The sequence below is a fragment of the Streptomyces sp. NBC_00846 genome (assembly GCF_045207325.1).
In the GTDB taxonomy this organism is placed as follows: domain Bacteria; phylum Actinomycetota; class Actinomycetes; order Streptomycetales; family Streptomycetaceae; genus Streptomyces.
Window position 1 is genome coordinate 4,193,926 of the sequence record NZ_CP108846.1, and the last position, 55,536, is coordinate 4,249,461.

Genomic DNA, 55,536 nt, shown 5'->3' on the forward strand with positions numbered 1-55,536 from the left:
CAGGGCGGGACACCGAACCCGCTGTTCACGGCGGACGTCGAGGCCGCGCTGCGCCGCAACACGCACGCCGGACTGTTCGACGAGCCCGGTCTGCTGGAACTGCTGGCCACCCGCCGCTCCCAGGACCACGCCCCGCACGTCACGAAGGAGTCGACCGAGGCGGCGCTGACCGCGCTCACCCAGGACGCGTTCGCGTCCGACTACACCCACACCCCGGACGGCCGGCTGCCGGACGGCTGGACCCCGGACCGGCTGCGGCTGGCCGCACTGCGGGCGGCCCGGAGCAGCGCACCGCGCACCCCCGACCTGGACCAGCCGGGCACGCTCACCATCGTGACCACGCCCGAGCCGGGCGTGCAGCTCACCACTCGCATCAACAGCACCTCGCTGCTCATCCTCGGGGCCGAGATCGTCAGACTGCCGCAGCCGACGGCCCCGACCGGACACACCGAGGGCTCGGCCACGCACCCGAGCGACCACACGCCGGTCAACCTGGACAGCCCGGTCACTCCCGTCAACCCGGTCCATCTGGCCGCCGTATCAAGGGCGTTGGGCCTGCACCCTGACTATCTGCGCAGCGCCCTGCCCGTACTGCACCAGGCCGCCACGCCGAGCGAAGCACTGCACACCCTGCAGACGCTGGCGACGCGGCTCGGCGCGGGACCGCAGGTGGGCGAGTTCGTCCGGCGGATGTCGGAACTCGGGGTCTCCGCCGACGACTGGTGGGACCTGTCGACCTTCCAGCACAGCCAGGGTGAGAGCATGCGCAGCCTGCTCGGCCCGGACCTGCAGGAGAGCCGGCAGCGGATCGACCAGTGGCAGCGCACCGAGGTGGTGGACACCGACGCAGTCACCGACGCCACCGCACATGAGCTGGGTGTGCATCCGCTCGCCCTCACCCGGCTCGCCGACGCTCTGCAGCTGCACACCCCTTCGGACGTCACCCGGCTGAACATGGACGCCGACTTCTGGCAGCGCCCCGCCACCCCGGAGGAGCTGGCGCTGGAGTATCTGGTCGGGCACCGCACGGAGATCGAGGAGCTCCGCGCCGAGCTGGACCGGGAACGGTTCGACGAGATCGCCGACGAACTCCTCGGCGAGGACCGCGACGAGAACGGCGACGCCGACCTCGACTACCACGGCTTCCTGCACTGGAGCAGGATGTCCCTCGAAGGTCTGCGGCACTTCACCGCAGCCGAGCTGGACTTCCTGGTCGGCAACTGGTCGGCGGTCAGGGACATCGTGCCGCCACCGCCCGGCTTCGACGTCGCTGACCTCCGGAGCCATCTGTACGAGGTGGAACACCTGCGCAACGTGGCCAAGTTCGCGGCCGTCAAGGCGAGCCGGGCCCAGGACCCGGCGGCGCTCGACAGGGCGCGGGACCGCCTGGCTCAGCTGGATCCTTACGTCACGGAGCACCGCGCCGAGGTGCAGCAGCGGCTCGCCCAGCTGTGGTCGGAGAACCCCATGACCCCCGCCACTCCGGGCGCGCAGCCCCCTCCCTCCCACCAGGCCACGCCGACGCACACGGTCTTCGACGAGGACATCGTGATGGGCGAGGACGCCCCGGTGGACTGGGACGGGGACATCGTGATGACCCCGAGCCCGCACCGGCCCCATCAGTCCCCGCTGGGGGGCGTCAAGCCGCAATCCGCACACCTTCAGCAGAACGACTCGCACTTCGACGGGACGACGGAGCCGCCCCCCGCCCAGCCGCACGCCTCGCCGACCGCCCCGCTCCACACCCAGCACACCGACCCGCACGGGACCACTGCACCCACCCCCGCCCCGAAGCCCACCTCCAAGTACTCCGTCGCCGAGCTCCCCCCGGCCCCCTTCTCCCCGGCTCCCGTCCCGAAGCCGGTCACCGACGTCCAGTCGCTGGGCAAGGCCGAGATTCTGCCGCCCAGTGACCGGACCATGAACCTGGGCGGGGCCGCCGCGTCCGTCTGGGAGCGCTCGTTCGCCGTCGAACGCGTCCTGCTCAGCGACGGCAGTGTGCGCTCCGACGTCACGGTGCGCATCCATCTGGACCCGCAGGCGGGCGCCACCGAGAAGCACGTCACGTACGCCAAGGAGATGGCGAAGCGCGGCATCGACAAGTACTACAACGACCCGAAACACCGTCTCCCGAACGGTGATCTGCTGCAGGTGAAGACGGAGTTCGTCGACGATCCCGCACAGGCGCACCATACGGTGAAGCTGCACCCGGACCCGGACGGGAAGGGCCGGGACAACAGCGCCACCTGGTACGTCTCGGAGGAGGGGAAGAACACAGCCGACAAGTCGTACGTCATCGCGCACGAGACCGGCCATCTCCTCGGCTTCCAGGATCAGTACCGCGAGGCCACGGGGGGCTCCCGGCCGGTGCACGACGACCATTCGCTGATGTCCGGCTACGGCATCGACGACGCGGGACTCGTGCAGTTCGACATGGACCACATGGCTTTCCCAGGGCGGCTCTCGCCGTCGCTGCGGATCATGCCGCGGGATCTGCTGCTGCTCTCCATGGCGGTCGACGCCGCCTGGTCGCACACCCCGGGCGTGGGGACGGGCCCGCACGACAAGGCCAGGGCGCACATCCCGCTCGACGTACGGGAACGGGTCCTGCGCGGCAACTCCCGCACCGGCGCCGACGGTCTGCTCGCCCCGCGCGGCCCCTCCGGACGGTTCCGCCCCGAAGCCACCGGGCCGGTCAACCCCAACGGCACCTACCGGGCGGGCAAGCGGCCGGACGGCAGCGTCCAGACCATGTTCCCGGACCACTGGAGCTCGGACGAAGTTCTGCACGCGGCCCGCCAGGTGTACCTCGACCACGTCCGCAAGGGCACCCTGATCCCCGACAGCGAACGCTCCGGACGCCAGTCGTTCGACGGTGTCTATCAGGGCGTACGCATCAAGGGCACCGCCGACACCACCGGCACCCTCATCGACTTCGCCCCGCACCCCGACCAGAGCGGCCTGCTGCCGCCCACCCATCTCGAACCGCCACCATCCCGCGAGCCCGCCGACGATCCCGCGATCGGGGACGTCGCGCTGCGCTTCGTGACGTACGGCTCCACCTACAACAGGACCGGCGTCCACTACGCGCTGCCCGGGACGGCAGGAGCCCGCGCGCAGGACGGCCAGGGCGTCCTGATCAACCCGCTGTGGACCGCGCACCCGAATGGCACCCAGTGGGCCACGGTCTGGTTCAGGGACCCGAACCTGCGGGGGCTGACGGCACAGGCTTACGACAACGGCGCTCCGCCCCCTCCCGAATGGCAGCTCGGCGACCGGGAGAGCGAGACCGTGGTCGGCGCCGACGGCACGACGAGCACCGGCCAACTGCTCTTCCCCGACCGCTGGTCGACGTCCGACCTCCGGAACGCGATTGTCCGGGCCCACCGCAACGCGCGCAGCGCCGGTTCGTGGGTGGAGGTCCCGGAGGGCGGCTATCTGTGGGAGGGCGTGCACGACGGCGTACGGATGCAGGGACACGTCCGCGACGGCGAGCAGCTCTGGGTCCGGCCCTCCTCGTACCAGCCACCGCTCCGGCACAGCTCACCCGAGATACTCGCGGTCACCGCTTCCATGGAATACAGCGTGCCCAAACCGGATGGCACGACGGCGCTGTTCAGTATCAAGCGGGTGATGTACAAGGACGGCACCCTGGGGATGCGCGTCACCCGGGTCCTGCCGCATCCGTCGTTGGCCGCGGAGCCACTCAGCCAGCTGGTCGACCATCAGCTGCCAGAGGTAAATAAGCGGCTGGCGGCCGAATTCAATTGGCCCGACCCGCTCCAACGCCGCGAACTGAGCGGGTTCACCTTCGACGTGGAACTGTCGCCGGTGGACGCCCCGGCGATGAGGCTTACGCGCCGCTCCGAACTGTTCCAAATCATGATGGGCAACTCGGACACGAGCACCCTGACAGAGCTGATGACGGTCGACCCCACCGACCAGTCGAGTCTGAAAAACCTTCTGCTCGGCATGGCCGAGCAACTGCCGCCGGTACCGCAGACACCGGCCGGCTGGCAGGGCCCGCAGGGGCAGCCGCACCACCAGCAGGACCTGGTCTGGAAGTCGGACGTGACGACTTCGGTGCGCCGCGCCCGGGGCGCGCTGCTCGACGAGCCAGGCATAAGGGAGTTGTTGGCGCAGCACCGGAACCAGGAGCCGCCCGCCCCGCTCACGAACGCGAACACGGACCCGCATACGGGCGGGAACGAGAACACGGGCGCCGGCACCGGCACCGACCGCACGGCCGCGGCGGCCGACGCCCTCGGGCTGGATCCCTCCGATCTCACCAGCATCGAGGTCGTCCTGCAGGGCTCGGCCCCGCTCCGCCCGGCCCTCGACGCACTCGACCAGCTGGCCGCCCGGCTGGAGGCCGGGGACACGGGCGCGCTCGTCCGGCGGATGTCGGAACTCGGTGCGCCGCTCTTCGAGTGGTGGCACTTCTCGTCGTATCTGCACACCAAGCGTGGCCTGATGTCCGACGTGGTCAGCATGGACCTGGCCGGGGCCCGGAAGCTGCTCAACGACTCGCGCACCCATCCGCTGCCGCCCGTCCCGCACCAGACGGAGGATCAGGCCTACGCGCTGGGCGTACACCCGAACTACCTGCAACGCTTGGCGGACGCCATCCAGGTGCGCCCGGAGGACGTCAGCAAGCTGGGTGAGGACAAGTCCTTCTGGCAGCAACCCGTTTCACCCGAGACCCTGGGACAGAACTACCGGAACAGCGAGCGCGAAAAACAGGAGGACATCCGCCTCGCCCGCGACCACACACGATTCGACACCCTCGCCAACGAACTGCTGGGCAGCGAACCCACCCGCACGGAGCAGAGATTCCGCTCCTTCATGCACTGGTCCAAGGAGGCGCAGCACCTGGGCCTGGACGTCTTCACGGATCAGCGCCTGCGGGAGTTGGCGGAGTACTGGCGTATGGAGACGAAGGACGGCACCGACCAGGTGCCCGCGGACTTCGACCCGCGCAAGAATGGGAAATACCAGGCCGATCTGTTCCTTACGGTGGAACTCGCCACGCGGTCGGGGCCACTACCCAAAAAACTGGCGGAGGAACTGGCCCTCTACAAGCAGTTCGTCCAGTACCAACTGACGCAGCTGGAAAGGCAGTACAAGGGGGGCGTGTTCCGGGAGGAAGGCCCACCCGCGACACTGTCCACGCAGATCTTCGCCGCACTGTCCGGCACGGACGACTGACACACGCGGCCGACGCGTACGACCGACGTGTACGACCGACGTGTACGACCGACGCGTACGACCGACGCACACGACCAAACGCACGCTAGCGATGCACGCGACCGACGCACATGAGCGATGCACTTGAGCAGGATGAGAAGCAGGAGAGGCGAGGTGGCCATGGCGAACACGGAACCCGAGGCGAACAGCGAGGTGTCCGCTGCTGCGGAGACATCGGAGGAGGCGGTACCGGAAGCGGGTACGGAGACGGGAGCCCGAACACCGAAGCCCGCCGCTGCGACCAGCGCGCCCCCCATGGCCGGTTCCGCCAAGGTGACGGAGTCCGGGGCCGGTTCCTCGCAGGGAGCCGCCGTGGTGCTCGCCGGGGGCGTGATCGGCGCGGAGGTGCCTGCCGCCGCCCGCGTGACGGAGAGCACCGCACCGACGTCGGCACCGGCACTCGACCCCAAGGCCGCGAAGGAGCCCGGGACGGCGAAGGCGGCGACCGCGTCCTCGACGCCCGCAGCCGAGCCGGTTGCCGCCGAGAAGTCCGGGCCGCAGGCCGTCGCGCAGCCCGCACCGGCTCCGGAACCGGCCACGGAACCGGTCGCCACAGCAGCAGCCGGCGTTCCGGAGACCACAGCAGCCACCACCACCGCGTCCGCGACGGCCGCCGCCACGCCGTCCCGTGGACTTCCGGCACTCACCGCCGTACTGGGCACCCTCACCCGGAGCCGTACGCGTACCCGTACCGCCTCCGCGGCCACCGCCATCACCACCGACGATTCGGGCAACGGCCCCGAAGGCGTCGGCGCGAAGGACGAAGGACCGGCGCCCGGCAAGGTCTCCCGGCCGATGGTCGCGGCTGCCGTGATCGGCGGCGTGGTGCTGCTGTCCCTGCCGTTCGTCGTCGCCTCCTCGACCGGCGGGGACGGCCCCGAGCACAACAGCAGGAACACCGGTGCCGGATACACGGACGCCGCCCCGGGTGCGGACGGCTACGTACCGCAGGCGGATGCTTCCAAGGGACCGCTGGGCAAGGGCAGTCCGAAGGCCCCAGGAGGCACGGCGGGGACGACGGGCGGCGTGAACGCTCCCCCCATCATCGAAGCCGCGTCGGCGGACAACGTCGGCAGCTCCGGGGAGCTGCCCACCGGCACCAAGGCGGGCGACAAGGCCCCGAAGGGCAAGGCGGGCGGCAAGACCACGCAGACCAAGGCGGGCGGCGAGACCACGCAGACCAAGACGGGCGACAAGACCACGCAGACCAAGACGGGCTCTGGGTCCGGCAAGCAGACCGAAACGAAGACGGACCCCTCGACGGGAAACAGCGCCGCCCCGACCCCGCAGAAGACTGCGGCCTCACCCACGGTGCTCTTCTCGGCGGTCGGCGGCCTGCACTGCACCAACAGCGCGGTCACCTTCACCGAACGCGGCAAGTACACCGACGGCCAGAAGGGCTGGACCACCCACGACGGCTCCTACGCCGCAGGTGGCTGCAACGGCTGGTACCGCTCGATTCCCATGTCGGGCGACTCCAACGACAGCGACAACAGCGTGGTCTGGAACTTCCGTACCGGTGACGTGAGCTCGGGCAGTTGCAAGGTCAGCGTCTACATACCGAACGACAGCAATATCGGGCACGTCGGTGGCCAGCCCACGTACTACACCGTCCACGACGGCACGAGCACCGCGGGCTCCACCCAGCTCGGCCACTTCACGATCACCCAGGTGAGCCACCGCGGCCAGTGGATCGCAGCCCCCTCGTACAAGATCAACAGCGGCGTGCTGAGCGTCAAACTGCACGACCGCGGCGACGACTGGAGCTCGTCGTCACGGGCGAACGCCCACCACGCCGCCGCGCCGATCCGGGTGGAGTGCACCAAGTAGCCGGCTACGTTCCGCCCGCCGGCCACGCAGGCAGGCTCTGCCCCGACGCGTGGGCCCCGTCCGATCCGAACGAGAGGGTCAGTGCCGCCCCGCCAGCCGGTCCGCGGCCTTCGCGACGGGGTCCGTGCCCGGGCGGGGCGAGGTGAGTTCGCGCCGGTCGGCGGTCCGGTAGGCGGCGTACATGCCGTGGACGCCGAGCCAGCGGAAGGGTTCCGGCTCCCAGCGGCGGACCTTGTGGTTCACCCAGGGCAGGGTGGTCAGGTCGGTGGGACCGGACTGGCCGGAGTCCTGCTGGATCAGGTCGCGCAGGGTCCGGGCGGCGAGGTTGGTGGTGGCGACGCCCGAGCCGACGTAGCCACCGGCCCAGCCGAGGCCGGTGGAGCGGTCGAGGGTGACGGTGGCGCACCAGTCGCGGGGGACGCCGAGGACGCCGGACCAGGCGTGGTTGATGCGGGCTCCGGCGGTGGTCGGGAAGAGGCGGACGAGGATGTCGCGGAGGTCCTCGATGGTGGCCGGCTGGGTGCGGCCGTCATTGTCGGTGGCGGAGCCGTAGCGGTACGGGACGCCGCGGCCGCCGAGTGCGATGCGGTCGTCGGCAGTGCGCTGGGCGTACATGTAGGCGTGGGCCATGTCGCCGAGGGTCTCGCGGCCGTCCCAGCCGATGGTGTCCCAGACGGATTGGGGCAGCGGCTCGGTGGCGATCATCGAGGAGTTCATGGGGAGCCAGGTGCGTTTTTGGCCCTTGAGGTTCGCGGTGAAGCCCTCGGTGCAGCGCAGGATGTACGGGGCGCGGACCGTGCCGTACGGGGTGTGGGCGTGCTTGGGCCTGATCTCGGTGACGGGCGTCGACTCGTGGATGGTGACGCCGAGCGCCTCGACGGTGGCGGCGAGGCCCTTGACGAGTTTGACGGGGTGCAGGCGGGCGCCGTGCGGGGTCCAGGTGGAGCCGACGGCTCCGGTGACGTTGATGCGTTCGCCGGTCTCGCGGGCGCCGCGCAGGACGCGGTCCTTCTCGCCGAAGGCGATCTCCACGGAGTGGAAATCCTTGAGCCGGGCCAGCTGGGCGGGGGTGTAGGCGACTTCGAGGACACCGCCCCGGTGGATGTCGGCGTCGATGTTCTCCTCGGCGGCCACGCGGACGACTTCGCCGACGGTGTCGTTCATCGCCTGCTGGAGGCGTACGGCGGCTTCGTGGCCGTGGAGCTTCGCGTAGCGGTCGCGGCCCGCGATGCCGTTGTAGAGCCAGCCGCCGTTGCGCCCGGAGGCGCCGTAGCCGCAGAACTTGGCTTCGAGCAGGGTGATGTTGAGGAAGGGGACGGCCTTCTTCAGGTAGTAGGCGGTCCACAGACCGGTGTACCCGCCGCCGACGATGCAGACATCGGCGGTGGTGTCGCCGGGCAGGGGTTCCCGGGGTGCGGGGGTGCCCTGGTCCGCGTACCAGAACGATATGCCGCCGTTGGCGGTGCTGACGGTGCTCATGTTGCCCCTGCTTCGTCCGGTGTGACGCCGTGGTTGCAGCTGTTCTCTCTGGGGCGGGAGATTACTGCGCCGGAGGGGTATTCGTCTGCTGCCGGGACCGGGACCTTGCCAGTGGATAGCAGGCCAGGCCGATGAGTACGGACGCGAAGTGGCCGAGGTCGGTGAAGGTGCGGCCGGTGATGAGGGGGACGCCGTAGAAGACGACGACGGCGAAGAGATACACGTACCGCCAGGGCTGAGGGACGCGGTACGTGAGGACGGCGACGACGCCCGCGAGCGCGTAACTGACCCCGATGTCGAGCGTGTTGGCGGCGGACTCCGGTACGTAGCCGTGCCGGATGGCCCAGGCGAGGACGCCTTCGCTGACGAGGGTGGCCAGGACATGGGCGGCGATGACGACGGTGAGCCAGCGCAGGGTGCCGAGCCAGCGTTCGGCGTTGGCGTGGAAGACGGTGTAGAGGACGGCGTAGGGGGCCCAGCGGCCGCTGTCGATCCAGAAGGCGCTGGCGATCAGTACGTGTACGGGGTCCCGGGAGAGTTCGTGGATGTTGGTCGAGTGCTGGCGCAGGAAGTCCTCTTCGAAGTCCGGTGACATCTGGTGGACGATGAAGGTGGTGACGAAGAGTGCGGCCAGCCAGATGTAGGTGCCGGGTGCGCTGCGGATCCAGGAGCCGACGCTGCGGATCCACGAACCGGCGGTGGTAAGGCGCCGGGTGGGCGGGGCGGGGCTGCTCGGAGTCATATCCGATTGACGCACGCCTCTACGATGGTCCGCGTGATCGACATTCCGGCCGGGCTGATTCGGACCCAGTCCGCATACAACGGAGCAGCTGGGCGGGCCTTCGTCGCGGCGCTGCCGGGGCGGGCCGCCGGGTTCCTGGAGCGGTGGGGGCTCCGGCGGGACGGTGCGGCGTTCCACGGGGTGTGCGCGCTGGTGCTTCCGGTCGTGCGGGTGGCGGACGGTCGCCGGGCGGCGTTGAAGCTGCAGCCGGTGGACGAGGAGACGGTGGGGGAGCCGGTCGCGCTGCGGGTGTGGGGCGAGGCGGGCGCGGGGGCCGTGGAGCTGCTGGACCACGACCCGGCGACGGGGACGCTGCTGCTGGATCGGCTGGACGGCCACCGCTCGTTGACGGGAGTGGCGGACGAGCGGGAGGCGGCGCGGATCCTGGCGGGCCTGCTGGCCCGGCTGTCGTCCGTCCCGGCTCCGGCGGATCGGGGGCTGCGGGGCCTCGGGGACATCGCGGCGCGGATGCTGGAGGCGGCGGCGGGGGCGGTGGGGAAGCTGGCGGACGCGGAGGAGCGGCGGCTGCTGGCGGACTGCGCGGCGGCGGTGCGGGAGGTCGCGGGGGAGCCGGGCGACCGGTTGCTGCACTGGGACCTGCATTACGGGAATGTGCTGGCCGGGACGGAGGAGGCGCACCGATGGGTGGTCATCGACCCGAAGCCGCTGGTCGGCGATCCGGGATTCGAGCTGCTTCCGGCGCTGGTCAACAGGTTCGACGCGGCGGCGGTGCGGTGGCGGTTCGATCTGATGACGGGGGCGCTGGGCCTGGACCGGGAGCGGGCGCGGGCGTGGACGCTGGGGCGGCTGCTGCAGAACGGTCTGTGGGAGGTTTCGGACGGGGAGCGGCGGCTGGAGCCGCAGCAGACCGAGATCGCCCGGCAGCTGCTGGGGCGGGCGTAGCGGAGATACCGCCCGTGCTTACGCTGCCCTCATGATTCGTACCGCTACCCCTGCCGATGTCCCCGTCATCCACGCCATGATCCGTGAGCTGGCCGACTACGAGAAGGCCCTGCACGAGGCGAAGGCCACCGAGGAGCAGTTGCACGAGGCGCTGTTCGGCGAGCGGCCCGCCGCGTACGCGCACATCGCCGAGTCGGACGAGGACGGCGAGGCGGTCGGCTTCGCGCTGTGGTTCCTGAACTTCTCCACGTGGCGCGGGGTGCACGGCATCTACCTGGAGGACCTGTACGTACGTCCCGAGCGGCGTGGCGGCGGGCACGGGAAGGCACTGCTGACGGAGCTGGCGCGGATCTGCGTGGAGCGCGGCTACGAGCGTCTGGAGTGGTCGGTGCTGAACTGGAACGCCCCGTCCATCGCGTTCTACGAGTCGCTGGGCGCACGGCCGCAGGACGAGTGGACGGTGTACCGGCTGACGGACGGGGCGCTGGCGGAGCTCGGCGGGCGGTAGGCCGGGCGGGAGGGGCCTTGTCAGTGGGGTGGTTCACGATGGGGGCATGGCACGCAGCAGCAGGAAGACGGACACCATCGCAGCGGCACGGCGGCCGGAGGTGCGGCTGCCGCCGCTCGTTCCGTACGAGGGGAAGGGACTGGAACCTGACGGGGACTACGACGGGCTCCGCTTCGAAGGGACGGATCTCGCGGACGGGTCGGGTCCGGGGGCCCGGTTCATGGACTGCGCGCTGGACGGCTGCGCCCTGGACCGTACGGAGCTGGTCAGGGCCCGCTTCATCGACTCGGTGCTGACGGGCGTACGGGGGGTGGGCACCGATCTCGCGGGGGCGTCACTGCGGGACGTGGAGGTGGTGGACGCACGGCTCGGCGGGGTGCAGCTGCACGGTGCGGTGCTGGAACGGGTGCTGGTGCGCGGCGGGAAGATCGACTACCTGAATCTGCGGAAGGCGCGGCTGAAGGACGTGGTGTTCGAGGGCTGTGTGCTGTCGGAGCCGGATTTCGGGGATGCGCAGCTGGTGCGGGTGGAGTTCCGCGACTGTGTGCTGAAGCGGGCCGACTTCAGTTCCGTGCGGATGGAGTCGGTGGATCTGCGGACGGTCGCGGAGCTGGACATCGCGCGCGGGGTGGAGCGGCTGGCGGGTGCGGTGATCAGCCCGGCGCAGCTGATGGAGCTGGCACCGGCGTTCGCGGCGCAGATCGGGGTGCGGGTGGAGGCGTAGCCCCGGCGCACGGGGCAGGGGGTCAGACCCGGGGGAAGCGGGCCTGGAGGTCCCAGATCACGGGATTGTCGGCGAGACCCTCGTGCAGGTCGGCGAGGTCGGCGATCAGATCGTGCAGGAAGTCGCGGGCCTCGCGGCGCAGCAGCGAGTGACTGAAGGTGAGCGGGGGCTCGTCGCCCGGCATCCAGTCGGCCTCGACGTCGACCCAGCCGAAGCGGCGCTCGAAGAGCATCCGGTCGGACGACTCGGTGAAGTCCAGCTCGGCGAACTGCTGCCGGTGCGAGCGGTTGCCGCGCGGGTCCTGGTCGATCTGCTCGACGATGTCGCACAGCGCCCACGCGAAGTCGAGCACCGGCACCCATCCCCAGGCTGTGGACACCTCGCGGTCCGCCTTGGTGTCCGCGAGATAGACGTCCCCGGAGAACAGATCGTGCCGCAGGGCGTGGACGTCCGCGCGGCGGTAGTCGGTCTGCGGGGGATCGGGGAAGCGTCGGGAGAGGGAGTAGCCGATGTCGAGCACAGTTCGATGGTGCCATGCCCGGGGACGCGTCAACGCCGCGGCGGCCGGCCGCCCGGCCGGGTGAGGGGCGGGCCGCTCGCGCGTTCACGGTGCGGACGGCCGACGACCTCTTCGTCCCGGAAGGGTGATCTGCGGCAGCAGCCGCTGCTCCTTCGCCACGGCGACGGCGCCCGCGCGGGTGTCGACGCCGAGTTTGCCGTAGCTGCGGCCCAGGTGAATCTCGACCGTGGCCTCGCTGATGAACAGGGCGCGGGCGATGTCCCGGTCGCCCAGGCCCTGGGAGAGCTGGGCGAGGATGTCGCGTTCGCGGTCGGTCAGGGTGGGCCGGGGCGTGCGCATCCGGGCCATGACGCGGCCGGCCCGGGACTCCGGTTCCGGGTGATTGACAGGTTTCGCCCCTGGAGTCGGCCTAGGATCACAGGCGTGAACCAGCGAACACCAGTACGCCACACGGCCCGCGCCGCCGCCCTCGTCCTGCTGGCTCTGACGACCTCCTCCGGTTGCACCGGAGGTGTCGAGGGCACCCCCGGCGCCGGCGGTCTGCGCGACCCGTACTTCCCGAAGCTCGGCAACGGCGGCTACGACGTCACGCACTACGACCTCGTCCTCGACGTCGACCCGGCCGCCCACCACCTGAGCGGCACCGCCACGATCACCGCGCGCGCCACCCAGGACCTCAGCGCCTTCAACCTCGACCTCGCCGGGCTCACCGTCCGGTCCGCGACCGTCGAGGGCCGCGCCGCCACCGTCAACCGGGCGGGCCACGAGCTGACGCTGCGCCCCGACGCCGAGGTCGGGGACCGGCTCCGCAAGGGCAGGACGTTCCGTACGGTCGTTCGCTACTCCGGCACTCCGCAGACCCTCACCGACCCCGACACGTCGAAGGAGGGCTGGCTGAGGACGGCGGACGGATCGGTCGCGCTCGGCGAGCCGACGGGTTCCATGGCCTGGTTCCCCGGCAACAACCACCCGAGCGACAAGGCGTCGTACGACATCACCGTCACCGTCCCGAAGGGGCTGACGGCCGTGTCCAACGGCGAGCTGACCTCGCGCAGGACCGCGGGCGGCACCGCCACGTACCACTGGCACGTCGCCGAACCGATGGCGAGCTACCTCGCGACGGTCGTCATAGGCCGTTTCGGCACGAAGACGTCGACCACCCCGGACGGCATCAAGGTGTTCAGCGCCGCCGACGTGTCGGTGGCGGCGCGGAGCGCGCCGATTCTCGCCCGGGTCCCCGAGATCGTGGAGTGGGGGGCGGAACGTTTCGGCCCGTACCCCTTCTCCGCGACGGGGGTGATCGTCGGGCGTCCCGGGGACTCCGGATACGCCCTGGAGACCCAGAACCGGCCGTTCTTCCCCGGCACGCCGGACGCCGGGCTCCTCGTCCACGAGATGTCCCACCAGTGGTTCGGGAACTCCGTCACGCCCGAGAGCTGGCGGGACATGTGGCTCAACGAGGGCTTCGCGACCTACGCGGAGTGGCTGTGGGAGGACGACAAGGAGGGCAGGCCGGTCCAGGACCGGTTCGACGAGGCCTTCGAGGACGACGACAACTGGGCCTTTCCGCCCGCCGATCCGCCGACGGCCAATTACATCTCGGAGGCGCCGGTGTACGGGGGCGGGGCGATGGTCATCCACAAGATCCGGCAGGCTGTGGACGACGACGAGGTTTTCTTCGCGCTCGTCAAGGGCTGGACGAAGGCCCGCCGGCACGGCAACGCGTCGACCGCCGACTTCACCGCGTACGTGGAGAAGACGACCGGGCAGGATCTGACGGCGCTGTGGAACACCTGGCTGTACGGGAAGAGCCGGCCCGCCTCGAGGGGCTGACCGGCTCCCGCGCACAAGAAGTACGGCAGTGGCGCTACTTCACCTGGACGCCGCCACTTCACGTCGACGCCGCTCCAGGCGGCGTCGACGGCCGCGGGCTCGGCGCTGTCGGCCCCGTACAGATCGGTCGCCGCCTTCTCGGTCGCCGTGCGGGCGGCCGCGTGGTCGGTGGTCGACGTCATGTACTCGGAGAGGGCCTTGTACCAGATCTGGACGGCCTTGTCCCGGCCGATGCCAGTGACCGTGGAGCCGTCGACGGTCGGGAGCCGTAGTCGACGCCGTTGACCGTCTTCTGGCCGCTGTCCTCGGACAGGTTCGTGTTCGCTGTGCGACGGCGGGAAGTGACGCCTTGTCGGCGTCGGTGCACGCGAAACCCCCGGCCGTGACGGCCGGGGGTTTCGCGGGACGAGCTCTCGCGTCAGAGGGCCGACGCCGTGGGTCAGAGGTTGACGCCGAAGTCCTGGGCGATGCCGCGCAGACCCGAGGCGTAACCCTGTCCGACGGCGCGGAACTTCCACTCCGCGCCGTTGCGGTAGAGCTCGCCGAAGACCATGGCGGTCTCGGTGGCGGCGTCCTCGCTCAGGTCGTAGCGGGCGATCTCGGTGCCGCCGGCCTGGTTGATGATGCGGATGAACGCGTTGCGCACCTGGCCGAAGTTCTGGCTGCGGGTCTCGGCGTCGTAGATCGAGACCGGGAAGACGATCTTGTCGACGTCGGCCGGCAGGCCCGCCAGGTTGACGTTGATCTGCTCGTCGTCGCCCTCGCCCTGGCCCGTGACGTTGTCACCGGTGTGGACGATGGTCTGATCCGGCGTCGACTTGTTGTTGAAGAAGACGAAGTGACCGTCGGAGACGACCTTGCCGGCCGGGTCGACCGCGATCGCCGAGGCGTCGAGGTCGAAGTCGGTACCGGTGGTGGTGCGGACGTCCCAGCCGAGGCCGACCGTGACGGCGGTCAGGCCCGGGGCCTCCTTGGTGAGCGAGACGTTGCCGCCCTTGGACAGGCTTACAGCCATGGGAAGTCCCTTTCATCGTCGAGTGCGGGCTTCGTGCCACCACGAAGCTACCGTCACAGGTCATAACGCGGGCAGGGGACCGCGAGGTTCCTGCTCCCTTTACTTTCTTTACCGAAATCTCCCGGTGTCAGGCACCCGTGCGGCACCCGTGTGGCAAAAGAAGGTGACGAACGCCCGGTGGGCCGGGGAACATGGGGGTCATGTCCGGGCCCTATGTCATCCGCGGTTCGGTCTCCCTGCCGGAGGCCGAACTCATGTGGCGTTTCTCGCGGTCCTCCGGGCCCGGCGGGCAGCACGTCAACACCAGCGACTCCCAGGTGGAGCTCCGCTTCGACGTCGCGGCGACCGAAGCGCTCCCCCCGGTGTGGAAGGAGCGGGCGCTCCAGCGCCTGGAGGGCAGGCTCGTGGACGGCGTGATCGCGGTACGGGCGTCCGAGCACCGCTCCCAGTGGCGCAACCGCGAGACGGCTCTCGTGCGGCTCGCCTCCCTGCTGGCCGAGGCCACGGCGCCGCCCCCCAGGCCGCGCCGCAAGACCAGGATTCCGCGCGGCATCAACGAACGCCGCCTGCGCGAGAAGAAGCAACGAGGCGAGACGAAGCGAGGCCGCTCCGGCCGCGACTGGTAACAGCGCCCGGAGGCCCGACCCCCCTCACCCCGGCCGCGCGCTGCCGACGCCCCGTCACCCCGGCCTGCGGCACCGACGCCCCGTCACCCCAGCTGCCGGTACCGCCCCCGGAAGTACGTCAGCGGTGAGCCGTCCCCGCTCGGCAGGGACGCGCTCAGGACCCGGCCGATCACCAGGGTGTGGTCGCCCGCCAGGACCCGCTGCTCGGTACGGCACTCCAGCGTGGCCAGCGCGCCGCCGACCAGTGGTGCGCGGGTGACCTCTCCCCTCTTGTAGGGGATGTCCTCGAACAGCAGCCGGTCGCTGATCCGGCCCTTCATCGCGAACCGTCCGGCGATGTGCCGCTGGCTCTCGGCGAGCACGGAGACCGCCCACAGCGGCTGTTCGGACAGCAGGTCGTCCATCCGTGAGTCGTTGCGCAGGCTGACCAGGACCAGCGGCGGGTCCAGCGACACGGACATGAAGGCGGTCGCCGTCATCCCGACGTCCTCGCCCCGGCCGTCCTCGTCGAGCGGCGGCTCCTCGGCGGTGATCAGCACGACACCGGCGGCCAGCCGGGCGAGGGCGGCCCGGAACTCATCGTTGCTCACCCCCTCAGCATGGGGGATGGGCTCGGAACGCGGGGCGGGAGGCTTCGTCTGCAACACATCCGGCACGCTAGCCGCGGACGGCGCGCCTCCGCATCGGGCCAGGGGACCAGCCTGGTCCTAGGACCCGCGGTCCGGAGCCCCGGGGGCCGGCACTGCAACGCCGGGATTTGCGTTCAGGAAAAGGGCGGACCGGGGGCACGCGCCACCCGAGCCCCTTTACCATCTGTTGTGACTTGAGTCACAGGGTGCAATATTTGCTGACCCTGTGTACCGACGGCACAGCTCACTGTGATTCAGTGGCCGTGACACTGCGGTAAGTGCGTCGATATGAAACCTGGAGTGCTGTCGAGGTCTCGGGGAGTGCGAGCAATGGAGGCCGAGTCGGAGCCGTACGTCCGTCTTGCGACGATGCGGCAGCTGCACCAGGCCGTGGCCGATCTCAACACGGCGCGGAGCCTGGCCGACACACTGCAGACCGTGGCCGACGGAATCGTCGCCGGTCTCGGCTACGGGCTTGCCTGCGTGAACCTGGTCCGACCCGACGGTGATCTCGTCGTCGCCGCTTTCGCCGGCAGCAGTGCCGCGGAAGCCCTGATCACCGGCCGCGTCGGCTCGCGCGGCTCCTGGGAGCGCAGGCTGTCGATGGGCGAGGCCTGGGACGAGCTCCGTTTCATACCCCACACCGACGGCTGGGTCCTCCTCGACGACGACGTACCGCAGTGGCACACCGAGGGCCCCGAGCCCCGTTTCGAGGACGAGTGGCACCCCGAGGACCGGCTCTACGCCCCGATGTACGCGTCCGGCGGCGGCCCCGATCTGCTGGGCGTCATATCCGTCGACCGCCCGCGCAACGGCCGCCGCCCCGGCGCCTGGGGCCGTGAGGCCCTCCAGATGTACGCGTCACAGGCGGCCATTGCGATCAGTAACGCCCGGCTGAGAGCAAACATGCAGCGCGCCCTGGTCCGTCTGGAGCGTGAGCAGCAGGCGCTGCGGGCCAGCGAGGAATCCTTCCGCCAGGCCTTCGAGTACGCGCCCAGCGGCATGGCCATCGCGGAGATGGGCGGCGACCAGCACGGCCGGCTGCTGCGCACCAACGACGCCCTGTGCCGGCTGCTCGGCCGCCCCGCGTCCGTCCTGCGCCGCTACTCCTTCGCCGACCTCGTCCACCCCGAGGACGTCGGCACCCTGTTGCGCACCTCCGCCGAGGGCGGCCGCGCCGAGCTGCGGCTGGGGCGCCGGGACGGCACCTATCTCTGGGTCTCGCTGCGCAATTCCGTCGTCGCCGACACCACGGACGGCCCCCGCTTCCTGCTCACCCACGTCGAGGACATCGAGGAGCGCAAGCGCCACGAGCTGCATCTCGCGCACCGCGCCTCGCACGACGCGCTCACCGGCCTGCCCAACAGCGCCGAGCTCCGCTCCCGGCTCGGCGCCCGGCTTTGCGAGCGTCCGCACTCCGTGGCCACCACGGCGGTCGAGGCGCTGGACGCGGCGTACGGCGATGTCGACGATCCGGACACGCGGACGCACGGCTACGACGTGGACTCGGCGCCCGGCGGCCCGTACGACCACCATGTGCACGCTGTCGCACCCGACACCGGGGACGACGACGGTGCGAAGGGCCTCGCGGTCCTCTTCTGCGACCTCGACGGCTTCAAGTCCATCAATGACCGTTTCGGCCACCACACCGGTGACGCCGTACTGATCGAGGTCGCCCGCCGCCTCACCATCTGTGTCCGCGACGGTGACACCGTCGCCCGGCTCGGGGGTGACGAATTCGTCGTCCTCGCCGACGGGCTCGGTGCCGCGGACGCCGCGGACCTGGCCGTACGCCTGCGTAACGCCATCATTCCGCCCATTCGGGTCGACGGCCGGGCGGTGCGCGTCGGGGCGAGTTTCGGCATCGGCTGGGCCGCCTGCGGGATGACGGCCGAAGAAGTGCTGCGCTCCGCCGACCAGCGGATGTACGTGGAGAAGCGGTCGCGGTCGAAGGTTCACCGCAGGGCCGGCTGACGTTCACGGCGGTGCTGGTCCACCACCCGGGGGCGGTTCCGGGACGGGCGTGGGCAATTCTTGGTGTGGTCCGTTCGGGGTAGGCTCGGCCGGTCGGCCACGGCTGGCGATATTCGGCGACGGCTGGCGACATGGTGAGGAGTGACCAGGGATGACGGCCGGGAACAATGGCGCAAACAAGCCCGAGGACGACGATCCGTTCGGCTATCTGTACGAGGACGGACAGGCAGCGGGCGCCCAGCCGCCGCGGCAGGGCGGCTACGGCTACCCGGGCCCGGCGGCACCGCAGCCCGGGGTGCCCCGGACTTCGTACAACCAGGTGCGGACTGTCGGCGAGCGCCAGTACGGGCAGCAGGTGCCGCACCAGCAGCCGTACGGCCAGCCGAACGCGCAGTACGCCGCCCCGGAGACGTACCCCGGCGCCCCCACCGCGCAGGTCCCGCAGCAGGGCGGCCGCCCCGGCGGCCCCGGCAAGGGCGGCCCGAACACCAAGGGCCTGCTGATCGGCGCCGTCGCGGTGGTCCTGGTCGTACTCATCGGCATCGGCGCGGCGCTGATCACGGGCGACGGCGACAAGGACAAGAAGAACGACGAGGCCACCTCCTCAGCCGGACCCGGCGACCAGGTCGAGGAGTCCCCGAAGCCGCAGGAGTCCCCGAGCTCCGAGGCTCCGGTCGAGCTCCCCAAGCAGGACGCGGCGACGCTGAAGCTCGGCGGCACGGCCCAGCTGGACAACACCACCAAGGGTGCGAAGAGCGCCAACGGCCAGTACATCAACCTCAACGAGGCCGGCAGGTCGGCGACCTGGTCGGTCGAGGTGCCGGAGGCCGGTGAGTACACGCTGTTCGTGACGTACGGCGTACCGGGCAAGGACGCGAAGACGTCGCTCACGGTCAACGCCGAGGCTCCCCGCTCGATCAACATGACGAACTTCGCGCACGCCCCGGAGGGTGACCTGGAGAAGGGCTGGACGACCACGTTCGCCTACGTCAACCTCACCAAGGGTCCGAACACCCTGATGATCTCCTGCAACGAGGGCGACCAGTGTGATGCCAACCTCGACCAGCTGTCGCTGAAGGCCGGGCACGTCCAGCGCTGACCCGTATGTAAGCGGTCCGGCCCCCACGCCTTCGGGCGTGGGGGCCGGACCGCCTTTGCGTGCGGGCTGTCAGCCCATCAGGCTCAAGAACCCGGCCACCGTCGCGGCCATCGCCCCGCGGCCCGGGGCAATGTACTTGCGCGGGTCCACGCCCGTGGTGTTCTCGGCCAGGTACGCCCGTACCGCGCCGGTGAACGCGGTGTTCAGCGCCGTACCCACGTTGATCTTCACCATGCCGGAGGAGGCGACGGCCTGGCGGATCTCCTCGTCCGGGACGCCGCTGGAGCCGTGCAGCACCAGCGGGACGGGGACCGCGTCGCGCAGCCGGCCGATCAGGGCGTGGTCCAGGGCGGCGGTGCGCTCGGTCATGGCGTGCGAGGAGCCGACGGCGACGGCCAGCGCGTCCACGCCGGTGTCGCGGACGTACGCGGCGGCCTCGGCCGGGTCGGTGCGGACGCCGGGGGCGTGGGCGTCGAGCGGGGCCTCGCCCTCCTTGCCGCCGACCTTGCCGAGCTCGGCCTCGATCCAGATGCCGCGCTCGTGCCCCCAGGCCACCGCCTCGGCCGTGGCCCGCACGTTCTCCTCGTAACCGAGCCTGGAGGCGTCGAACATCACCGAGCCGAAGCCCTCCGTATGCGCCTGGTGCAGCAGCTCCACGGATTCGACGTGGTCGAGGTGGAGCGCCAGGGGGGCGTCGGAGGCGCGGGCGACGGCGGCGGCCGCGGCGGCGATCGCGGAGAGCCGGCCGCCGTGGAACTTCACGGCGTTCTCGGAGATCTGCAGGATGGCGGGTGCTCCGGCGCGCTCGGCGCCGGCCGCGATGGCCTCCGCGTGCTCCAGCGTGATGACGTTGAAGGCGGCGATCCCGCGTCCCTGGGCCTGTGCGGCACGGACGAGTTCACCGGTGCTGACGAGCGGCATGCTGACCTCTGTTGCTTCTGCTGAACGGACCGGTCGGGCGGTCCGGTACGGGGGGCGGTTCAGACCGCCGCGGTGTGTTCCTCGACGTCGACGCCCGGCAGGAGCTCCTCGTACGCCGCGCGGTCGAAGTCACCGGCCGTCGGGGAGAGCACGGTCGCCGTCGACAGTGCCACCGCCCGCCGCAGCCGGTCCGGCCAGCTCAGCCCCTCGACGAGGCCGGACAGCAGCCCGGCCACCGCGGAGTCGCCTGCCCCGGTCGGATTGCCCAGGACCCTGGCGGGCGGCGAGGCCCGCCAGACACCGTCGGGGGTGACCGCCAGCATGCCGTCCGGGCCCAGCGACGCGATGACGCCGTGCGCGCCGCGGCGGCGGGCGTCGTGGGTGGCGCGCAGCGGTTCGCGGGAGCCGGTGAGCTGGGCGAGCTCCTCGGCGTTGGGCTTGATCAGGTCGGGGCGGGCGGCGATGCCGCGGCGCAGCGGTTCGCCGCTGGTGTCCAGGAGTACGGGGATGCCTGCCGCGCGGGCCGGCCGGATCAGTTCGGCGTAGGCACCGACGTGGATGCCGGGTGGCAGGCTGCCGCAGAGGGCGACGGCGTCGGCCCCGGTGAGGAGCTCCTCGTACCGGTCGAGGAGGGCGGCCCATTCGTCGGCGGTGACGAGCGGGCCGGGTTCGTTGAGCTGGGTGGTGTCGCCGGTGGCCCGGTCGACTACGGCGATCGTGCGACGGGTGTTTCCGGCGACGGTGACGAGGGCGTCGGTGATCGGCGCGGGGGCGGGTGTGGACAGGGGCGTGGTGGTGGCGGGTGTGACGGCGGCGGCCCTGGTGTCCGTTCCCGTCGTGTCCCGCGGCGCAAGTTGCGCCAGCAGTTCGCGCAGTACGGCTCCGGTGGAGCCTCCGGCGAAGCCGGTGACCACGGTCGCCTGCCCGAGGGCGGAGAGCACCCGGGCCACGTTGAGGCCCTTGCCGCCGGGGCGTTCGGCCATGTCACCGACGCGGTGGCTGGCGTGCGGAACGAGCTCCGGGACGCCGTACGTCAGGTCGAGTGCCGTATTCAGTGTGACCGTGAGGATCACCGCGGCCGCTCCCTCGATCCCTGCTCCGAAGCGCGAATCCGTGGATGGAATGCGCTTTCTCTGGCTGTTTCCCAGGCGATCATGCCAAAGAGGTGGCGGTCGGCCCAGACCTCCGGACCAACCGCCGTCTCTTCGTTACGCATTCGACTCACTGTCAGTAACGAGCCAAATCAACCAATGTGGGGCTGAATGATCCATTTGCCCTTGCGCATGACGCCCTTGAGCGTGAAGTCCGCGTCCAGGACCACCAGGTCCGCGTCCTTGCCCTGCTCCAGCGAGCCGACCCTGTCGTAGACACCGAGCAGCCGGGCCGGGTTGGCGGAGATGGACTGCACGACGTCCCCGACCGGAATCCTGTCGATCGTCACGGCCCGGTGGAACGCGGTGTCCAGGGTGAGCGTGGAGCCCGCGATCGAGTTGCCCTCCACCAGCCGTGCGACGCCGTCCTTGACCTCGACGGCGAGCGGGCCGAGCTGGTAGCGGCCGTCACCGAAGCCCGCCGCGTCCATGGCGTCGGTGATCAGCGCGACGCGGTGGGCGCCCGCGTGGTGGTAGGCCAGCTCCAGAGCGGCGGGGTGCAGATGCGTACCGTCGTTGATCAGCTCGACGGTGATCCGCTCGTCCTCCAGCAGCGCCGCGATCGGGCCGGGTGCGCGGTGGGCGAGCGGCGGCATCGCGTTGTAGAGGTGCGTGGCGACGGTGGCGCCCGCGTCGATCGCCTCGACGGTCTGCTCGTACGTGGCGTCGGTGTGCCCGATCGCGGCGATGACCCCGTGCTCGGCGAGCAGCCGCACCGACTCGATGCCGCCCGGGAGTTCGGTGGCGAGCGTGAACATCTTCGCGGTGCCGCGCGCCGCGTCCATCAGCTTGCGGACCTCGGCCGGGTCCGGGTGGCGCAGCAGACCCTCGCTGTGCGCGCCCTTGCGGCACGGCGAGATGAACGGCCCCTCGAAGTGGATGCCGGCCAGGTCGCCCTGCTCGACCAGTTCGGACAGGAGGCCGGCCCGCTGGGCGAGGAAGTCCATCTCGCCGGTGACGGTGGAGGCGACCAGCGTGGTCGTGCCGTGCTCGCGGTGGGTACGGATGCCGGTGAGGACCTCGTCCACGGTGCCGGAGGTGAAGGACGCGCCGCCGCCGCCGTGGTTGTGCATGTCGACGAAGCCGGGGACCACCCAGTGGCCGCTCAGGTCGATGGACCTGGCGCCCTCCGGCGTCGAGCCGGCGATCCGGGTGCCTTCGACGATCACCCGGCCGTCCTCGACGGTCCCGGTGGGAAGCACCACCCGGGCACCTGCGAGAACGGTGCTGTCTGCGCGTCCGGCCATCAGGCGGATACCTCCGTGGAGAGAAGATCCCAGGCGAGCAGCCCCGCGCCCAGGCATCCGGCGGTGTCCCCGAGGGCCGCCGGGACGATGTGGGGCAGCTTCTGGAACGTGACGCGTTCCTCGACGGCCGCACGGAGTGGTGTGAACAAGGTTTCCCCGGCCTCGGCGAGTCCGCCACCGATGATGAGCGTGCGGGGGTCGAGCAGGGTCAGCGCCATGACCAGGCCGGCGGCGAGCGCGTCCACGGCGTTCCGCCAGACCTGCACTGCTGCCGGGTCGCCCGACTCGACGGCCTTCGCGCAGTCCGCGGCGTCCGCGGTCGGATCGCCGGACGCGGTGGCCCAGGCGCGGGTCACGGCGGCGGCCGATGCCAGGGTCTCCAGGCAGCCGCGCTGGCCGCAGTCGCAGTCCGGGCCGTCCGGCCGGACCACGATGTGCCCGATCTCGCCCGCGTACCCGTGCGCGCCGGGCTCGATGGTGCCCGCGATGCCGATGGCCCCGGCGATCCCGGTGCCCAGCGGTACGAAGAGGAACCGGTCGGCGCCCTTGCCCGCGCCGATCCGGCCCTCGGCGAGCCCTCCGGTGCGCACATCGTGGCCGAGCGCGACGGGGACGCCGCCGAGCCGCTCGCCGAGCAGGACCCGCATGGGTACGTCGCGCCAGCCCAGGTTCGTGGCATAGACCGCGATCCCGTTCTCGGCGTCGACGATGCCGGGCACGGCGACACCGGCCGCGACGGCACTCTCGCCGAAGTGCTCCTCGCCGTACGCCCGCAGGTCCGCGGCGAAGGCGAGGATCGACTCCACGACGGCGTCGGGACCGCGCTCTCTGCCGGTCGCCCGCCGCGTCTCGTACAGCAGGGTGCCGTCGGCCCCGACCAGTGCGGCCTTCATTCCGGTGCCGCCCACATCGAGGGCGATGACGTGTTTCACGGGAAACAGTTTCGCCCGAGGAGCCCAAAAGGTCTAGTCCACTAGTGAGGTTTGTTGCGCATCCATACAAAATCCGGACCAACGGACTGCCAAGGGGCTGCCAACCTGCTGCCGACGGACCGGCAGCGGGCTGTCGAGGCGGTTGGCGCGGAAGCCGGGCAGCGCAGGACGCGGAGTAACGGGCGAACCGGTGGCGGCCCTGCGGCCGGGCGATATGTTGGCTGATATGACCACCCCCCCGAATGGCCCCGACGCAACGGACAGCCCCGGCGGCCTCTCCGACCGGGACCGTGCCGTGCTCGCCGTCGAGCGGCAGTCGTGGGCCGGACCCGGGGCGAAGGACCGCGCGATCCGCGAACAGCTCGGCATCTCGCCCACGCGCTACTACCAGTTGCTGAACGCCCTCCTCGACGACCGCCGCGCTCTGGAGGCCGACCCGGTGACGGTGAACCGCCTGCGCCGGGTCCGGGAGGCGAGGCGGGGCCGGCGCTGACCGGGGCCGACGCTGATTCCGGCGCGGCGCCGACCGTGGCTCCGCCCCCGGCGCCCCACCCCCTTTGGCCGGCGCCGACCGTGGCTCCGCCCCCGAAAAACGCCCGCCGCGGGCGTCCCGCCCCGGCCTCCCGCTATGCACCCCCAACCCCCGCGCCCCGCTATAGGCTCGCCCCATGGGCAGCAACCCGCACGCACCCACGCCGAGCGAAATCCCGTCCGAGCTCCCCGCCCCCACCACCCCACCCGGCCGAGAAGCCCTCGCCGCGATCCTCGCGCGCCCCGACCGCGCCGTCATCGCGCTCGACTTCGACGGGACCCTCGCCGACATCGTCCCGGACCCGGAGCAGGCCCGCGCCCACCCCGGCGCCGTCGACGCGCTCGTCGCACTCGCCCCGAAAGTGGCATCCATCGCCGTGATCACCGGCCGCCCGGCCGGCGTCGCGGTCCGGCACGGCGGCTTCGCCGGAGTGCGGGGACTGGACCACCTCGTCGTCCTCGGCCACTACGGCACCGAACGCTGGGACGCCGTGTCCGGCACCGTCCGTACCCCCGCCCCGCACCCCGGCGTCGCCGCGGTCCGGGCCGAACTCCCGGGCGTGCTCGACCGGTTCGGCGCGTGGCACGGCACCTGGATCGAGGAGAAGGGCCAGGCGCTCGCCGTCCACACGCGCCGCGCCGCCGACCCGCAGGCCGCGTTCGACGCCCTGCGCGAACCCCTCGGCGAGCTCGCCGTCCGGCACGGGCTGATCGTCGAACCGGGCCGCCTGGTCCTGGAGTTGCGCCCGCCGGGCATGGACAAGGGCGTGGCGCTCGCACAGTACGTACGGGAGACCGACGCCGAGTCCGTCCTGTACGCGGGCGACGACCTGGGCGACCTCGCCGCGTACGCGGCCGTGGAGAAGCTCCGCACCGAGGGCCCCGACGGCATCCCGGGCCTGCTGGTCTGCAGCGGCAGCGCCGAAGTGCCCGAGCTGGCCGAACGCGCGGATCTACTGCTGAACGGCCCCGGAGCCGTCGTCGGCTTCCTGGCCGCCCTGGCCGAACGGATCTGACCGGCTCACTCCCGCCGCAGCGCGTCCAGCTGATCGAGGAACCACTGCTGCGGCGGGAGCGCCACCGCCGCCGCGGCCAGCCGTTCCGTGCGCGCCGCCCGTTCGTCGTCCGCCATCGTGAGCGCCTCGTGCAGCGCCGCGGCCGTCGCGGACACGTCGTACGGGTTCACCACGAGCGCGTCGCTGCCCAGCTCCTCGTACGCCCCCGCCTCCCGCGACAGCACCAGCGCGCACCCGTGGTCGGAGACCACCGGGACCTCCTTGGCGACCAGGTTCATGCCGTCGCGGATCGGGTTGACGAGCGCCACGTCGGCCAGCCGGTACGCGGCGAGCGAGCGGGCGAAGTCGTCCTTGACGTGGAGCACGACCGGCGTCCAGCCCGCCGTGCCGTACGCGGCGTTGATGTCGTCGGCGACCTGCCGTACCTCGTCCGTGTAGTCGCGGTACACGGCCAGGTCCTGCCGCGAGGGGTATGCGAAGGCGACGTGGACGACCCGCTCGCGCCATTCGGGCCGCTCTTCGAGCAGCTCGCGGTAGGCGAACAGCCCGCGCACGATGTTCTTGGACAGTTCCGTTCGGTCCACTCGTACGATCGTCCGCCGGCCGGGGCCGATCTGCTCCCGCAGCGCCGCCATCCGCTCGTCCACGTCCGCCTCGTGCGCGCGCCGGCGCAGGAAGCCGGCGTCCGCGCCGAGCCCGTGCACCCCGATCCTGGTCCGCCCGGTGCCGCCCAGGAGTTCCGTGCAGCAGCCGATGAAGGCGTCCGCCCAGCGCCGGGTCAGGAAGGCCGCCCGGTCGGCGCCCAGGATGCCGTGCAGCAGCTGCTCGGCGATGTCGTCGGGGAGCAGGCGGAAGTAGTCGACGGGCGCCCACGGGGTGTGCGAGAAATGGCCGATCCGCAGGTCGGGGCGGAGACCGCGGAGCATGCCGGGCACCAGCGCCAGGTGGTAGTCCTGCACCAGCACCGCCGCCCCGGGGTCCGCCTCCTCGGCGAGCGCCTCGGCGAAGGCCCGGTTGTACGTCTCGAACGAAGCCCACCGCCGCCGGAACTCCGCGTCGAAGACGGGCTCCAGCGGGGTCTGGTACAGCATGTGGTGGACGAACCAGAGCACCGAATTCGCGATGCCGTTGTACGCGTCCGCGTGGACGTCCGCGTCGATGTCGAGCATCCGTACGCCGGGCTCACCGACTCCGCGGCGGACCGCCTCCCGGTCCCCGTCACCGAGCGCGGCGCACACCCACAGCTTGTCCTCGACGGCGCTCAGCCCGGAGACGAGTCCGCCGCCGCCCCGCTTCGCGTCGAGTGATCCGTCCGCCTCCAGGGTGTACGACACCGGCCCGCGGTTGGACGCGACGAGAACCCGGGCAGTGGACTGGACTGCGGAATGGGCGGTGGACTGGGCTTCGTGCTCGGAGACCATGTTGCGGAATCTAGCCGGATCACGAACCGTCCAAACGTGCACACGTGCGAAGTCGGGCCACGTCAGGCCGCGCGGCGTGAAACGTACTCCTCGATCTCACGCATCGGAGGCCGCTCCTCGGTGTCCACCGCATGGGTGCGAGGTACGAAACCGTCCTCGCCGCGCTCGAACTGGGTGAGCGCGGGCCGCACCAGGTGCCCGCGGGACAGCCGGAGTTGCGCGGTCCGGTAGATCGCCGCCGCCATTCGGCCGAGCGCCTGTCCGTCCTGGTGGCGGTGCTTGCGTACCCCCACGTCGACCTGGGCGAGCGCGTCCAGGCCCACGGTGTGCAGCGCGTCGACGAGGAGGCCCAGCTCCACTCCGTACCCGACGGGGAAGGGCAACTGTTCGAGGAGGGAGCGGCGTACGGCGTATTCGCCGCCCAGCGGCTGGACGAAGCCGGCCAGCTGCGGCCAGTGCAGATTGAGCAGCGGACGGGCCACCAGTTCGGTGACGCGACCGCCCTGACCTGCTGTGTCCCCGAGCGGGCGGTCATACATCGCCTTGACGAACCGGACGTCCGGATCGGTCAGCAGCGGGCCGACGATGCCGGAGACGAAGTCGGCCGAGAATTCCTTCAGGTCGGCATCGACGAAGCAGACGATGTCGCCGCCGGTCACCAGGAGCGACCGCCAGAGCACCTCGCCCTTGCCGGGCACGGCGGGTATCCGGGGCAGTATGTCGTTCCGGTGCACCACCCGCGCGCCGGCCTCCCGGGCCACCTTCGCGGTGGCGTCCGTGGAACCGGAATCGATCACCACGAGTTCGTCGACCAGTTGGACCTTCTCCATCAGCTCGCGCCGGATCGTCGTGACGATCGCGCCGACCGTCGCCTCCTCGTTCAGCGCGGGCAGCACGACGCTCACGCTTCCGCGCCCCGGCTCCTTGGCAGCGAGGAGCCGGTCCAGCGGGCGGTCGGCGGCCGACCAGGAACGCCTGGCCAGCCAGCTTTCGACCTCTTCCAGCACGGTCGATACTCCCTGTATGTGATCCATCTCGCGGTTCGGACGACTCTCTCAACCGTCCGGTGCTTCGGTTACAGTCTTGAACAACGCGGACAGCCCTCGCATGTCGGGGTCGGTCCGCCGACAAACGCCTGGATCGGAGATCCAGTGCCATAGCGCTCATCCAGAGGGACTGAGGGAACGGCCCGTTGAAGTCCCGGCAACCCTCCTGCCGACCGCAAGGTCAGGTGGGGAAGGTGCCAATTCCGTCTCGTGGCGAGATGCGCCGCGAGGAAGATGAGGAGAAAGGGCCTCGCCTCTATGGCTGCGCAGACTGTTGCAGTAAGCACCGACTCTTCCGCCGAGGTTGTCGACCTGGGTCCCGCCGCGGCGCTTTCCTGTCGCGAGTGCGGTGAGCGTTTCGAACTCGGTCCCATTTTCGCCTGCGCGTCCTGTTTCGGGCCGCTCGAAGTGGCGTACGACCTGCCGAGCGGCTCCCCCGACGAGCTGAAGAAGCGCATCGAGGCCGGACCCGACAACATCTGGCGTTACGCGCCGCTGCTGCCGGTCCCCGCGAATGTCGCGGACAAGCCCAACATCAACCCCGGCTTCACCAAGCTGGTCAAGGCCGACAACCTCGCCCGTGAGCTGGGCGTCACCGGCGGTCTGTACGTCAAGGACGACTCCGGCAACCCGACGCACTCCTTCAAGGACCGTGTCGTCGCCATCGCCGTCGAGGCCGCCCGCGCCTTCGGTTTCACCACCCTCTCCTGCTCCTCCACCGGCAACCTCGCCGGCGCCGTGGGCGCCGCCGCCGCCCGCGCCGGCTTCCGCTCCTGCGTGTTCATCCCGCACGACCTGGAGCAGGGCAAGGTCGTCATGGCCGCGGTGTACGGAGGTGAGCTGGTCGGCATCGAGGGCAACTACGACGACGTCAACCGCTTCTGCTCGGAGCTCATCGGCGACCCGCTCGGCGAGGGCTGGGGCTTCGTCAACGTCAACCTGCGCCCCTACTACGGCGAAGGCTCCAAGACCCTGGCGTACGAGATCTGCGAGCAGCTCGGCTGGCGGCTGCCCGACCAGATCGTCATCCCGATCGCGTCCGGCTCGCAGCTCACGAAGATCGACAAGGGTCTCCAGGAGCTGATCAAGCTGGGCCTGGTCGAGGACAAGCCGTACAAGATCTTCGGCGCCCAGGCCGAGGGCTGCTCCCCGGTCTCCACCGCCTTCAAGGCCGGTCACGACGTCGTACGGCCCCAGAAGCCGAACACCATCGCCAAGTCCCTGGCGATCGGCAACCCGGCCGACGGCCCGTACGTCCTGGACATCGCCCGCCGCACCGGCGGCGCGGTCGAGGACGTCGACGACGAGCAGGTCGTCGACGCGATCAAGCTCCTCGCCCGCACCGAGGGCATCTTCGCGGAGACGGCGGGCGGCGTGACGGTCGGCGTCACGAAGAAGCTGATCGAAGCCGGTCTGATCGACCCGGCGCTGACCACCGTCGTCCTCAACACGGGTGACGGCCTCAAGACCCTGGACGCGGTGGCCGCCACCTCGCAGGCGACCGCCACGATCCGCCCGAGCCTGGACGCGTTCCGCGCCGCCGGACTCGCCACCAGCTGACCACCCGAGACTCCAGGAAGGGCACCCACCATGAGCGTCAAGGTCCGTATCCCCACCATCCTCCGCACCTACACGGGCGGCCAGGCCGAGGTCCCGGCCGAGGGCTCGACCCTCTCCCAGGTCATCCAGTCCCTGGAGCAGAACCACCCGGGCATCGCCGCCCGCGTCCTGGACGACCAGGGCAAGCTGCGCCGCTTCGTGAACGTGTACGTCAACGACGACGACGTGCGCTTCGAGGGCGGCCTGGAGGCGGCCACGCCGGACGGCGCCGGAATCTCGATCATCCCGGCGGTCGCGGGCGGCTGCTGACCCCCCGTCCGGCTCCCGGGCCGGCTTTCACCGTCTTCACCGTGTCACCGGAATTGCCCTCTCTGCGAGAGAAGTGGAGGGGGCAATTCTGCATGGTTGAGCGCGGTACAGTGTGGGAAGTCCCCCCAGTTGCCCGTGCCGCCCGCATATGAGAATGCGCCGGGTCGCGACAAGAAGTAGCCAAAGTGCTCGATCTCCTTGTGCCATAAGTCACCTTTGCCCGGCCCGACTTGCCCTGGAATCTCATGAATTCCTCATATTCGGGCGTTCGGTGCTGCCCAGATTTCTCGTCCGATTGACCTGTTGCAGAGGGCAGTTGGGCAGATACATTCGGCCGCGGTCGACGCGTTCCGGCGCACGCACCCTCTCCTGTCGGAGGGTGAGTTCTGACCCGGGTCCGCGAAGTGCGGTCCTGTGCAAGGGCCAGTAATAGGGGAGTTAGGCATGGCTCAGGGCACCGTCAAGTGGTTCAACGCGGAGAAGGGGTACGGCTTCATCGCGGTCGACGGTGGTGCGGATGTTTTCGTCCACTACAGCGCGATCCAGATGGACGGGTACCGCACCCTCGAAGAGGGTCAGCGAGTTGAATTCGAGATCTCGCAGGGCCAGAAGGGGCCGCAGGCGGACATGGTCAAGCTCGCCGTCGGCTGAGCTCGACGCGGTCGGCCAACGACACTACTCACGCACGGAGGGTCCGTACCCCAGGGGTACGGACCCTCCGCGCGTTCGCGTGTCCGTGCGCCGCGCGTCCGTGCGTACGGGGCCGTCCGAGCATGGTCGTCATTGTCCACATCCCGAGGCGGACGCTTGCACTCTCGAGGGTCGAGTGCTAATCATTGGCGTTAGCACTCTCCAGGTGAGAGTGACAGAACTTGGACCGGGCCGGTGAGGCCCGCAGGTCCGGTGGGGCAAGGAACCACCGGTCAGGCAGGCCGTCCGTCGCGGGCGCCACTCGGTCCGGAGCAATCCACCCCTGTCCGGGAGGACCACTTCACATGGCCAAGATCATCGCGTTCGACGAGGAGGCCCGGCGCGGTCTCGAGCGCGGCATGAACCAGCTCGCCGACGCCGTCAAGGTCACCCTTGGCCCCAAGGGTCGCAACGTCGTCCTTGAGAAGAAGTGGGGCGCCCCCACGATCACCAACGATGGTGTGTCCATCGCCAAGGAGATCGAGCTGGAGGACCCGTACGAGAAGATCGGTGCGGAGCTGGTCAAGGAGGTCGCCAAGAAGACGGACGACGTCGCCGGCGACGGTACGACCACCGCCACCGTTCTCGCCCAGGCTCTCGTCCGCGAGGGCCTGCGCAACGTCGCCGCGGGTGCCAACCCGATGGCTCTCAAGCGGGGCATCGAGAAGGCCGTCGAGGCCGTCTCCGCCGCCCTCCTGGAGCAGGCCAAGGACGTGGAGACCAAGGAGCAGATCGCTTCGACCGCCTCCATCTCCGCCGCCGACACCCAGATCGGCGAGCTCATCGCCGAGGCCATGGACAAGGTCGGCAAGGAAGGCGTCATCACCGTCGAGGAGTCCCAGACCTTCGGTCTGGAGCTGGAGCTCACCGAGGGTATGCGCTTCGACAAGGGCTACATCTCGGCGTACTTCGCCACGGACATGGAGCGCATGGAGTCGTCGCTCGACGACCCGTACATCCTGATCGTGAACTCCAAGGTCAGCAACGTGAAGGACCTCCTTCCGCTGCTGGAGAAGGTCATGCAGTCCGGCAAGCCGCTGCTGATCATCGCCGAGGACGTCGAGGGCGAGGCCCTGTCGACCCTGGTCGTCAACAAGATCCGTGGCACCTTCAAGTCCGTCGCCGTCAAGGCCCCGGGCTTCGGTGACCGCCGCAAGGCCATGCTCGGCGACATCGCCATCCTCACCGGTGGCACCGTCATCTCCGAGGAGGTCGGCCTCAAGCTGGAGAACGCCGGTCTCGACCTGCTCGGCCGCGCCCGCAAGGTCGTCATCACCAAGGACGAGACGACGATCGTCGACGGCGCCGGTGACACCGACCAGGTCCAGGGTCGCGTCAACCAGATCCGTGCCGAGATCGAGAACTCCGACTCGGACTACGACCGCGAGAAGCTCCAGGAGCGCCTCGCGAAGCTGGCCGGCGGCGTGGCCGTCATCAAGGCCGGTGCCGCGACCGAGGTCGAGCTCAAGGAGCGCAAGCACCGCATCGAGGACGCGGTGCGCAACGCCAAGGCCGCCGTCGAGGAGGGCATCGTCGCCGGTGGTGGCGTGGCTCTGCTCCAGGCCTCGGCCGTCTTCGAGAAGCTGGAGCTCTCGGGTGACGAGGCGACCGGCGCCAACGCCGTCAAGCTGGCGCTGGAGGCCCCGCTCAAGCAGATCGCCATCAACGGTGGTCTTGAGGGCGGCGTCGTGGTCGAGAAGGTGCGCAACCTGCCGATCGGTCACGGTCTGAACGCCGCGACCGGCGAGTACGTCGACATGATCGCCGAGGGCATTCTCGACCCGGCGAAGGTCACGCGCTCCGCCCTGCAGAACGCCGCGTCCATCGCCGCGCTGTTCCTCACCACCGAGGCCGTCATCGCCGACAAGCCGGAGAAGGCCTCCGCGGCCGCTCCGGGCGGCATGCCGGGCGGTGACATGGACTTCTGATCCTGACGGATCGGTAGTTCCTGTACAGCTGTACCCCATCGACCCCCGGGACCGACAGGTCCCGGGGGTCGATGGCGTTCCGTTCGGGTCGACCGAATACTTCGCGTGCCACGAGGAATGCGGAACGTAGCGATCGAATGAGGGAAGTGGATCAAGCCACTCCCAGGTGGGAGCCGGTTTCGGACACCCGGTGAGCTCGGGGGACCCCCGCCCTATCTCCTCTCGGAGCGCGGGGTCATCGCGGCCCGGACCTCGCTCATGCGGCTGCGTACGCCCGTGGACGGGACGGTTCCGGCCGGGCCGGTGGGGGTGTCGACGGGGTTGCCACGGCATGGTCCGCAGCGGCCGCCGATCAGGGCCTCCGCGTGGCCGGGTGCGCGGCACTCGCTGCATTCGAGGGTGCGCAACACCGTTCGCTGTTGCGCCGGAGCGACGCGTTCGGGTGGCATCTTGTCGGTCAGCCGCCTGCGGACCAGGGCCGCCGCGTGGTGGACGGGGGTGGGGAGGCCGTCGGTGAGGGCGTGGAGCAGTTCCGCCTCCGTGGCGCCGCGCTCGAACCACGCGGTGGTTTGCGGTTCCAGCGCCGCACAGTCCGCCGCCGACAGCGTGAGCGTGGGCGCGGTACGGCCCAGCGCGGCCAGCAGGACGAACGCCCTCGAGCGAGTGGGGTGTCGGCGCTGCTCGGGTGGCACGTCGCCCCGGGTGAACGCCGCCCACCACTCGTCGTCCCGCGCGGTGCGGGAGAAGAACGTACGGGTCACCCACAGCAGGACCTCGTCATGGGCCACGCACTCGCTGCCACGCCGCAGATGTCCCGCGTCCTGGAGCCGGTTGAGAGCGGTCCGCAGGGCGCACTGCCCGTACGGGAGGACCTTGGCCATTGTCTTGACGGAGATGTCGGCGCCGTCGGGCAACTGGTCGATGTAGGTGGCGATGGATGCCTCGCGGGGTGGCAGGTGCGCGAAGTCGCGGTCGGTGACGGGGAGTTGCGAGGGTGCGGAACGCTTGCCGTAGCCGGGATTGGCCATCGGGTGGGGAAGCGCGGGCAGAGATACGTGCGGGGCGCACGGGGCAGCACTAAGCTGGCTGACAGCCATGAGGTCGAGGTCCGTTCGATCGGCGTGGTCAGACCCCTGTTTCGGTGTTCCTGCACCGGCAGGGGTCGTTCGTTATACGGAACGCCAGGCCGTCACCACTGTTCGTGGCAAGTCGGTCACGAAAAGTCAACTCGCTGGACAGGGAGGGTGGGTGGGAAGTGGCCCACCTCCCATTCCTCGGAAAGAGTGCTCGGACTTCGCGGCTTGAGCTCCGGGGGAATTCGCCTGGTCGTGAGGGGCGCGCGTACGTGGTGCATGTGCGCCGTGCGTGATGCCGTGCGCCCGCCCCCGCTGGGGTGGGAAACCGCGCCGCAGGCCTTTGGGGCATGCGAACTGCCTCGCGTCTTTGTGACCTTGGAGGCTCCGGGCCGCCGCCGACGGGGCCCGTCTTCCGTGTTTCTCTCTCGTACGAGGAGTCCCGTGCGTATTCGTTCGATCCTGTCTCTCGTCGCGTCCGCCGTCGCGGTGGCGGCGTTGGCGACCCCCGCCCAGGCCGCGGACGCCTCCGACGGCGCGTACTTGATCCGTGACCTGCGCTCCGGTCAGTGTCTGGCCGGTGGCGAAGGCTCGCTCGGCGGTCACATCGAACCCTGCAGCCCCCGTACCGTGTGGGAGATCCGCAACCAGGGCAACGGCCTGGCCCAGATCGTCGAGGCGCGCGGAGAGGGCCGCTGCCTGGCGCTCTCGCCGGTCCGGATCTTCCCGCCGGCCGTGTGGGTGGACCAGTGCGGCAACCAGCCCGACCAGTGGACGATCCAGGGCGCGGCCGATAACCAGCCGGTCAATATCGCCCTCGGCCGGGGTGAGCTCGGCTCCCTGACGACGGAGAGCCGGCGCGTCGTCCTTCTCCCCGACGGTGGGCCCCAGTGGCTCATGCAGCGGCTCGGCTAGGACCGACCTGTTCGACCGCACACACAGCCGCCCCGTGCCGGGATCGTTCTTCCCGGCACGGGGCGGCTGTGTGCGGGGCTCAGTCGTGGCGGGGGCCGATGACCGACTTTCCGTCGTGCACGGTGATCGCCTGGGCCGGGCAGATGTCGGCGGCGTCCAGGACCCGCTCGTCGGGCTCGGTCCCGTCCGCCCGTACCCGGGCGTGCTCGCCGTCCAGCGCGAACACTTCGGGGACGCTCCCGGCGCACATGCCCGACGCCTGGCAGAGCTGCGGATCGACGCGTACGTTCCAGGTCATGGCGGTCACCACCCGACCGGCATGACGCGCGGTCCGCGTACCAGCATCTCGGACTTCCACGTCACATCGCCGGCCGGCTTCAGCCCTGGGAAACGGGTGATGAGCGCCATCAGCGCCTCCTGGAGTTCCAGCCGGGCCAGCGGGGCGCCCAGGCAGTGGTGGACTCCGTGGCCGAAGCCGAGGTGCTGGTTGCCCTCGCGGGCGATGTCGAGCACGCCGGGGGCGGTGAACCGCAGCGCGTCACGGTTGGCGGCGCCGGTGGCGACCAGGACCGGGCTGCCCGCCCGGACGAGGGTGCCGCCGACCTCGATGTCCTCGGTGGCGTAACGGGGCTGGCCGGCACCACTGCCCAGCGGTACGAAGCGCAGCAGCTCCTCCACTGCGTTCGCGATGAGTTCGGGCTCGGCCCTGAGCCTGGCCAGCTGGTCCGGGTGGTCCAGCAGGGTGAGGACGAAGTTGGGGATCTGGGACGCGGTGGTCTCGTGGCCCGCCACCAGGATGCCCACGCACAGATCGACGAGTTCGCGTTCGGAGAGCCGGTCGCCGCCGTCGCGGGCCTCGATGAGTGCCGTCATCAGGTCGTCCCGCGGGGCCCTGCGGTGCTGCTCGATCAACACGGTCATATAGGCGCGCAGTTCCTCGCGGCTGGCATCGAACTCCGCTGCGGTGAGCGAGGTGGTCGACAGCGCGTCGTCGCTCCACACGCGAAAGCGCGCACGGTCCTCGGCGGGCACGCCCAGCATCCGGCAGATCACCGCGACCGGCAGCGGCAGCGCGTAGAGGTCGACCAGGTCCGCGGGTTGTCCGGCCGCCTCCATGTCGTCGAGAAGGCCCGCGGTCAGTTCCCGGACCTGGGGGCGGAGCTTCTCGATCTGGCGGACCGTGAAGGCATTGGCGACCAGGGAGCGCAGCCGGGTGTGGTCGGGCGGGTCCATGCCGAGGATGCCGCCGTCGCGCTGCCCCTCGGACTGCCGGGGCTCGTCGTGTGAGGCGGCCGCGGCTCGACTGAAGCGCTGGTCGCCCAGGACGAGCCGGGCGTCGGCATAGCGGGTGACGAGCCAGGCCGCCTCGCCGTATTGCATCTGGACGCGTAACAGGCCCGGCTGGTCGCGGACGCGCTCGTACTCGTCGGCGAGCCGGAGCCCGTCGGCGGTGTTGAAGGGATAGGCGAGGGGTGCGCTGTCTGCTGTCGTCACTGTGGCCTCCGATAGGTGAGTCCGCGCCGGAGTAGTGGGAGTAGTGGGAGTAGTGGGAACAGCGGTTCCTGGAACGGCGTCCGGACCCGGGGCTCAAGCCCCGGGCCCGGACGCGTGGTCCTGTGGGCGGTGTTACCGGTGACGGCTCTCGAACGTGGCGAAGGCCGTCTCCTGGCGCCACTGGGTCGCCGCCTTCGGGTTGTCGGCGAGGTAGCGGGCGCAGCGGGCGCTCGGGTGGGCGGTGCCCGGCCGGTTGCCCGTGCAGGCGGCGACCAGGCGGTAGCCGGAGGCCCACAGGCTGCGGCCGTTGCGGAACGCGTACTCCAGCGAGGCGCGCGCCAGGTCCTTCAGTTCGGTGTAGCGCAGACCGTACGTCCTGGCCGCGTACCGGTACTCGTGGCTGATGTCGATCCGCGAGACCCCCGGGTCGTCCGTGGACAGGACCACCGGGACGCCGTAGCGGCGGTACGCGTTGAACGGGTGGTCGTTGCCCGCGATGCCGAGGATCTGCTTGTTGCTGCTGAACGGCACCTCGACCGCGATCTTGCGCCGTGCCATCGTCCGGGCGAACTCGGGCCAGTTGTCCTCGTGGACCAGGTCCACGCCGTGTCCGATGCGTTCGGCTCCGGCGACGAGCACGGCCTCGCGGATGTGGAACGTCAGGTCCTCGGGCTTGACCAGGCCGGGGGCCAGCTCACCGGCGTGCAGGGTGAGGTGGGCGTGCGGATACTGGCCGCGCAGGTACTTCAGCATCCGCATCTGGAGGCTGTAGTTGGCCAGCGAGCTGTCCCAGTCCTCGGGCTGTACGAGGTTGACGGCGACGAACCTCGGGTCGCGCTCGGCCAGCCGCATGCCGACCTCCATCTGCGTGAACACCCGCGCCGGGGAACTGCCCCGGGACACCTGGGAGATCCACCTGACGGGGAGCCGGCAGCCCGGGTCGGGGCGCGCGGTGCCGCAGTGCGCGGCCTTGCGGAACTGCACGTCGGAGTCGTCGGCCTCCTTGACCGCCTCGTCGACGACCCGGTCGAGCTTCCCGCCGGCCACGAGCTTGCGGTGGAACGCCGCCAGGTCGGCGTCGTAACCCACGGACTCGGCAAGCGCCTTGGCGCTGTCCGACGCGGGGGAGACCATGGTCTCCAGATAGAACTGGTTCTGTTCGACGACGGTGTTGGCCACGTTGGCGAGCATCTTGCCGCGGGCGTACCAGGTCGCCATGCCGAACTTGTTGAACGTGTCGAAGAAGTGGTCGTGCCCGGACTGACCGGCCGGGAAGTCCTGCATCGACCAGGCCCGGATGATCTCCCGCTTGAACGCGGCGTCGGTCCGCGCGTCGGCGGCGGGCCTCGTGCCCGGTGCGCACGGCGACGCGACCGCCGTCATCGTCCCGTCGATGCACAGGCCGTTCTCGATCGCGAGCTTGATCAGGTACTCGGTCGTGACCGCGCCGGAGAGGTGGTTGTGGAGGTCGCCCCCCTTGGGCAGCGCCTTGAAGAAGGACTTCAGCCTCTCGGGCCTGTTCCGCAACGAGTCCAGGTACGCGGAGGTCCTGCGCTCGGCGGCGGTCACCACACGCGGCGACGCGAACGCGGCGACGCGCGACGAGGAGTCCTTCACGGGTGCGGTCGCCGTCGCGGCGGTGGCCGGCAGCGCCGGGAGCAGGGTCAGCGCGGCGAGTGCGCCGAGCCCGGCCGGGAGCAGGGACTTGGGACGGTGAGCCGTCCGGTTTGATGACATCACGACCGAATGATTGCGTTTTGAAGAGCCGTTCGGGGCCCGAATCACTTTTGTGGCCGGGAACGTTCACCCGATCGAGGAAACCAGGCCCGTCCGTCGAGGGACCGATTCTGGCATTGCGGTCGGACATGGAGATCTCCGTCCGACCATCGGCCGGTTGCCGGTAGCACGGTGGGAAGTACGCGAGCCCCGGAAACGCATCGACACCGAATTCACCAGCTCAGGTCCATGAAGCGTGGCTACTGTGATCAGATGACAGAATTCAACGTCCTTGGTGACAACGCGGAATGGCAGAAGGACTTCGAACCGCGGCTACGCGCCTCATACATGACGGCCGGGCTCGGTGCGGCTGCGGCGCAGCGCATGTTCGACGATGTATGCGCCGACATCGGCGACTGGACCGTCGCCGAGATCGCGGATGCCGGGACCCGAATGGGATATGTCGCCGTGGTCGTGACCGATGACAACGGTGCGCCCGCGGGCCGTATCGGCGACCTCCGCGTCGACGCGCTCCACGCCGGCCGGGGGCACGAGCAGGCCGCGCGGAGCTGGGCCGAGGGATGGTGCGCGGAGCGCGGCGCACGTCGGCTGGACATCCGGCTCACCGAGCCCGCCGGGGAACTGTTCGACGATTACTCCGTCCGTGCCCAGCTCAGGATGCGGTCCGTCGGTTCCCCGTCGGAACCAGTCGATGGTGTCATCGCACGGCCGATGACACAGGCCGAATATCCCGAGTGGCTCGCCTCCGAGAAGGTCGCCTACGTCGGCGACATCGTCCGGGCGGGAGCCCTGAGCCCCGAGGACGCCGTACGCAAGTCCGACGACGACTTCGCGAAGCTGATACCCGAGGGCCTGGCGACGCCCGACAACACGTTCCTGGTGATCGAGGCGGCGGGCGAGCAGATCGGCACCGGCTGGGTGAAGCACCGGCACCTCCCGGGCGTCACCTACGGCTACTCGCTGCACATCGAGGAGCAGCGCCGCGGCAAAGGCTACGGCCGGGCCGCGATGGCGGCCGGCGAACAGGCAGCGCTCGCAGCCGGCGACTCGGCGCTGATGTTCACCGTGTGGGGCGGCAACGAGGTGGCCATGAACCTGTACACGAGCGCCGGCTACCGAGTCGTGGAGGAAGGCCGCTCCATCGGCCTTCCCCGCTCCGCGGTCTGACGCGAGTCACCACACCGCGACGCGACCCCCGACCTGTTGCCCGACGTGGCGGAACGCTAGGTGTGCTTGAGGTCCGCGACGAACGACGCCCACGCGGCGGTCCGGAACACCATCGCCTTCGCTACGGCCTCCGCCTCCGCCGCCTCGGTGAAGTGATCCGGGTACTTCGACTTCTTCAGGGCGGTGCAGTTGCGTACGAAGAACCCGTCCGCTCTCAGGATCTCGTCCAGCTTCTCGGCCTGATCCGCCTGCATTCGTCGCGTGCCGGACTCCAGTTGTCCGATGAAGGAGCCGCTGACGAACAGCGGAAGGCCCAGTTCCTCCTGCGAGAGGTCCTCGGCCTCTCTCCGGTGGCGGAGTTCGGCGCCGAGCAGGGCGCGTGGCGAGGAGGAGGGATCGAGTCTCTTGGGTCCTGGCATGACAACTCCCTGTGACACACGTGCGGTTGTTGGTTCTGCGCCTCTTCCGGGCCAGCTGCGCGTTGGACACGCTGGGTATGCATTGTCATTACTCAGCGTGGAAAGGGATGGGTTATGACGATCAAGGAACGGCGCAGCGCGGCAGAGGGCAGAGTGCGGGCGGCGGAGGACGCGGTGGCGCGGCTGAAGGAGGGGTTCTCGGGGGTGGGGATCACGTTGCCGTCGCTGCGGATCGACCCGGTGACGTCCGCGGGGAGTGAATCGGTGTCGCCGCTGGTGGACCTCGGGCGGTGCAACCTCGACACGGCGCTGCGGCTGAGTGTGGTGCTGGAGGCGCAGGGGTTGGCCGGTCATGACGGGTGAGGGGCTGGAGCCGTGCGAGCCGGAGCCCGGGTCGTTCGCGGTGGACACCCGGGACGGGCGGGTGGGGCGCGTGATGGGGCGCGTCGGGCCGTACGTACAGCTGCGGGCGCCGGGGGGCGGGGCGGAGTGGGACTGTCCGCCGGAATCGGTGCGCCCGGCGCCGCTCGGGGAGGTGCTGCGGGCCAGGGTCAGGGAGGTCAACCGGGAGGGGCGGCTGCCGTGAGGGTGTCGGCCGGGGAGGGGGTGTTGTCTTGCTGCCGGGCGCCGTTCGGTACGTAAGGGCGCTGGACGGGGTGAACCGCCCCGGGCCGTGACCCGCCCGGGGCGCGAAGCGTTGAACCCGTGGGTTGAGTTGCGGCAGCAGGGGTGCCCGCGAAGTAGAACGTCCAGTGTTTTCGGACGGATCGTCCAGGCTTGTCGGACGCTAGCCTCTCCGGCGCCTCGCCGCAAGTCGGTTTCGGGAGTTATGGTCAACCGATATGTCGGAAGGAAGAATCCCTCGCGTGGTCAATGCACTGCAGGAATTGGTGAAGAGCCGGCTGGAGCAGCAGGGCTGGTCCTATGGTGACGTGGCCCGGCGCGGTGGCATTCCGCGGTCCACCGTGCATCACCTGGCCACGGTCGAGCGGGTGACCCGCATGCCGCAGCAAGCCACCCTGGAGGGTCTTGCCAGGGGGCTGGAACTACCCCTGGACTCCATACGCAGAGCGGCCGCAGAGGCCTGCGGGATCCATCTGTACTTCGAGGAGCCGGCCGACACCACCGCCGACCCCGAGGTCGCCACCCTCATCGCCAGCCTCCAACGGCTGTCCGTCACCGACCGCCGACACGTCACCGCGCTCGTCGAATCCCTCTTGCGCAACGCCTCCACCCCCGACACCGAAACGAACCCCGGATCCGACTCGGGCGCCGACACCGGCGCCGACTGAGCGGGACTTCCGGACGCTCACCGATCGCTCAGGGCCCGCAGCCAGCTGATCACGGCGTTCACCGTCCGGTAGTCGAGCTCGGCGATCCGGGCAACGGCCTGGGCGTCGTTCAACCGTACGGGAAGGCAAGCCGCGTCCAGCGCGCAGTGCAGCATCACCTGGTGCGCCTGCGTGGCCGACATATCCTCCTCCACGCGCAGGTAGGGACGCAGGAATGCGGAGATGGGCAGCGGGGGCGTCGGGAAAGCTGGATAGTCCATCGTCATGCTCCGATTGCTCTCTCATTCACCTACGGGCCTCGAAGGTCCGTCGGCACCCCGGAGGCCCGCCCGGCGCATGAGGAGCTGCACCGTTCCGTGGCTGACCGTGATGCCGTGTCCGAGGGCCAGTTCTTCGTGAATGCGCCGGTACCCGTAGGTCCCGTGCGATGCGGTGTGGATCGTGGTGATGACTTCGGTGAGCCAGGAGTGGCGAACGGACCTCGCGGAGGGAGGGCGCGAGCGCCACGTGAAGTACCCGGACTCCGTCACCCCCAGGGCACGCGTGGCGGTCCGCACGGGTAGGCATTCGCCGACCATCACGTGCACCGCAGCGAATCGCCTTTTGGGGAGGCCGCACCGCACAGCAGCTCGGTCGCACGTCGGAGGACGGCGAGCTCGGTCTCCAGCTCGGCGATGCGTTTGCGCGCGGCCTTGAGTTCGGACCCGGCGTCCAGGACGGACCGCCCGTTCCGGAGGTGCGGCAGATATCTGCGCCGCCACTGGTAGACCGTCCGCTCCTTGAGGCCGAGATCGACGGCGACCTTCTTCACGGACTCGCCCACGGCGAGCAGGTCAAGGGCCCGACGACGCAGCTCGGGTGGGTGGCTCATGGATGTCAGCCCTCCGGGAGACGGTGGAGACGAGGTCCGACTCCCGGCTCGGGGAACGGGTCCCCGAGCCGGGAGTCGTCGAGGTTCGGTACGGGGCCGGAGGCACCCGTCCGACCTGACCGGCCGGACGGTCCTAGTCGATGTGCCGCCGCATGGTGACCGTGGGCGTGAAGATGCCCGACGGGCTCACGTTCGCGCTGCGCGGTGCGGCGGCCAGCGCCTGCTGAAGCAGGGTCACGACCTCGGCGGCGAGGGAGTCGGCGCGGGCCTTGACGACGTGGACCGCTTCGCGACTCCGCTCCAGTTCGCCCAGCCGCCTCTCCAGTCGGGCGAGTTCGTTCCTGGTCGAGCGGCTCAGGGTGAACGAGTACGGGGTGGAGACGATGAACTGGTAGGCGCCGGCGAACGTCTGGCAGCCCTCGCAGTGGTCGTTGACCGCGCGGCTGGTGTTCGTGGCGTTGAGCCGCGTGAGGGTGCCGTTCGTGGTGACGATCTGGAAGGACAGGGCGACCGATCGGCACGGGTTGTCGAGCGAGCAGCCCACGGAGCGGGCGACCGCCTTGTTCCGCGCGCCGACGCCGATACGCGTTCCGAGTTCGCGGATCGCGAACTCTTCGTCGTAGTCGAAGCGGTTCCTGGGGGTTGCTTTCGCGTGCGCCTCGTCCATCGCGATGCCGACGTCGCGGGTGACGGTCCTTGCGGACGAGGTTGCTCCGGCCGGGCTCGCGGTAGTGGCGATGCCTGCCGTGCAGGCGATGGCCAGCATTCCCAACTGCGCGGCTTTGCGGCCGACCTGGCTGGTGCGTGGCTTTCGGTGCGTCACTGGGTGCTCCTTTGCGGACGTACGGGGGGAATCAGGGGTTCTCGATGGGGAGAAGCGAGTGTCAGTTCTCCGGGAAGCTCGGTGACTCCGAGGGGGTCTCCGAGGGGGTCTCCGAGGGCGAGGGGGATCCGGACGGCGTGGGGCTCGACGGCCCGGGGGAAGAGCTGACGCCGGCCGAAGGCGATCCCGAGGCGCGGCTGACCCTCGGTGTCGGGCTCGTCCGTATGGGCTTCGGAGTGGTCGGAGCGGGGCTCGCGGACGGGGAACCGCTCGCGCCGGCTGCCTTGCCGGGGACGCTGTCCTCGGGACTGGGCTCCGGAGCGGGCGCCTCGGACGGCGAGTCGGCGGGAACGAACGAGTCGGGCGGGGCCGGGCTCGGCCGTCCTTCGGCAGGTGCCGACGGCGTCGGGCGGGCCGCGGGGACGCCGGGCTGGATGATGGGGGTGATGGGTGGCTGCCGCGGCAGCGCCTCGGGGGTCATGCCGGCGAGCCATGCCGCGCAGAGTGCGCCGGCCCCCGCCACCACGCCGCCCCAGACGGCCATGCGCAGCCAGGTGTTGCCCTCCGTGGCACGGGCGGCGGCCTTCACGAGCCGTCCCACCAGGCGCACGGTGAGGTACGCCGCGCCGGCCAGGGGGCAGACGAGCATGAAGCTTCCGACGACGCCGACGAGTCCTGCGGCGATCTCGCCGTCGACGAAGGCGAACCAGGTCCCGCCCAGCTGCTCCGTCAGGGAGCGCAGGCTGGTGCTGAGCAGGCGCGGGAGGTTCCACAGCATGTAAGCGAGCTCAGCGGCGATCAGCGGCACCATGGTCAGTACCCAGACCGTGACGATGATCCTCGCGGGGCGCTTGAGAGCGGCCACCTCCGCAGGCACCGGACGGCCCGGCCACATGCTCCGGAGGATGGGCTTGATCTTGCCGAAGAGATCGGGGATTCCGGCGAGGTCCCCGAGGATGTAGTAGCCGTCCAACCGGACCGCCGGCAGCAGCTGTTCGAGGATCTCGAAGTGCACCAGGTAGATCGCGGCAAGGAAGAACGGCTGACCGGTGAGGAAGTACGCGCAGGCGAGGCCCAGCACGAACACGATGTTGAAGTAGACCCCGCCCAGGTCGGTCCGGAGCCGGCCGGCCCGCCCGATGCGGTAGACATCGGTGACTTCGGTGTACATCGACGGCCAGATCAGGAAGAGACCGCACCCGATGCATCCGGGACGCGCGCCACCGTATCTGCACGCCGACGCATGGCCGAACTCGTGGAAGACCAGCGATGCCACGATCAGCACGAAGACGGCCAGCATCAGCACCGGCTGCTCGAGCACCTGCAGCACCGGCTGAATGGCGCCGTGAACGGCGAAGAGCCAGAAGTCGATGCACAGGGCTGCCAGCAGCACCAGAACCACCACCGGCGGCCGGTGCAGCCAGGCGAGTGCCTTCGCGATACGGGCGACCTGCTGCTCGCGGAATATCACCCGATGGCCCTTGAGGACCAGGAGGAGATCGTTGGTGGGGCCGCGGACCTGGTCGCCCTCCTGGCCGAAGGGGACGGTGACGCCGAGCGGTTCGAGCTTCTGCTCGATGAGGTACGCGATGTTGTCCGCGCTGACCTCACGTCCGAAGCGCCCGCTGACCCGGTGCGAAATGGTATCGGTGGTCCGTACACCGTCGATGGCTTCAGTCACCAGGTAGAGCAACTGGGACAGCTGGACCACTTGCCCGTCCCCCCGACGGACCAGGTACTTGCGCTCCGTGGAGCCGGATCCCTTGTACTCGCCGAGGAGTTGAAGTCCCGCGCCGAGTCGCGGAACGGGAAACATTATCTCCGTGTACTCATACGACGGAAACGTTTCGTCCGCATCGCAGGCCACTGCCCCCGCGGGACCGGGGTGAACCCTTTGGCTTTCGGTCACCGCCCTGCTCTTCCTCCCGGGGCGGGCCGCGCCCCCAAGAACGCGGCCCGCACGCTTCCGGGCGTTGTTACTGCCTGATGCTGATGGACTGGTTGGCCTCGGATCCCGCGATGGCGTCCGGGGAGCAGACGTTGGTCGCGAGCGACTCGTTGTGGGCGTTGGCGTAGGCGATGTGCTTCGTCACGTTCGTGGTCCTGGCGAAGTTGAACCGGAGCCGGCCCAGGGCCTCGCGACCGGGCAGCAGTTCCGCGGCCGCCTCGGCATTGAGCTGATCGTTGTTCATGGTGAAACCCTTCTGGGAAAGAAGCGCCCGCTACTGGCTGACGTTGATGGACTGGTTGGCCTCGGACGCCGCGATGGCCTCCGGGGAGCAGACGTTGGCCGCGAGCGACTCGTTGTGAGCGTTGACGTAGGCGATGTGCTTCGTCACGTTCGTGGTCCTGGCGAAGTTGAACCGGAGCCGGCCCAGGGCCTCGCGACCGGGCAGCAGTTCCGCGGCCGCCTCGGCGTCCAGTTCTCGAATGCCAAGCATGTGGGGTCCTTTGCATGTAGGGCATGGACGGACCGCGCCCGATCCCGAACGCGTCCAGCCATGCCGGACAATCTGTCTGACGAGATTGGACACTAGGGGTGCCGGACCGCTCCGGACAAACAGCTCGCAACATTGCGCTCGTCACCGGATGCGCGGCGCATCCACGAAAACAGCAGGTAGGAGGGGTTGCGGATGAGGCGGCAGTGGACGCCGGCACCCGTCCGCCCTCACCCGATCGGCTCAGTCCGGCGCATCCCGACCGGTAGCTCCCTGGCCTTCGGTGGCTATTCTCTCGTCGCTCGAGGCGGGTGTACCGCCCGGTTGCTCCGCGAGAGGGGTACACGTGCTTGTCGTTCCAGAAGCCGGTGCGACCGCCGTCGTCCGCGACAGGACAGGAGAGCCGGTCGTGCTGCTCTCCGGCGAACTCCCCACAGCCCTCACCCCCTCCGGCATGAACGAGCTGCTGAACCTGGCCGCCGCCGTGCTCGATGCCGAGGAACTGGCACTCTTCCGCAGCTGCCTCGCGGCACTGCGCTGCGGCGAAAGACTCGAGGAAAGACGCATCGAGGTGAGCGGCGCCATGCTGACCATCTACCGCAACTGACCACGGAACCGACTACGCGGAACACGGGGCGGAATGCTGTTCGAATCGGAGATCACCGCAGACAGACCCCGCTTCGAACGGCAAAGCACGTGAATTCTTCAACGCATAACGCGGTGCACATCCGAAGCCTTTCAGCACATTCGCCCAAGACCGCAACCAGCCAGCAACACACCGCAGTCGAGTAATCCTGGCGAGTGTTTCCCGGCATCATCTCCGCAATTCTTGAAACATCATGAAGAGGAGCTCAGGGCTGGGTTTCGGTGCATCTGGAGCAGAAATCAGCAATGCGCCGACAAGCCCCCACGGCCCGATTGTGGGATGGGATCGACTATGGGCTCCGAGTAATGTCCGGAGGGCCAGCAGGAAATCAATTCGAACCAAGGAGAATCGTAGTGAGAGCATTCGCGCGGGCCGCTGCGACGGCGGCCCTGGCCGTGACCGCAGTCGCCATTCCTCTGACGGGCACGGCCATGGCTGCCCCAGCCCATTCGCCGGTGCAGGTGCACAGCGTCCGCCACTTCGACGACCGGTGCGCCGACTTCGACCACCGGCGACCCGGGCACAACGGCTGGGACCGCCGCGGGAACCGCTGGACCGATGACTGCCGCAACCGCTCGGACCACTGGGGCGCACACCGTTCGCACTGGAACCACGGCTACGAGAGTTACCGCGACTACAGCGGATACGGAAGGGACTACGCGAGGGACTGCTATCGCCGCCGCTGAGCCGGCTTGAGTCGGCTTGCTCCGGGTCTTGCTCCGATTGGAATCGAGCGTGGGCTCCCGGGAGAACTCCCGGGAGCCCACTGCTGTTCCGTGGTCAGTTGCGGTAGATGGTCAGCATGGCGCCGCTCACCTCGATGCGTCTTTCCTCGAGTCTTTCGCCGCAGCGCAGTGCCGCGAGGCAGCTGCGGAAGAGTGCCAGTTCCTCGGCATCGAGCACGGCGGCGGCCAGGTTCAGCAGCTCGTTCATGCCGGAGGGGGTGAGGGCTGTGGGGAGTTCGCCGGAGAGCAGCACGACCGGCTCTCCTGTCCTGTCGCGGACGACGGCGGTCGCACCGGCTTCTGGAACGACAAGCACGTGTACCCCTCTCGCGGAGCAACCGGGCGGTACACCCAACCCGCAGGGGACGAGAGTAGCCCCAATCAAGCCTATTTCTGGGCTGATCTACTATTTCGCCTGGACATATGCATTTCTGGATATGCAATGGGCGCCACCGACCCCAAGTCCACCATCTCCATGGGCACATGAGGTACAGGCGGGTCCTGCGGGCCGTCGGCACTTCATGGGACGCCGGCAGGGGACACCAACCGCACGCGACGGCGGGCGACCGGTCAGGAGCGCTCGCGGGAGACGGCCCCGGTGTCGGCGCCTGAGTCGGATCCGGGGCCTGCGCCGGGGTCGGCGACCTGATCGCTCGTGCGTCGCCGGGGACTTGAACCCCGGACCCGCTGATGGGGAGTCAGCTGCTCAGCCGCTGATCGACAAGCGAGTCGGGTGCCGTGCGCAGTCAGGAAAATTTCAGGGAGGCCCTGCCAGCGTGCCGTTCCATGACAACGGACACGACTGACACGTATGCGCCGGGCACGCGCTCCCGGGCGCGGCAGATGCTGAACAAGGTCCCGGAGGTGACCCTCTACTTCTGGGTGATCAAGGTGCTGTGCACCACCGTGGGCGAGACCGCCGCCGACCTGCTCAACGACAACCTGGGCATGGGGCTGACCAACACCTCGTACCTGATGAGCGCGCTCCTGGTCGTCACCCTGTTCTTCCAGTTCCGGGCGCGTGCGTACGTGCCGGGCCTGTACTGGTTGTCCGTGGTCCTGATCAGCGTCGTCGGCACTTTGATCAGCGACAACCTGACCGACAACCTCGGGGTTCCGCTCCAGACCACGACCGTGGTGTTCGCGGTGGCGCTCGCCGTCACGTTCGTCGCCTGGTACGCGAGCGAGCGGACGCTGTCCATCCACTCGATCCGGACGACGCGCCGCGAGGCGTTCTACTGGCTGGCGATCCTGTTCACGTTCGCGCTGGGCACGTCCGCGGGCGACCTCACGGCGGAGAAGCTGAACCTGGGGTACTGGCTCTCCGCGGTCGTGTTCGCCGCGCTGATCGCGGCCGTGGCGCTCGCGCACCGCACGCTGGACTTCAACGCGGTGTGGTCGTTCTGGATCGCGTACGTCCTGACCAGGCCGCTCGGTGCCTCGCTGGGCGACTACCTGTCGCAGCCCACGGCGGACGGCGGGCTGGGGCTGGGCACGGTCGGTACCAGCATTCTGTTCCTCGTCGTCATCCTCGGCCTGGTCGTCTTCCTGACCCGGACCCGGCGCGATGTGGCGCAAGAGGCCGGTGCCGTCGGAGTCAGCCCGCGGGAAGGGTGACGACGAAACGTGCGCCGGGGGCCGCGGCGTCCAGCGCGATGTCGCCGCCCGCGGCCCTGGCCAGTCGGCGGGCCAGGGCCAGACCGAGTCCCGCGCCGTCGTGTCCGTCCTCGGGGCGGGCACGGCGGCCGGGTTCGAAGAGCGAGGCGACGAAGTCCTCGGGTACTCCGGGGCCGTCGTCGGACACGTACACCGTGACCTCGCCCGCGCTCGCCGCGCAGGTGAGGGTGATCGAGTGGGCGGCGTAGCGGCGGGCGTTGTCCAGGAGCGGCGTCAGGATGCGCTCGGCGACGTCCTGCGAGACGCCGATGGTCATGTCGGGCGCCGGTGTGCCGGGTGGTGATGTGCTGGGCGGTGATGTGCTGTCCGCCGCGACGGTCACCGGCGGGGCCGCGGGAAACAGGGTCGCGTTGCGTTCTGCCAGGCGGTGCGCGATGTCGGCGAAGCGGGAGCGGCCGGGGGTCTGCGCGTTGCGGGTACGGACCTCCGAGAGCAGCGAGTCGCAGATCTGCTGCATGGTCGCGGCGGCGCCCGCGATGGCCTCCAGGGAGGTCTCCCGCTCCTGCTCGGAGCGCGGGCGTCCGGTCAGCCACTCGGTTTCGGCGGCGATGCGGGCGAGCGGGGTGCGCAGTTCGTGGGAGAGCTCGGCGGCCTGCTGCTGCTCGTGGCGCAGGACGGCGGCCAGCCGGTCCAGCAGGGCGTCCAGGCTGGTCGCGAAGGCGGCGAGTTCGGCGGGCCGGTCCTCAGCACCGAACCGTTCGGGGGCGCCCGCGGCGCTCCACCGGTTGGCCTGCTCGCTCATCGACGTCACGGGGCGCAGGGCCCGTCGTACGACGAGGCGGGTCAGCAGATAGATGGTGGCGAGCAGGAGCACGGCCAGTGCGATCGAACCGACCAGGGCGGTGTCCGCCGTGCTGCGGTACGGGTCGAGACTCACGGAGCTGACGACGGTGCCGGCCTGCGTGGGCGGGTGCCCCGGCCGGGCGGGGGTGTCGATGGGAAACGCGTACAGCCGCCACGCCCCGGGGCCCTCGGTGTCGGCGAACGTCTCGCGCCCTCCCGCGAGCCGGGCCGCCCGGGTCTCCAGGCCGGCGGGTGCGCTGGGAGGCTTCTCGACCACCGTGCCGCCCCGGAAGATCCACACCCCTACGTCCAGGGCCCGGTCCTCGGTCGGCTCCCGCACGACGAGCCGGCCGTCCGGGCGCACGTCCACCGTCGCCGCCACGGCCTCGGCGCGGGTGCGCAGGACGTCGTCGGCCTGTCCGTGGAGCCGGTTGTCGAGGGCGATGTTGAAGACGATGGTCAGGACGCCGACCCACAGCGCACTGGCGGCGAGGGCCATCAGGGCGAGTCGGCCGCGAAGAGTGCGGGGGGTGAAGTAGCGGTTCATCAGCCGAAGCGGTAGCCGATGCCGCGGACGGTGCCGATGGTCTGCGGGCTGTCCGCCTCGCGGAGCTTGCGGCGCAGCCGGGTCAGGTACTGGTCCAGGGTGTTGTCGCTGACCTGCGCCCCCTCCGGCCAGCCCGCCCGCAGCAGGGCCCGGCGGCGCACCACGCTGCCGGGGCCGGACATCAGGCACGCCAGCAGACGGAATTCGGTCGGCGTCAGGGCCACGGGCCGGCCGTGGACCGTCAGCTCGTGCTTCATCGGGTTCAGCCGCATCGCGCCCGCGCTGTCGGCGAGGGCGCTCTCGTGGTGCCCGGTGCGGTTGAGGACCGCGCGGACGCGGGCCGCGAGCTCGCTGAGGTGGAACGGCTTCACCAGGTAGTCGTCGCCGCCCGAGGCGAAACCGGAGAGCCGGTCGGTGAGATTGCCGTGGGCGGTCAGGAAGATCACCGGGACGGTGACCCCCGCCCCGCGCATCGCCTGGCACACGTCGCGCCCGTCGGAGTCGGGCAGCCCCACGTCGAGCACGACCGCGTGCACCGACTCGTCGACGGTCTTCAGCGCGGTGGCGCCGTCGACGGCGGTCACGACGTCGAAGTCCTCGTCGCGCAGGCCACGGGCCAGGACATCGCGCAGGCCGTGGTCGTCCTCGACGACGAGAATCCGTGCAGCGGTCACCTGGCCAGTATTACCCGGTCCGCACCGGGGACCCCAGTGCGTTCAGGTTCTGTTCGGGTGGCGTGCGACACCATTGGGGCGTGGCCGGGGCGGAGCAGTATGTGCGGACGGACCGGCGCCGCCCGGTCGCGGAGAGCCGAACGAGGACGGGACGTACAAGCGCTCCGACCCGGTGCCGTTCGGGAAGCCGCTCACGCTGCCGGAGCCGTTCGGTACGACGCTCCTCACGGCGGAGTTCCCGGTCTGAGCAGGCATGGAAGTGGGCGGTACCCGATGGCCGGGTGCCGCCCACTTCGGGGTCGGACCCCGGCCGGTTCCCTCGCCGGGAGGTCCGGGCTGCAGGCCCGTGCTGAAGTGCGGGGGGTACGGGGTGGAGCCGGAGGGTCAGGTGGTGCGGGGGGCGGTGGCGAGGGCGGCGCGTAGGTGGCCGCCGGACGCGGTCAGCAGGGTGGCGGCGGTGGGGCCGTCGACCTGGCCGAGGATGGTGAGGATGGCGTTCTTCACCTCGCCGTCGGTCGCGGCGAGGGCGGCCTCGATCTCCTCGTCGGACGCCTCGGTGGCGAGCGCGACGATCCGGCGGGAGCGGGCGCGCAGCTTCTCGTTGGAGGCGCGGACGTCGACCATCAGGTTCCCGTACGTCTTGCCGAGCCGGATCATCGTGATCGTCGAGAGCATGTTGAGGACGAGCTTCTGGGCCGTGCCCGCCTTGAGCCGGGTGGAGCCGGTGAGCAGCTCCGGGCCGACGACGACCTCGATGCCGTGCTCGGCCGCGGCGCCCAGGGCGGAGTTCGCGTTGCAGGACAGCCCGATCGTCAGCGCGCCCTTGGCACGGGCGTGTTCGACGGCCCCGATCGCGTAAGGCGTTCGGCCGGAGGCGGAGATGCCGACCACGGTGTCGTCCGCGGTGAGGCCCAGCGCGTCGAGGTCGGCGGCGGCCAGCTCCTTGCTGTCCTCGGCGCCCTCGACGGCCTTGACCATCGCGGACGGGCCGCCCGCGATCAGGCCGACGACCTCGGCGGGATCGGTGTTGAAGGTGGGCGGGCACTCGCTGGCGTCCAGCACGCCGAGCCGGCCCGCGGTGCCCGCACCCGCGTAGATCAGCCGGCCGCCGCGGGCCATGCGCTCCGCGGTGCCGTCGATCGCGGCGGCGATCTCGGGCAGCCGGGCACCGACCGCGGCCGGGACGGACCGGTCCTCGCCGTTCATGATCCGGGCTATCTCAAGGGTGTCCAGGCGGTCGATCTCGGCGAGGTCGGGCCGGAAAGCCTCGGTGGTGAGCGTTTCGAGCTGGGCGCGCAGTTCCCCGTATCCGTCGGGGGTGGTGGTGTCGGCGTCGGGGGTGGAGGTCATGGAGAGCGGCTCTGCTTTCTCGGTCGCGTACACGTACGGCTCTGCGGGTGCGGGGGTTGTGGCTTTCGGTGTTCGGGGCGGGATCAGCGGGGGCGTGGGGTGTGGCGGTGGGCCAGCGCCTCGTAGGAGGCGGCGAGCGCCGGGGCGGCCGTTTCGTACGTGCGCTGCGCCACGCCTATGAACAGACAGTCGACGACGAGCAGTTGGCTCGTACGGCTCGACATGGCGGCGGGCCGCAGCTCGCTCTCCCGGGCGGTGGACGTGGTCAGCACGTGGTCGGCGTACTGCGTCACGGGACCGTCGGGGCGGCCGGTGATCGCGATCGTCGTCGCACCGCGGTCGAAGGCGACCCGCAGCGGCTCGATGACGTCGACGGTGGAGCCGGAGTGCGTGATCGCGATGGCGACATCGCCGGAGCGGAGCTGCACGGCGTTGGTCACCGCGAGGTGCGGGTCCGTGTGGGAGTGCGCGATCAGGCCGATCCGGGCCAGCTTCTGCGCCAGGTCCTGGCCGACGAGGGAGGAGGCGCCCACGCCGTAGATGTCGATGCGCCGGGCGGTGGCGGCGGCGGCCACCGCTGCACCGAGCTGGACGGTGTCGAGCCCGGCGGCCGTGTCGGCGAGGGTCTGCTGCTCGTCGTAGGCCAGCTTGGCGACCACATCGGCGATCGGGTCGTCGACCGCTATGTCCGCGGTGACGGACGGAGCCCGGCCTGACTGCTGGTGCGCGGCGAGCCCGGCGAGGGCGAGGCGCAGATCGCGGTAGCCGGGATAGCCGAGGAGGCGGGCCGTGCGGACCACGGTCGCCTCGCTCGTGCCGGTGAGCTCGGCGAGACCGGTGACCGTGAGGGCGGCGCAGCCCGCGGGGTCACCGGCGACGGCCTCGGCGACGCGCTGCATGGAGCGGGTCATGGACGGCGCGAGCGTGCGCACCTTGGCCGCGAGAGCCGCCGGGGCGGGCGGGGAATCAGCGCTGAAACTTTCCTTCAGATCATTGGTCACATTTGAAAGATATTTTCAACCCCGTTGTCCGTCAACCCCCTTTTGGTCCCTCCCTCTGACAGCGCGGAAAGGGCGGGGGCGGGCGCGAGAGGCGGGTTCGTGGGCGGGTGACAATGGGCCCATGGAGATGAATCCCCTGGAACAGGCGTTGCACACGGCCCGCGCGCTGGTCATGGCCGATCTCGCCGCCGGTGACGTCGCCGAGGCCGGGATCGTCTCACTGGTCGAGGACGCGGTGACCCACCGGCGCTGGTGGGTCGAACAATGGCCCGACGGTGTCTCGTTCGTCGTCGGTCTCGTCGCGCAGGACGTGCAGGACGCGTTGCTCGAACGGTACGGGCGCTGGCCGCTCTGCCCGGTCTGCGACGCGGGCGACCCGCACGCCCTGGACGTCGAACCGGAACTGGGCCCGGACCCGCACTGGGTCTGCACCAAGGCCGCCGTGGCCGTCGCGCCGGTCGGTGCGCTGAGCGGGATACTGCGGCGGTGACGGTCTACATCGACCCGCCGGACTGGCCGGGGCACGGGCGGTTCTGGTCGCATCTGGTCAGCGATGTGTCCTTCGACGAGCTGCACGCCTTCGCGGCTTCCGTCGGCTGCCCGCCCCGCGCGTTCGAGCGGGACCACTACGACGTACCGGAATCGCGGTACGAGGACGCGGTACGGGCCGGGGCGCGGCAGATCGGCTCGAAGGAACTCGTCCGACGGATCACAGAGGCGGGGCTGCGGCGGCCCAAGGGGCGTCCGGCCCCCGGGAGCTGACGGCCGGGGCCGGGCGGTCACGGACGGGGCCGCGCGGTGTCAGCCGGCGGAGGTGCCCGTGTTCGCGCACGCCTCCGTCGGAGGAGTCCCCTCCGTCAGAGGCGCCTCCTCTGTCAGGCACACCCCTCCCGCACGGACGACTCCTCCTGCACGGACGCCCCCGACGACACCGTGGCGGGCGACCCCGTCACCCGTCGCGACCTGTCCCTGCCCTGCAGCCGCAGTGAGAACACCACGGCCACCAACGCCAGCACCGTCATCGCCGCTCCCGCCCACGCGGTCGCCGCGAAACCGAAGTCCGCGTCGATCACCGTGCCGCCCAGCCAGGGGCCGCCCGTGTTGCCCAGGTTGAACGCGGCCGTCGTCGTCGCGCCGGCCAGCGTCGGGGCGGCGCCCGCGACATTGAACATCCGGGCGTTCAGTGCCGGGGCCGTGTAGAACGACGACAGGCCCAGCAGGAACGAGAGCCCGACCACCGCGACCTGGTTCGACGCGAACAGCGCCAGCGCGACCAGGAAGACCGTCGAGGCCGCGATACCGCTCATCAGCACCCCGAAGAGATGCGCGTCCGCGACCCGGCCGCCGATCGTCGTACCGACCAGCGCACCGATCCCGAACAGCGCGAGCACCGTCGGCACCCAGCCCGAGTCCAGACCGGCAACATCCGTCAGCAGCGGGGCCAGATAGCTGAACGCACAGAAGACACCGCCCGCGGCGAGTGCCGTGATCACGATCGACAGCCACACCTGCCGGTCCCGGTAGATGCTCATCTCCTGCTTGAGCCGCGGCTTCTGCTCCGGCAGCGGAATGCGCGGAATCAGCGTCGTCACCCCGACCAGTGCCACGGCGGACGCCGCGCCCACGGCCCAGAACGCCGACCGCCAGCCGAGGTTCTCACCGAGGAACGCACCCAGCGGCACGCCCAGCACATTGGCGATCGACAGACCGCCGATCATCACGGCCATCGCACGGGCCCGCGCGTTCACCGGCACCATCGCGATGGCGACCGCCGCCCCCACCGCCCAGAACCCGGCGCAGGCGAAGGCGCTCACGACACGGGAAGCGAAGAGCACCTCGTACGTCGGGGCCAGCGCACCCGCGACCTGACCGAGGCCGAAGACGGAGATCAGGGCGATCAGTGTGGTGCGGCGCGGCAGCCGGAGCGTGGCCACGGCGAGCAGCGGGGCGCCGATCACCATGCCGATCGCGAAGGCGGATATGAGAAGTCCGGCACGGGGGATCGACACGTTCATGTCGTCGGCGATGGGCGGCAACAGTCCGGAGAGCATGAACTCGCTCGTACCGAGAGCGAAGACGGAGAGACCCAGGATGGAGACGGCAAGGGGCATGCGAGGGCGGCGAGCGGCAGAATCGGGCACGACAGCTGCCAACAGCGATCACGGCCCTCGCATTCCCCGCTGCCACAGGTCAGCGGCTCAGCAGCTCCCACTCGGTCAACAGGTTCTGCCGCGCCCGCGGCTCCCACCGCTCGGCCCCGTGCGGCGTACGGAACAGCCGGGGCAGCCCGAGCAACTGACGCAGCACCGTCGCCCGCCCCTCCCGGAACGCGTCGTCGGGCACGAAGCCGTACTCCTCGCGCACCTGCGCCGTGTACGCCGCGTACTCCCTCGGGGACGCCGCCAGGATCGCCAGATCCGCGTCGCACAGCACCTCGCCGTTGGTGTCGCCCTCCGCCGGGTCGTGGGTGATGGTGAGCCGGACGAGCCGGGCGACCTCGGCCGTGACACCGTCCGGCACTCCGGCCTCCGGCAGGGCACGCTCGGCGAGGGCGGCACTGCGTTCCTCGTTCTCGGACCGGTCGGGCCGGTAGACCGCATCGTGGAACCAGGCGGCGAGACGTACGGCATCCGCGTCGGCCGCGTACCCGGCGAGCGTGTCGATGTGATCGAGCACCGCGGTCAGGTGCGCGGTGGTGTGGTACCGCCGCTGCGGCTCGGACCAGCGGACCAGGAGGTTGTCGGCGTAGGGCGCCGGATCGGGACCGGACGTCCCGCCCCGGGCGCCGACGAGCGCCTCCAGCCAGCGGTCACGGAGAGCGGCGGCCCCCGGGGCACTGCTTTCGCGCGAGCTGTCGGTCATGGGACGACCCTAGTGCCCCGCACGGCACCGGCCCGGGAATTCTCCCGGCATCCGGGGCTCCGCGACATGCCTGCGGTCGGCCGCGCAGGCCGCCTGGCGCCCGTGCGACAGCGGACGGACTCGATGACCGTCCGACGACCGGGGCCCGCCCGGTCGTCGGTGTCGCGCGCGAAACCGCACGCGCGGGTGCGGCACGGGCGGTGCCGGGAACCCGGGTGCGGTTCGTGCGGGCGGGCCGGGAACCGGTCCTACGCCGCCTTGAACTTCCGCAGCCGCAGCGAGTTGCCGACGACGAAGACCGACGAGAACGCCATCGCCGCGCCCGCGATCATCGGGTTCAGCAGTCCGGCCGCTGCGAGCGGGAGGGCGGCCACGTTGTAGGCGAAGGCCCAGAACAGGTTCGTACGGATGGTTCCGAGGGTCCTGCGCGACAACCGGATGGCGTCCGCCGCGGCCCGCAGATCGCCGCGGACCAGCGTCAGGTCACCGGCCTCGATCGCGGCGTCCGTGCCCGTGCCCATCGCCAGGCCCAGGTCGGCCTGGGCGAGGGCGGCCGCGTCGTTGACCCCGTCACCGACCATGGCGACCGAACGGCCCTCGGCCTGGAGGCCCTTGACGACGTCGACCTTGTCCTCCGGCATGACCTCCGCGTACACCTTCTCGATCCCGACCTCGGCCGCGACCGCCTCGGCCACCGCCCGGTTGTCGCCGGTCAGCAGGATCGGGGTCAGGCCGAGGGCCCGCAGCCGCTCGATGGCCTCCGCGCTGGTGTCCTTCACCGCGTCGGCGACGGCGAGGACCGCCCGCGCCTCGCCGTCCCAGGCGACCGCGATGGCCGTCCGTCCGGCGGCCTCCGCCGCGGCCTTGTGCCGGGCCAGCTCCACCGGCAGGTGGATCTCCCACTCGGCGAGCAGCTGCTCACGGCCGACGAGGACGGCGTGGCCTTCGACGATTCCCTGGACGCCGAGGCCCGTGACGTTGGTGAAGTCCTCGGGGGTGGGCAGGGCGGCGCCGGTGCGTTCGGCGGCTCCGGCGGCGACAGCGCGGGCGATGGGGTGTTCGGAGGAGTGTTCCAGGGCGCCCGCGAGGCGCAGTACGTCGTTCTCGTCGGTGCCGTCCGCG

Annotated in this window: 55 protein-coding genes, 1 tRNA gene, 3 pseudogenes and 1 riboswitch (2 of these 60 cut by a window edge); of the genes and pseudogenes, 25 read left to right on the top strand and 34 right to left on the bottom strand. The window is 70.3% G+C overall.

Annotated features, from left to right (window positions below; genetic code table 11):
• Both OG936_RS19340 and OG936_RS19345 read left to right on the top strand, forming a co-directional pair.
• Positions 1-5,208: the end of a hypothetical protein gene (locus OG936_RS19340; protein ID WP_406496223.1), read on the top strand. It extends 11,466 nt beyond the left edge of the window; 5,208 of the gene's 16,674 nt are visible here — the last part of the coding sequence; its start codon lies off the left edge, out of view; it ends in the stop codon at positions 5,206-5,208.
• A 159-nt stretch (positions 5,209-5,367) separates the two neighbouring features.
• Positions 5,368-7,077 carry a hypothetical protein gene (locus OG936_RS19345; protein ID WP_406496225.1) on the top strand — a complete coding sequence of 570 codons (1,710 nt, stop codon included), beginning with the start codon at positions 5,368-5,370 and terminating at the stop codon, positions 7,075-7,077.
• A 78-nt stretch (positions 7,078-7,155) separates the two neighbouring features.
• On the opposite strand, the gene OG936_RS19350 is transcribed toward OG936_RS19345, so the two are convergent.
• Both OG936_RS19350 and OG936_RS19355 read right to left on the bottom strand, forming a co-directional pair.
• Positions 7,156-8,556, bottom strand: a complete 1,401-nt coding sequence (locus tag OG936_RS19350; protein WP_406496226.1) for an NAD(P)/FAD-dependent oxidoreductase — start codon at positions 8,554-8,556, stop codon at positions 7,156-7,158.
• 61 nt (positions 8,557-8,617) lie between these two features.
• Positions 8,618-9,298: a rhomboid-like protein gene (locus OG936_RS19355; protein ID WP_406500508.1), complete on the bottom strand. Its 681-nt coding sequence runs from the start codon at positions 9,296-9,298 to the stop codon at positions 8,618-8,620.
• 24 nt (positions 9,299-9,322) lie between these two features.
• On the opposite strand from OG936_RS19355, the gene OG936_RS19360 reads away from it, so the two are divergent.
• The 3 genes from OG936_RS19360 to OG936_RS19370 are packed head-to-tail and all read left to right on the top strand — an operon-like array spanning position 9,323 to position 11,472.
• Positions 9,323-10,240: an aminoglycoside phosphotransferase family protein gene (locus OG936_RS19360; RefSeq protein ID WP_406496228.1), complete on the top strand. Its 918-nt coding sequence runs from the start codon at positions 9,323-9,325 to the stop codon at positions 10,238-10,240.
• A gap of 31 nt (positions 10,241-10,271) precedes the next feature.
• Positions 10,272-10,748, top strand: a complete 477-nt coding sequence (locus OG936_RS19365) for a GNAT family N-acetyltransferase (RefSeq protein WP_406382985.1) — start codon at positions 10,272-10,274, stop codon at positions 10,746-10,748.
• A 46-nt stretch (positions 10,749-10,794) separates the two neighbouring features.
• Positions 10,795-11,472 (top strand): pentapeptide repeat-containing protein, encoded by a 678-nt coding sequence (locus tag OG936_RS19370; protein ID WP_406496230.1) that lies wholly within the window; start codon positions 10,795-10,797, stop codon positions 11,470-11,472.
• A gap of 22 nt (positions 11,473-11,494) precedes the next feature.
• Here OG936_RS19370 and OG936_RS19375 read toward each other — a convergent pair whose 3' ends face one another.
• Both OG936_RS19375 and OG936_RS19380 read right to left on the bottom strand, forming a co-directional pair.
• Complete coding sequence (locus OG936_RS19375; protein WP_266747651.1) at positions 11,495-11,992, bottom strand: hypothetical protein; 498 nt, start codon at positions 11,990-11,992, stop codon at positions 11,495-11,497.
• Positions 11,993-12,076: 84 nt separating this feature from the next.
• Positions 12,077-12,352: pseudogene (locus OG936_RS19380) on the bottom strand (response regulator transcription factor); the annotation flags it as partial.
• Between the two features lie 63 nt (positions 12,353-12,415).
• Here OG936_RS19380 and OG936_RS19385 point away from each other — a divergent pair.
• Positions 12,416-13,825: a M1 family metallopeptidase gene (locus tag OG936_RS19385; RefSeq protein WP_406496232.1), complete on the top strand. Its 1,410-nt coding sequence runs from the start codon at positions 12,416-12,418 to the stop codon at positions 13,823-13,825.
• A 56-nt stretch (positions 13,826-13,881) separates the two neighbouring features.
• On the opposite strand, the pseudogene OG936_RS19390 reads toward OG936_RS19385, so the two are convergent.
• Positions 13,882-14,138 (bottom strand): annotated as a pseudogene (locus tag OG936_RS19390) (M4 family metallopeptidase); the annotation flags it as partial.
• 126 nt (positions 14,139-14,264) lie between these two features.
• On the bottom strand, positions 14,265-14,840 hold the full coding sequence (locus OG936_RS19395; RefSeq protein WP_406496234.1) for a TerD family protein: 576 nt from the start codon (positions 14,838-14,840) through the stop codon (positions 14,265-14,267).
• A 200-nt stretch (positions 14,841-15,040) separates the two neighbouring features.
• Between OG936_RS19395 and arfB the strand changes: the two genes are divergently transcribed.
• Positions 15,041-15,466: an alternative ribosome rescue aminoacyl-tRNA hydrolase ArfB gene (arfB, locus tag OG936_RS19400; protein WP_266747654.1), complete on the top strand. Its 426-nt coding sequence runs from the start codon at positions 15,041-15,043 to the stop codon at positions 15,464-15,466.
• Between the two features lie 83 nt (positions 15,467-15,549).
• On the opposite strand, the gene OG936_RS19405 is transcribed toward arfB, so the two are convergent.
• Complete coding sequence (locus OG936_RS19405) at positions 15,550-16,056, bottom strand: flavin reductase family protein (RefSeq protein WP_406496236.1); 507 nt, start codon at positions 16,054-16,056, stop codon at positions 15,550-15,552.
• A gap of 369 nt (positions 16,057-16,425) precedes the next feature.
• Between OG936_RS19405 and cdgB the strand changes: the two genes are divergently transcribed.
• Both cdgB and OG936_RS19415 read left to right on the top strand, forming a co-directional pair.
• A complete protein-coding gene (cdgB, locus tag OG936_RS19410) occupies positions 16,426-18,069 on the top strand; it encodes a diguanylate cyclase CdgB (RefSeq protein WP_406496238.1) in 1,644 nt (547 codons plus the stop codon).
• Between the two features lie 151 nt (positions 18,070-18,220).
• The gene (locus OG936_RS19415) at positions 18,221-19,168 is read left to right on the top strand and encodes a CBM35 domain-containing protein (RefSeq protein ID WP_406496240.1); all 948 of its coding nucleotides are present in this window, start codon (positions 18,221-18,223) and stop codon (positions 19,166-19,168) included.
• A gap of 69 nt (positions 19,169-19,237) precedes the next feature.
• Here OG936_RS19415 and OG936_RS19420 read toward each other — a convergent pair whose 3' ends face one another.
• The 4 genes from OG936_RS19420 to OG936_RS19435 all read right to left on the bottom strand — a co-directional run bounded on the left by OG936_RS19420 (position 19,238) and on the right by OG936_RS19435 (position 23,419).
• A complete protein-coding gene (locus tag OG936_RS19420; RefSeq protein ID WP_266747658.1) occupies positions 19,238-20,089 on the bottom strand; it encodes a class II fructose-bisphosphate aldolase in 852 nt (283 codons plus the stop codon).
• A gap of 59 nt (positions 20,090-20,148) precedes the next feature.
• Positions 20,149-21,162 carry a 1-phosphofructokinase family hexose kinase gene (locus tag OG936_RS19425; protein WP_406496241.1) on the bottom strand — a complete coding sequence of 338 codons (1,014 nt, stop codon included), beginning with the start codon at positions 21,160-21,162 and terminating at the stop codon, positions 20,149-20,151.
• 170 nt (positions 21,163-21,332) lie between these two features.
• Positions 21,333-22,487, bottom strand: a complete 1,155-nt coding sequence (gene nagA, locus OG936_RS19430) for an N-acetylglucosamine-6-phosphate deacetylase (RefSeq protein WP_406496242.1) — start codon at positions 22,485-22,487, stop codon at positions 21,333-21,335.
• Complete coding sequence (locus OG936_RS19435) at positions 22,487-23,419, bottom strand: ROK family protein (RefSeq protein ID WP_406496244.1); 933 nt, start codon at positions 23,417-23,419, stop codon at positions 22,487-22,489. The genes nagA and OG936_RS19435 overlap by 1 nt, the downstream gene beginning before the upstream one ends.
• A 226-nt stretch (positions 23,420-23,645) precedes the next feature.
• Between OG936_RS19435 and OG936_RS19440 the strand changes: the two genes are divergently transcribed.
• Together OG936_RS19440 and otsB are read left to right on the top strand one after the other, a co-directional pair.
• Complete coding sequence (locus OG936_RS19440; protein WP_266747662.1) at positions 23,646-23,912, top strand: DUF3263 domain-containing protein; 267 nt, start codon at positions 23,646-23,648, stop codon at positions 23,910-23,912.
• A 175-nt stretch (positions 23,913-24,087) separates the two neighbouring features.
• Positions 24,088-24,966 carry a trehalose-phosphatase gene (otsB, locus tag OG936_RS19445; protein WP_383759229.1) on the top strand — a complete coding sequence of 293 codons (879 nt, stop codon included), beginning with the start codon at positions 24,088-24,090 and terminating at the stop codon, positions 24,964-24,966.
• A gap of 5 nt (positions 24,967-24,971) precedes the next feature.
• Here otsB and OG936_RS19450 read toward each other — a convergent pair whose 3' ends face one another.
• Both OG936_RS19450 and OG936_RS19455 read right to left on the bottom strand, forming a co-directional pair.
• Positions 24,972-26,387: a trehalose-6-phosphate synthase gene (locus tag OG936_RS19450; protein ID WP_406496245.1), complete on the bottom strand. Its 1,416-nt coding sequence runs from the start codon at positions 26,385-26,387 to the stop codon at positions 24,972-24,974.
• 62 nt (positions 26,388-26,449) lie between these two features.
• Entirely contained in the window at positions 26,450-27,394 is a 945-nt protein-coding gene (locus OG936_RS19455) for a glucosyl-3-phosphoglycerate synthase (RefSeq protein ID WP_406496247.1), read from the bottom strand.
• 153 nt (positions 27,395-27,547) lie between these two features.
• Positions 27,548-27,674, top strand: a riboswitch (SAM riboswitch).
• Between the two features lie 17 nt (positions 27,675-27,691).
• Between OG936_RS19455 and thrC the strand changes: the two genes are divergently transcribed.
• The 4 genes from thrC (at position 27,692) to groL (ending at position 31,920) form a co-directional block, all read left to right on the top strand.
• Positions 27,692-28,993 (top strand): threonine synthase, encoded by a 1,302-nt coding sequence (gene thrC, locus OG936_RS19460; RefSeq protein WP_406496248.1) that lies wholly within the window; start codon positions 27,692-27,694, stop codon positions 28,991-28,993.
• Positions 28,994-29,023: 30 nt separating this feature from the next.
• Positions 29,024-29,302, top strand: coding sequence for a MoaD/ThiS family protein (locus OG936_RS19465; RefSeq protein WP_406496249.1), 279 nt, complete (start codon positions 29,024-29,026; stop codon positions 29,300-29,302).
• A 444-nt stretch (positions 29,303-29,746) separates the two neighbouring features.
• On the top strand, positions 29,747-29,953 hold the full coding sequence (locus OG936_RS19470; RefSeq protein WP_003967346.1) for a cold-shock protein: 207 nt from the start codon (positions 29,747-29,749) through the stop codon (positions 29,951-29,953).
• A gap of 344 nt (positions 29,954-30,297) precedes the next feature.
• Positions 30,298-31,920 (top strand): chaperonin GroEL, encoded by a 1,623-nt coding sequence (gene groL, locus OG936_RS19475; protein ID WP_406496251.1) that lies wholly within the window; start codon positions 30,298-30,300, stop codon positions 31,918-31,920.
• A gap of 212 nt (positions 31,921-32,132) precedes the next feature.
• Here groL and OG936_RS19480 read toward each other — a convergent pair whose 3' ends face one another.
• Positions 32,133-32,948 (bottom strand): hypothetical protein, encoded by an 816-nt coding sequence (locus OG936_RS19480; protein WP_406500509.1) that lies wholly within the window; start codon positions 32,946-32,948, stop codon positions 32,133-32,135.
• Between the two features lie 489 nt (positions 32,949-33,437).
• Between OG936_RS19480 and OG936_RS19485 the strand changes: the two genes are divergently transcribed.
• Positions 33,438-33,908, top strand: a complete 471-nt coding sequence (locus OG936_RS19485; protein ID WP_406496253.1) for an RICIN domain-containing protein — start codon at positions 33,438-33,440, stop codon at positions 33,906-33,908.
• A 79-nt stretch (positions 33,909-33,987) separates the two neighbouring features.
• Here OG936_RS19485 and OG936_RS19490 read toward each other — a convergent pair whose 3' ends face one another.
• The 3 genes from OG936_RS19490 to OG936_RS19500 form a co-directional block, all read right to left on the bottom strand.
• A complete protein-coding gene (locus tag OG936_RS19490; protein WP_266747671.1) occupies positions 33,988-34,206 on the bottom strand; it encodes a ferredoxin in 219 nt (72 codons plus the stop codon).
• 5 nt (positions 34,207-34,211) lie between these two features.
• A complete protein-coding gene (locus OG936_RS19495) occupies positions 34,212-35,402 on the bottom strand; it encodes a cytochrome P450 (protein ID WP_406496255.1) in 1,191 nt (396 codons plus the stop codon).
• Between the two features lie 132 nt (positions 35,403-35,534).
• Positions 35,535-37,139 carry an adenosine deaminase gene (locus OG936_RS19500; RefSeq protein ID WP_406500511.1) on the bottom strand — a complete coding sequence of 535 codons (1,605 nt, stop codon included), beginning with the start codon at positions 37,137-37,139 and terminating at the stop codon, positions 35,535-35,537.
• 252 nt (positions 37,140-37,391) lie between these two features.
• Here OG936_RS19500 and OG936_RS19505 point away from each other — a divergent pair, with 252 nt between their 5' ends.
• On the top strand, positions 37,392-38,306 hold the full coding sequence (locus OG936_RS19505; protein WP_406496257.1) for a GNAT family N-acetyltransferase: 915 nt from the start codon (positions 37,392-37,394) through the stop codon (positions 38,304-38,306).
• A gap of 119 nt (positions 38,307-38,425) precedes the next feature.
• Here the strand turns inward: OG936_RS19505 and OG936_RS19510 are convergent.
• Positions 38,426-38,725 (bottom strand): annotated as a pseudogene (locus OG936_RS19510) (multiprotein-bridging factor 1 family protein); the annotation flags it as partial.
• Positions 38,726-38,839: 114 nt separating this feature from the next.
• Here OG936_RS19510 and OG936_RS19515 point away from each other — a divergent pair.
• From OG936_RS19515 to OG936_RS19525, 3 genes are all read left to right on the top strand, one after another.
• On the top strand, positions 38,840-39,088 hold the full coding sequence (locus tag OG936_RS19515) for a hypothetical protein (RefSeq protein ID WP_406496259.1): 249 nt from the start codon (positions 38,840-38,842) through the stop codon (positions 39,086-39,088).
• Entirely contained in the window at positions 39,078-39,311 is a 234-nt protein-coding gene (locus OG936_RS19520) for a hypothetical protein (protein WP_406496261.1), read from the top strand. Before OG936_RS19515 ends, OG936_RS19520 begins: the two co-directional genes overlap by 11 nt.
• Before the next feature lie 280 nt (positions 39,312-39,591).
• Positions 39,592-40,017, top strand: a complete 426-nt coding sequence (locus tag OG936_RS19525; protein WP_406496263.1) for a helix-turn-helix domain-containing protein — start codon at positions 39,592-39,594, stop codon at positions 40,015-40,017.
• Positions 40,018-40,034: 17 nt separating this feature from the next.
• On the opposite strand, the gene OG936_RS19530 is transcribed toward OG936_RS19525, so the two are convergent.
• The 7 genes from OG936_RS19530 to OG936_RS19560 form a co-directional block, all read right to left on the bottom strand.
• The gene (locus OG936_RS19530; RefSeq protein WP_406496265.1) at positions 40,035-40,277 is read right to left on the bottom strand and encodes a hypothetical protein; all 243 of its coding nucleotides are present in this window, start codon (positions 40,275-40,277) and stop codon (positions 40,035-40,037) included.
• 21 nt (positions 40,278-40,298) lie between these two features.
• Positions 40,299-40,595, bottom strand: coding sequence for an IS3 family transposase (locus OG936_RS19535; RefSeq protein WP_383759265.1), 297 nt, complete (start codon positions 40,593-40,595; stop codon positions 40,299-40,301).
• Positions 40,595-40,888 carry a transposase gene (locus OG936_RS19540; RefSeq protein WP_406496268.1) on the bottom strand — a complete coding sequence of 98 codons (294 nt, stop codon included), beginning with the start codon at positions 40,886-40,888 and terminating at the stop codon, positions 40,595-40,597. Before OG936_RS19540 ends, OG936_RS19535 begins: the two co-directional genes overlap by 1 nt.
• Before the next feature lie 133 nt (positions 40,889-41,021).
• The gene (locus OG936_RS19545) at positions 41,022-41,711 is read right to left on the bottom strand and encodes a hypothetical protein (RefSeq protein WP_406496270.1); all 690 of its coding nucleotides are present in this window, start codon (positions 41,709-41,711) and stop codon (positions 41,022-41,024) included.
• A gap of 61 nt (positions 41,712-41,772) precedes the next feature.
• Positions 41,773-43,620: a hypothetical protein gene (locus OG936_RS19550; protein WP_406496272.1), complete on the bottom strand. Its 1,848-nt coding sequence runs from the start codon at positions 43,618-43,620 to the stop codon at positions 41,773-41,775.
• Positions 43,621-43,687: 67 nt separating this feature from the next.
• Positions 43,688-43,903, bottom strand: coding sequence for a hypothetical protein (locus OG936_RS19555; protein WP_406496273.1), 216 nt, complete (start codon positions 43,901-43,903; stop codon positions 43,688-43,690).
• Between the two features lie 30 nt (positions 43,904-43,933).
• Complete coding sequence (locus tag OG936_RS19560; protein WP_406496274.1) at positions 43,934-44,152, bottom strand: hypothetical protein; 219 nt, start codon at positions 44,150-44,152, stop codon at positions 43,934-43,936.
• Between the two features lie 343 nt (positions 44,153-44,495).
• Here OG936_RS19560 and OG936_RS19565 point away from each other — a divergent pair, with 343 nt between their 5' ends.
• A complete protein-coding gene (locus tag OG936_RS19565) occupies positions 44,496-44,756 on the top strand; it encodes a hypothetical protein (RefSeq protein WP_383759246.1) in 261 nt (86 codons plus the stop codon).
• A gap of 392 nt (positions 44,757-45,148) precedes the next feature.
• Positions 45,149-45,481 (top strand): hypothetical protein, encoded by a 333-nt coding sequence (locus tag OG936_RS19570; RefSeq protein ID WP_406496276.1) that lies wholly within the window; start codon positions 45,149-45,151, stop codon positions 45,479-45,481.
• Between the two features lie 94 nt (positions 45,482-45,575).
• On the opposite strand, the gene OG936_RS19575 is transcribed toward OG936_RS19570, so the two are convergent.
• The gene (locus OG936_RS19575; protein ID WP_383759246.1) at positions 45,576-45,836 is read right to left on the bottom strand and encodes a hypothetical protein; all 261 of its coding nucleotides are present in this window, start codon (positions 45,834-45,836) and stop codon (positions 45,576-45,578) included.
• 343 nt (positions 45,837-46,179) lie between these two features.
• Positions 46,180-46,249, bottom strand: a tRNA-Gly gene (locus OG936_RS19580).
• 57 nt (positions 46,250-46,306) lie between these two features.
• Between OG936_RS19580 and OG936_RS19585 the strand changes: the two genes are divergently transcribed.
• A complete protein-coding gene (locus tag OG936_RS19585) occupies positions 46,307-47,137 on the top strand; it encodes a hypothetical protein (protein WP_406496278.1) in 831 nt (276 codons plus the stop codon).
• Here OG936_RS19585 and OG936_RS19590 read toward each other — a convergent pair.
• The 4 genes from OG936_RS19590 to OG936_RS19605 form a co-directional block, all read right to left on the bottom strand.
• Positions 47,118-48,527 (bottom strand): ATP-binding protein, encoded by a 1,410-nt coding sequence (locus OG936_RS19590; protein WP_406496279.1) that lies wholly within the window; start codon positions 48,525-48,527, stop codon positions 47,118-47,120. The genes OG936_RS19585 and OG936_RS19590 overlap by 20 nt on opposite strands.
• A complete protein-coding gene (locus OG936_RS19595; RefSeq protein WP_266747682.1) occupies positions 48,527-49,201 on the bottom strand; it encodes a response regulator transcription factor in 675 nt (224 codons plus the stop codon). The genes OG936_RS19590 and OG936_RS19595 overlap by 1 nt, the downstream gene beginning before the upstream one ends.
• A gap of 384 nt (positions 49,202-49,585) precedes the next feature.
• A complete protein-coding gene (murQ, locus tag OG936_RS19600) occupies positions 49,586-50,551 on the bottom strand; it encodes an N-acetylmuramic acid 6-phosphate etherase (protein ID WP_406496280.1) in 966 nt (321 codons plus the stop codon).
• An 83-nt stretch (positions 50,552-50,634) separates the two neighbouring features.
• Positions 50,635-51,552 (bottom strand): MurR/RpiR family transcriptional regulator, encoded by a 918-nt coding sequence (locus OG936_RS19605; protein WP_114245853.1) that lies wholly within the window; start codon positions 51,550-51,552, stop codon positions 50,635-50,637.
• A gap of 121 nt (positions 51,553-51,673) precedes the next feature.
• Between OG936_RS19605 and OG936_RS19610 the strand changes: the two genes are divergently transcribed.
• Both OG936_RS19610 and OG936_RS19615 read left to right on the top strand, forming a co-directional pair.
• Positions 51,674-52,042 carry a hypothetical protein gene (locus OG936_RS19610; protein WP_266905889.1) on the top strand — a complete coding sequence of 123 codons (369 nt, stop codon included), beginning with the start codon at positions 51,674-51,676 and terminating at the stop codon, positions 52,040-52,042.
• A complete protein-coding gene (locus OG936_RS19615) occupies positions 52,039-52,314 on the top strand; it encodes a DUF4031 domain-containing protein (RefSeq protein WP_383759255.1) in 276 nt (91 codons plus the stop codon). The genes OG936_RS19610 and OG936_RS19615 overlap by 4 nt, the downstream gene beginning before the upstream one ends.
• Before the next feature lie 113 nt (positions 52,315-52,427).
• On the opposite strand, the gene OG936_RS19620 is transcribed toward OG936_RS19615, so the two are convergent.
• The 3 genes from OG936_RS19620 to OG936_RS19630 all read right to left on the bottom strand — a co-directional run.
• Positions 52,428-53,663, bottom strand: coding sequence for a Cmx/CmrA family chloramphenicol efflux MFS transporter (locus OG936_RS19620; RefSeq protein ID WP_406496282.1), 1,236 nt, complete (start codon positions 53,661-53,663; stop codon positions 52,428-52,430).
• Positions 53,664-53,742: 79 nt separating this feature from the next.
• Positions 53,743-54,414 carry a hypothetical protein gene (locus tag OG936_RS19625; protein WP_406496284.1) on the bottom strand — a complete coding sequence of 224 codons (672 nt, stop codon included), beginning with the start codon at positions 54,412-54,414 and terminating at the stop codon, positions 53,743-53,745.
• Positions 54,415-54,662: 248 nt separating this feature from the next.
• Positions 54,663-55,536 carry the 3' portion of a heavy metal translocating P-type ATPase gene (locus OG936_RS19630; RefSeq protein WP_406496285.1) on the bottom strand. The gene runs 1,400 nt beyond the window's last position, so the window shows 874 of its 2,274 coding nt (coding positions 1,401-2,274); its start codon lies off the right edge, out of view — the gene reads right to left on this strand; its stop codon occupies positions 54,663-54,665.

What these genes read in the sequence shown, in the direction of transcription:
- OG936_RS19345 (WP_406496225.1), top strand. Translation starts at nt 5,368, where the DNA reads ATGGCGAACACGGAACCCGAGGCGAACAGCGAGGTGTCCGCTGCTGCG.
- OG936_RS19350 (WP_406496226.1), bottom strand. Translation starts at nt 8,556, where the DNA reads ATGAGCACCGTCAGCACCGCCAACGGCGGCATATCGTTCTGGTACGCG.
- OG936_RS19355 (WP_406500508.1), bottom strand. Translation starts at nt 9,298, where the DNA reads ATGACTCCGAGCAGCCCCGCCCCGCCCACCCGGCGCCTTACCACCGCC.
- OG936_RS19360 (WP_406496228.1), top strand. Translation starts at nt 9,323, where the DNA reads ATGGTCCGCGTGATCGACATTCCGGCCGGGCTGATTCGGACCCAGTCC.
- OG936_RS19365 (WP_406382985.1), top strand. Translation starts at nt 10,272, where the DNA reads ATGATTCGTACCGCTACCCCTGCCGATGTCCCCGTCATCCACGCCATG.
- OG936_RS19370 (WP_406496230.1), top strand. Translation starts at nt 10,795, where the DNA reads ATGGCACGCAGCAGCAGGAAGACGGACACCATCGCAGCGGCACGGCGG.
- OG936_RS19395 (WP_406496234.1), bottom strand. Translation starts at nt 14,840, where the DNA reads ATGGCTGTAAGCCTGTCCAAGGGCGGCAACGTCTCGCTCACCAAGGAG.
- arfB (WP_266747654.1), top strand. Translation starts at nt 15,041, where the DNA reads ATGTCCGGGCCCTATGTCATCCGCGGTTCGGTCTCCCTGCCGGAGGCC.
- cdgB (WP_406496238.1), top strand. Translation starts at nt 16,426, where the DNA reads ATGGAGGCCGAGTCGGAGCCGTACGTCCGTCTTGCGACGATGCGGCAG.
- OG936_RS19415 (WP_406496240.1), top strand. Translation starts at nt 18,221, where the DNA reads ATGACGGCCGGGAACAATGGCGCAAACAAGCCCGAGGACGACGATCCG.
- OG936_RS19420 (WP_266747658.1), bottom strand. Translation starts at nt 20,089, where the DNA reads ATGCCGCTCGTCAGCACCGGTGAACTCGTCCGTGCCGCACAGGCCCAG.
- nagA (WP_406496242.1), bottom strand. Translation starts at nt 22,487, where the DNA reads ATGGCCGGACGCGCAGACAGCACCGTTCTCGCAGGTGCCCGGGTGGTG.
- OG936_RS19440 (WP_266747662.1), top strand. Translation starts at nt 23,646, where the DNA reads ATGACCACCCCCCCGAATGGCCCCGACGCAACGGACAGCCCCGGCGGC.
- otsB (WP_383759229.1), top strand. Translation starts at nt 24,088, where the DNA reads ATGGGCAGCAACCCGCACGCACCCACGCCGAGCGAAATCCCGTCCGAG.
- OG936_RS19450 (WP_406496245.1), bottom strand. Translation starts at nt 26,387, where the DNA reads ATGGTCTCCGAGCACGAAGCCCAGTCCACCGCCCATTCCGCAGTCCAG.
- thrC (WP_406496248.1), top strand. Translation starts at nt 27,692, where the DNA reads ATGGCTGCGCAGACTGTTGCAGTAAGCACCGACTCTTCCGCCGAGGTT.
- OG936_RS19465 (WP_406496249.1), top strand. Translation starts at nt 29,024, where the DNA reads ATGAGCGTCAAGGTCCGTATCCCCACCATCCTCCGCACCTACACGGGC.
- OG936_RS19470 (WP_003967346.1), top strand. Translation starts at nt 29,747, where the DNA reads ATGGCTCAGGGCACCGTCAAGTGGTTCAACGCGGAGAAGGGGTACGGC.
- groL (WP_406496251.1), top strand. Translation starts at nt 30,298, where the DNA reads ATGGCCAAGATCATCGCGTTCGACGAGGAGGCCCGGCGCGGTCTCGAG.
- OG936_RS19480 (WP_406500509.1), bottom strand. Translation starts at nt 32,948, where the DNA reads ATGGCCAATCCCGGCTACGGCAAGCGTTCCGCACCCTCGCAACTCCCC.
- OG936_RS19490 (WP_266747671.1), bottom strand. Translation starts at nt 34,206, where the DNA reads ATGACCTGGAACGTACGCGTCGATCCGCAGCTCTGCCAGGCGTCGGGC.
- OG936_RS19500 (WP_406500511.1), bottom strand. Translation starts at nt 37,139, where the DNA reads ATGTCATCAAACCGGACGGCTCACCGTCCCAAGTCCCTGCTCCCGGCC.
- OG936_RS19505 (WP_406496257.1), top strand. Translation starts at nt 37,392, where the DNA reads ATGACAGAATTCAACGTCCTTGGTGACAACGCGGAATGGCAGAAGGAC.
- OG936_RS19515 (WP_406496259.1), top strand. Translation starts at nt 38,840, where the DNA reads ATGACGATCAAGGAACGGCGCAGCGCGGCAGAGGGCAGAGTGCGGGCG.
- OG936_RS19520 (WP_406496261.1), top strand. Translation starts at nt 39,078, where the DNA reads ATGACGGGTGAGGGGCTGGAGCCGTGCGAGCCGGAGCCCGGGTCGTTC.
- OG936_RS19530 (WP_406496265.1), bottom strand. Translation starts at nt 40,277, where the DNA reads ATGGACTATCCAGCTTTCCCGACGCCCCCGCTGCCCATCTCCGCATTC.
- OG936_RS19535 (WP_383759265.1), bottom strand. Translation starts at nt 40,595, where the DNA reads ATGGTCGGCGAATGCCTACCCGTGCGGACCGCCACGCGTGCCCTGGGG.
- OG936_RS19540 (WP_406496268.1), bottom strand. Translation starts at nt 40,888, where the DNA reads ATGAGCCACCCACCCGAGCTGCGTCGTCGGGCCCTTGACCTGCTCGCC.
- OG936_RS19555 (WP_406496273.1), bottom strand. Translation starts at nt 43,903, where the DNA reads ATGAACAACGATCAGCTCAATGCCGAGGCGGCCGCGGAACTGCTGCCC.
- OG936_RS19560 (WP_406496274.1), bottom strand. Translation starts at nt 44,152, where the DNA reads ATGCTTGGCATTCGAGAACTGGACGCCGAGGCGGCCGCGGAACTGCTG.
- OG936_RS19585 (WP_406496278.1), top strand. Translation starts at nt 46,307, where the DNA reads ATGACAACGGACACGACTGACACGTATGCGCCGGGCACGCGCTCCCGG.
- OG936_RS19590 (WP_406496279.1), bottom strand. Translation starts at nt 48,527, where the DNA reads ATGAACCGCTACTTCACCCCCCGCACTCTTCGCGGCCGACTCGCCCTG.
- murQ (WP_406496280.1), bottom strand. Translation starts at nt 50,551, where the DNA reads ATGACCTCCACCCCCGACGCCGACACCACCACCCCCGACGGATACGGG.
- OG936_RS19610 (WP_266905889.1), top strand. Translation starts at nt 51,674, where the DNA reads ATGGAGATGAATCCCCTGGAACAGGCGTTGCACACGGCCCGCGCGCTG.
- OG936_RS19620 (WP_406496282.1), bottom strand. Translation starts at nt 53,663, where the DNA reads ATGCCCCTTGCCGTCTCCATCCTGGGTCTCTCCGTCTTCGCTCTCGGT.
- OG936_RS19625 (WP_406496284.1), bottom strand. Translation starts at nt 54,414, where the DNA reads ATGACCGACAGCTCGCGCGAAAGCAGTGCCCCGGGGGCCGCCGCTCTC.